Below are 54,679 nucleotides of genomic sequence, written 5' to 3' on the forward strand. Positions count from 1 at the left end.
GGTGCCGGGCCTCGTTCGCTTTTCCGGGGTTTTCCGGTGGTGCGGGGCGGTTTCGTGGTGGGGGTTCCGGGCTGCTAGTGTTCTTCTCGTCGCGAGGGGGATGATTCCTCGTCAGGCGTCAGTGGTGCTACCAGAGCACGTCCTACTTTCAGTAGGGAGAGTCCGTGCGACCCGGGCCTGGCGCTCTATTGTCGGGCGAGGTCCGGTACCTATTCGGGTGCCGGGCCTCGTTCGCTTTTCCGGCGCATTCGCCCCGGTCACGCCGGCTGGCGGTCGGAGCCCAGTTCGCGGGAGATCCGCAGGCCGGTCTGGGCGACGACCGGGCCGAGGGCGCGGACGCGGGCGGCGGTCATCCGGGACGTCAGGCCGGAGACGGACAGGGCGGCGGTGACCTCGCCGGTGTGGTCGAAGATGGGCGCGGCGACGCAGCGGACCTCGGGTTCGTTCTCGCGGTCGTCGATGGAGTAGCCGCGGGCCCGGACCCGGGCGAGGTCGGCGCGCAGCCGGGTCTCGTCGGAGATGGTCCAGGCGGTGACCGGGCGCAGGCCGGCGGCGACGACCTCGGTGACGGCCTCGTCGGGCAGCCAGGCGAGGATCGCCTTTCCGGTGGCGGTGCAGTAGGCGGGGGCACGGCTGCCGACACGGGAGGCCATCCGCACGTTGGTCTCGTCCTCGACCTTGTCGAGGTAGACGATGCCCGGCGCCTGCCAGACGGTCAGGTGGACGGTCTCGCCGGCCTCGCGCTGGAGGCGGCGCAGGTGTTCGGCGGCGACGCTGCGCAGGTCGAGGGTGGAGAGGTAGGCCTGGCCGAGCCGCAGTGAGCCGTGGCCGAGGCGGAACCAGCCGGTCTCGCGGTCGCGTTCCAGCAGGTGCTCGTCGAGCAGCGGGCCGGCCAGGCGCAGCACGGTGCTCTTGTTGAGGTCGAGCGCCTCGGCGAGCTGGGCGAGCGGGACGCCGCGCCCGTCGCCGTGGTCGCGGACGTGGCCGAGGACGGCGAGGGCGCGGCGCAGCGACGAGGACTGGTTGCGTTCGGGCGCGGGCTTCCTGGGCCCTGCTCCTGGGTCCGTCATGGCTCAGAACGTACCCGTTCGCGCGCGGATCGCCGCGTTCTCGACACAACGTTGTGCAGTGCAAAACTTCGTGAACCGCCTCTTGTTGGCCGCGAGCGCCCGCGCCTAACGTCCCTGCCATCGAGCAGGCGACGGCATCCCCCGCCCGTCGGAACCCGCCCTGCCGTACCCCGCAACCCACCCACCACCGGCCCCGGTCAGGGCCTGCTTCGACGTGCCCGTCCCCAGCGGCGCACGTCCCGGCGGCAGCTGTCGGGAGGGGAGGTCTCCACCATGCGACTCATCGGACGGACGGCCGCGGCGGCCGTGCTCACGGCCGGATGCCTGGCCGCGGCGGCCTGCGCGCCGGGCACCTCGGCGCCGGCCGGTGCCGGGGCCGACGACCGGACGGGCGCCTTGCAGGTCTGGTTGTTCAACGAGGCCGGCAACGCCGCGAAGGAGGCCGTGGTCGGCAAGGCCGTGGCCGAGTTCCAGGCCTCCCACCAGGGCGTCACCGTCAACGTCAGCTACATCGACACCGACGCCTCGGCCCGCGCCGCGAAGATGAAGGGCGCCTTCAACGACCCCCAAAGCGCCCCCGACCTGGTCGAGTTCGGCAACACCGACCTGCCGGGCTACGTCGCCGCGGGCGGTCTCGCCGACATCGGCGCCGACCTGGACAGGTGGCAGAGCAAGGGCGACCTCGACCCGGTGATCGCGAAGACGGCCGTCGTGGACGGGAGGACGTACGGCGTCCCGTGGTGGGTCGCGGTGCGCTCGCTGTACTACCGCACCGACCTGTTCACCGAGGCCGGGCTCGCCCCGCCGACGTCGTACGCCGAACTCGTCGCCGCCACGCGGAAGATCCACGCCGCGCACCCGGACACCTACGGCATCGCGGTCGGCGGCAAGTACACGTACGCCGTGCTGCCGTTCGTCTGGGACGCGGGCGGCGACATCGCCGCCAAGGACGGTGCGCGCTTCAGGGGGGCGATCGACTCGCCCGCCGCGCAGGCCGGGATCAGGCGCTACACCGACCTGTTCGGCGCCGACGGCTGCCCGGCCCAGCAGTGCGCGGACCTCACCGGCGGCAGGACCGTCGACCTGTTCGCGGCGGGCAAGGCGGCGATGGCGATCCTGCCCAACTCCAGTCGCAGCAAGGTGGATGCGGGCGCGGTGCGGGGCAGGTACGGCGTCGTGCCGTTGCCGGGCGAGAAGCCGGGGTCGATCGCGCCGGCGTTCGCGGGCGGCAACAACTTCGGCGTCATGAAGGCTGCCAGACACCGCTCGCTCGCGGTCGAGTTCGCGCAGCTGCTGGCCGGACCGGCCTACCAGGAGCAGATGTACGACGCGATGGGGAACCTGCCGACGCTCACGCCGGTCAGCGCCAAGGTCGCGGCGAAGGACCCCTTCCTGAAGCCGTTCACCGACACCATCGCGGCCGGGACCCGGTTCGTCCCGCTCGACCGGGCCTGGACGCAGATCGACGCCCAGGCGGTGATCCCGACGATGGTCCAGCAGGTCGTCACCGGCAAGGCGGACGTGGCGAAGGCCTCCGGCGACGCCGCCACCCAGATCACCTCGGCCTTCGCGGCGCACTGACGCCGGTCCGCAGCCCCTTCAGGCCAGAGAGCAGGTCACGTGTCCGCATCCACCACGACCGCCCCGGCGCCGCCGTCCTCCGCGCGAGGCCGCCGCCGGGGCCCGGCGCCGGCCGTGTCCCCGGGCGGCCGGCGGCGCCGACCCCCACTGCTGCTGCTCCTGCCGGCGGCGGTCGTCATGATCCCGCTGGTCGCCTACCCGATCTACCAGCTGGGCCTGCTGTCCGTGCTGGACTTCGGGCAGGCGCAGGCCTCCGGCGGGGCGCCGACCTCCTTCGTGGGGCTCGGCAACTACGAGAAGGTCCTCGGCGACGGCCGGTTCTGGACGGTGCTGCTGCAGACGGTCGGCTTCGCCACGTTCTGCGTGGCCGCCACGATCGCCGTCGGCGCCACGTTCGCCGTTCTGCTCACCCGGGTCGGCCGGTGGCCGCGGCTGGTGCTGACCACCGCCGCGACGGCGGCCTGGGCGGCGCCCGCGATGACCGGTTCGACGGTGTGGAGCTTCCTGTTCGACACCAACCTCGGCCTGGTCAACCACACCCTGGTGCGGCTGGGGCTCACCGGCTTCCACGAGTACAACTGGTTCTACGACAGGTGGTCGGCGTTCCTGATCGTCGGCGCGGTCGTGGTCTGGCACTCCTACCCGTTCGTCATGGTCACCCTCTACGCGGGCATCCGGGCGATCCCGGCGGAGGTGCTCGAGGCCGCCGCCCTGGACGGCGCCACCACCTGGACCACGTTCCGCCGGATCACCGCCCCGATGCTGCGGCCGATCCTGACGATCGTGGTGATCCAGTCGGTGATCTGGGACTTCAAGTGCTTCACGCAGATCTACGTGATGACCGAGGGCGGCGGCATCGCCGGCCAGAACCTCGTGCTCAACGTCTACGCCTACCAGAAGGCCTTCGCCTCCTCCCAGTACGGGCTGGGCGCGGCCATCGGCGTGATCATGCTGCTGGTCCTGGTGGTTCCGACGGCCTTCTACATCCGCACCCTGCGACGGACGGGGAACGAACTGTGAACTGCCTCGCAGACAGGCGTGGTTGGCGGCTGCTCGCGAACGGGGGCGCGATCGCGGCGGCCGTCGTCACGGCGTTCCCGATCTTCTGGATGGTGCTCTCGGCGGTCAAGCCGAAGGGCGAGGTGCAGTCGCTGGACCCGAGGCCGTGGACGGCGCACCCGACTCTGGACGGCTTCCGGAGGGTGCTGGGCGTGGACGGGTTCGGGCGGTACTTCGCCAACAGCGCGGTCGTCGCGCTGTCGGTGGTGGTGCTGTCGGCGGTGGTCGTCTTCCTGGCGGCGGTCGCGGTGACGAGGTTCCGCTTCCGGTTCCGCACGACGGTCATGGTGATGTTCCTGATCGCGCAGATGATCCCGGTCGAGGCGCTGACCATCCCGCTGTTCTTCATGTTCCGCGACGCCGGCCGCCACGTCCCGGGGCTCGGGCTGAACACCCTGGTGTCGCTGGTGCTGGTGCAGCTGGCGTTCTCGCTGCCGTTCGGGATCTGGATGATGCGCGGCTTCGTCGCCGCCGTGCCGGAGTCCATCGAGGAAGCCGCGCAGATCGACGGCGCGAGCCGGGCCCGCATCCTGTGGCGGATCCTGCTGCCGCTGGTGTCGCCGGGCCTCGCGGCGACGAGCGTGTTCTCGTTCATCGCGGCCTGGAACGACTTCGTGTTCGCGAAGACGTTCATCATCAGCGCCACGCGGAACCAGACCCTGCCGTCCGCCCTGCTGGTCTTCTTCAAGCCGGACGAGAACGACTGGGGCGGCATCATGGCGGCGTCGACGCTGATGACCGTGCCGGTGCTGGTCTTCTTCATCGCGGTGCAGCGCAAACTGGTGTCCGGCCTCGCGGGTGCGGTCAAGGACTGAGCGGACCAAGAGGGAGGACCGAGGGGACCGACGGGCGCCGAAGGCCTCAGGCCGCCTCCGCGGACTCGTCGGGTGGGACGGCGACCAGGGTGAACACCGCGCCGCCGTCGTCCCGCACCAGCACCGAGCGGCCGAAGGGCGTCGGCTCCGGGCCGGTGAGGACGGTCCCGCCGAGGGCGCGCACCCGGGCGGCGGCGCGGTCCGCGTCGTCGGTGGCGAACGAGGTCAGCCACGCGGCGCGGGCGTCGCCCGAGGGCCCGATCCCGCCGGCCGGGAGGCCCTGGGCGCGGAACACGGTGTAGCCGTCCCGCGGGTGGTCGTGGGTGAGGCCGAACACCTGCCGGTAGAAGGCGCGGGCGGCGTCCGGGTCGGGGGACAGGTGCTCGTTCCAGGTGAACGTGCCCGGCTCGTTGACCAGCCCTGCGCCCGGGACCGGCCCGCCCTGCCAGAGCCCGAAGCGCGCGCCCTGCGGATCGGCGGCGAGCGCCGCCCGGCCCTGGTCGGGCACGTCGTACGGCTCGCGCAGGAGCCGCCCGCCCGCCGCGCGGACGGCGGCGGCGCTGCGGCGGACGTCGGGGGTGGCGAGGCAGGTGAGCCAGGCGGGCGGTTCGGACGGCGGCCCGAGGGCCGCGACCTGGGCGCCGTGCAGCGTGGCGACGGCCTCGGCCGGGCCGGTCGGGACGAAGTCCCAGCCGAACAGCCCGCGGTAGAAGCGCCGCGCCCGCTCGACGTCCGGCACCGCGAGCGCCACCCAGCAGGGGACGCCCTCGCGGTACCTGCCCGCCTTCGGCATGCCGCCTCCTGCGCTCGGCCCGCGTCGGGGACCGTCCCCTCCGGCCAGCCTCCACGCCCGGTCCGCCGACGGCAACCGGGGTTCAGGCCACGCCGCGCGGCCGGAACTGGACGCTGATCCGCGGGCCCACCGGCCGTGCCGTCTTCGGGATCGCGTGCTCCCAGGTCCGCTGGCACGAGCCGCCCATCACGACGAGGTCCCCGTGCCCGACCAGGTGCCGCACCACGGCGCCCCCGCCGTACCGGGGCCGCAGGAGGAGGGCGCGCGGCTCGCCGACGGAAAGGATCGCGACCATGGTGTCCTCGCGGTTCCCGCGCCCGATCCGGTCGCCGTGCCAGGCGACGCTGTCCCGCCCGTCGCGGTAGTAGCACAGGCCCAGCGTGCGGAACGGCTCGCCGAGCTCCTCGGCGTAGTGCGCGCTCAGCCTCTCGCGCGCCTCGGCCAGCACCGGGTGCGGGGCCTCGGCGCCCTCGGGGTAGGACGCGAGAAGTCGCGGGACGTCCACCATGCGCTCGTACATCTCGCGGCGCTCCGCCCGCCAGGGCACCTCCGCCGCCAGCTGTTCGAACACCCGGTCGGCCCCGCGCAGCCACCCCGGCAGCACGTCGAGCCACGCCCCGTCCCCGAGCACCACCCGCCGCACTCCCCGCAGCGGCCCGAGGCGGACGTCGTCGCCGGGGTCGTCGAACAGCGAGGGCTGGAGGTGAACGGTGCCGGGCATGGCACCAGCGTACGCTCCTATTCGAACGCTTGCCCGAATATGGGGGTCGGTGGGGTCAGCCGTTGCGGTGGAGGTCGCACTGCTGCTGGATCGCGCTGGGGGCGTCGCTGCTCACGATGGAGACGTGGGGCGTCGGGCCGGCGGCGGGGGCGTCCTCGGTGGTGCAGACGAGCTGCTGGATGGCGGTGGTGCTGAGCGAGGTGGTCGGCCAGGACAGGCGCAGCGTGACGGCGCCGGGGGTGGCGGTGGCCTGGACCTTGCCGGTGGCGGGCAGGTCGCTGTAGAGGCCGGTGCGCCGTTCGGCCTGGTCGGGGCCGGTGAGCAGGCTGTCGAGGGTCTGCTGGAGGTCCTCGCGCCGGCCGCCGGGGCGGATGGCGAGCCGGATGCCCTGCGGACCGGGGAAGTAGAGCCGGGTGCCCGGTTCGATGCCGGTGGCGGGCAGGCCGCTGCGGACCGGACCGGTGCTCGGGATCGAGCAGCCGCACGTGAGCAGGAGCAGCGCGGTGGCGGCGGCGAGGCGGCGGGGGGCCTGGTGGCGGGGGGCCTGGCGGCGGGGGGTCGTCACTGGTCCTCCGAAGGGGTGCCGAGGGGCAGGACGAGGGTGAACACCGCTCCGCCCGCCGGGGAGTTGGCGGCCTCGATGATGCCGCCGTGCAGGCGCGCGTTCTCCTGGGCGATGGCGAGGCCGAGCCCGCTGCCCTCGGAGCGGGCGCGGGACTTGTCGGCCTTGTAGAACCGGTCGAACAGGTGCGGGAGTTCGGCGGGCGGGATGCCCGGGCCGCGGTCGGTGACGGTGAGCACGAGCACGCCGTCGGCCTCCCGCAGGCCGAGGCGCACCGGTGGGCGGCCGTGGCGCAGCGCGTTGCCGGCGAGGTTGGCGACGATGACGTCGAAGCGGCGCGGGTCGAGCCGCACCGGCAGGGCGGCGGGCAGGTCGGTCTCGATCCGCTCGGACCAGCCGCGCAGGTCGAGGGTCTCGCGCACCGCCGAGGCCGCGTCGACGTCCTCGGCGCGCAGCGGGGCGGCGCCGGCGTCGAGGCGGGAGATCTCGATGAGGTCGTTGACGAGGCGGGTGAGCCGCTGGGTCTCGTTGCTGATCATGCGCAGTGCGGTGCCGGTGTCGGGCGGGAGCTGTTCGGCGTCCTCGTCGAGGATGTCGGTGACGGCGAGCATGGCCGCGAGCGGGGTGCGCAGTTCGTGGGAGACGTCGGCGGCGAACCGGCGGCCCTGGCTCTCGACGGCGCGCAGTTCCTCGATGGTGCCCTGGAGGGTGCGGGCGGTGTGGTTGAACGTCTTGGAGAGCTGGGCGAGTTCGTCGTGGCCGGTGACGGTGAGCCGGGTGTCGAGCCGGCCCTGGGCGAGGGCGCGGGCGGCGTCGCCGAGGGCCCGGACCGGTCGCAGGACCTGCCGGGCGGCCAACAGGGCGAGTCCGGCGGCGAGGACGGCGGCGAACACGCCGGCGCCGGCGGCACCGGCGAGGACCTCGTTGGCGGTGGCCTGTTCGCGGTCGAGGGGGAGGACCGCGTAGACGGTGAGGCCGGAGGGGGTGCCGGAGCCGGGCGGCGTCCTGGCGGGGACGCCGGTGGTCACGCCGGACGGGGCGTAGGTGACGGGCACCCCGGCCGCGAGCCACGGGTGGCCGTCGGCGGCGAAGCGCTGGAACGCGGCGCGGCCGGAGCCGACGGTGGCCTGCAGGCTGGGCGGGACGGCGACGGGCTGGGTCCACTCGGAGTGGATCGTCCCGTAGGAGGCCAGGATGCGCCAGTCGCGGAAGCCGTTGGTGCCGGACAACTGCCCTGCGAGGCGGTCGAGTTCGGCCTGGGTCGGCGGGAACGGCAGGGCGGGGGAGAGGACGTCGATGCGTCGGCGCAACTCGTCGAGGGTGGTGTCCTGGGTGAGGTCGAGGGTGGAGTTGGTCGCGGCCCGGTAGGTGAGGGCGGCGGTGGCGAGCGCGCTGATGGCGGCGACGGCCAGGAACGCGGCGAGCATGCGCGGGCGCAGCCCGGCGACGGCGCGGCGCAGGCGCAGCAGCCGGTGCCGGCCGGGCCGGGACGGCCGTCCGGTGGCGGGGTGCCCGGCGGCGGCTCTGCCGGAGGGGTCGTCGGCCGGGGGGTTCCGGCGGGCGCGGTTCACAGCGGTCCGAAGCGGTAGCCGAAACCGCGGACAGTCCGGACGTAGCGGGGCGCGGCCGGGCTGTCCTCGATCTTGGCGCGCAGCCGGTTCACCCCGGCGTCGACGAGCCGGATGTCGTCCTGGCGGCCGAGGCCCCACACCGACTCCAGGAGCTGCTCGCGGCTGAACACGCGGCCGGGCGCGGCGGCGAGCTCCAGCAGCAGGCGCAGATCGCCCGGGGCGAGGACCAGCGGGACGCCGTGCTTGGTGACGGTGAGCGCGGCGCGGTCCAGGACGAGGTCGCCGAGCGCCTCGCGGACGGGCTCGGGACCGGGGCCGCCGGTGCGGCGCAGCACGGCGCGGATCCGGGCGTCCAGGACGCGGGACTGCGCGGGCTTGACCACGTAGTCGTCGGCGCCGGCCTCCAGGCCGAGGACGGTGTCGACGTCGTCCCCGAGGGCGGTCAGCATGATCACCGGGGTGGGGCCGTCGGCGCGCAGACGGCGGCACACCTCCAGGCCGTCGATGCCCGGCAGCATCAGGTCGAGCACCACGATCTCGGGCGGCTCCCGGTGGGCCTCGGCAAGCCCCTCCTCGCCGGACGCGGCGGTGCGCACGGCGTGGCCCTGGCGGCGCAGGCCCAGCGCGAGCGCGTCGCGCACCGACGGGTCGTCCTCGATCAGTAGTACTCGTGGCATGTCTGCCAGTATCGGCGCTGGTCAGGCGTGCTCCGGACCATGGCGCCGGGCGGGCGGCCAGTTGTTGCGAAACCTGTCGCACGTTGTTGCGAAACGGTCATACGCGGCTCACCGGGCCCGCACGTGCGCGGCCGAGGGTGGTGGTCGTCCACCCCCTGACGAGGAGCAGCACCGTGCGCCACCACGACGAACCACGGACCCCCGAGACCATCCGAGCAGCTGGTACCCGCGCCCTCCGCCACCGCGCCGGACGCCTCCCGCCCGCCCCGACGGTGGACATGAGCATCACGCGCAAGTCCGAGGACGAGGGGACGACCGTCCACCTCACCGTCGACGACGGGCCCGACCCGCAGTGGACCCCGCGCGTCCTCGACGTCCTCGCCCGCAACGGCGCCAAGGCCGTGTTCTGCATGCTCGGCCCGAGCGCCACCGCTCACCCGGATCTCGCCCGGCAGGTCGTCGCGGCCGGCCACCGCCTCTGCGACCACAGCGTGAGCCACGACACCGCGATGGACGGCAAGGAGGTCGCCTACCAGGAGAAGGAGATCGTGGACGGCCTGCGCATGATCCAGGACGCCACCGGCGGCGCCCCGTCCCCTCCTACCGGGCGCCCGGCGGCGCGTTCACGCCCGAGAGCCGCCAGATCGCCGCCGCCCACGGTATGCGGCCGCTCGGCTGGAACGTCGACACCCGGGACTTCGAACGCCCCGGGGTCGAGCGGATCGTCGAGACCGCGAAGGAGCAGCTGCGGCGCGGCCCGACCGTCCTCCTGCACGACGGCGGGGGGAACCGGGCGCAGACGGTGGAGGCGCTGGAGCGGTTCCTGCCGTGGCTGCGGGCCAACGGGTACGCCTTCAGCTTCCCCGGGCGGTGAGCGGGAGGGGAGCCGAACGGGGGTCAGGCCTTGGAGCCGGGCGCGGCGGCGTCGGGCGTCCGGCCGTCCTGCGCCTGCTGGGCGCGGGTGGCGAGGAGCCGGGCGAAGGCGGTGAGGGCGGGCGTGTCGGCCGTGGTCGCGTCGGCGCCGGAGTCGCCGACGTACAGGAGCGTCGTGCCGACCCGGACCAGGGCCTCCATGCCGTCCGAGCCGTGTGACCTGGCGGCGCTCTGGTCGCCGATCGACGGGAGCGGCACGGCCGCGGCGGCACCGGCGCCGCCCACCCGCTCCAGCATCGCGTCGAAGGCCCGGCCGGCCGTCGCGGCGGTCGCGAACGTGACCACGACGAACTTCGCGCTGTGCCGCTCGCCGGCGCGGAACGTCACGGTGGCGTAGGCGAGTTGCTGGTCGCAGGCGTCCTGGACGAAGCACGGGACGCCGTCGCCCGCGCTCGTCCCGGACTGCGGGGCGGTCTCGATCCGCCAGCCGCTCGGCATCGCCGCGGGGCCGGGCAGGACGCCCTGCGCCTGGACGGGGTCTCGCAGCGCCGTCGCGGCGTGGTCGAAGCCGTGGACACCGGGCTGGAGGAGCGGCCGGTTGCCGAGGTCGATCCCGAGGGCGACCAGGGACGCGACCACCACGAGGGCGAGCGTCACCAGGATCCCGCCGGTGGCCCGTCGGCCGGACGTGGGCTTCAGCCGGAGCTGGACCGTCCCGGCGTCGCCCGGTCCGGCCTGGAGGTGGACGGTCGGCGGGTCCGCCGGTCTCGTCCGGAGCTGGACCGTCGCGGGGTTCGCGGGCGGGCCCAGCTCCGTCGAGAGCAGGTAGCGGGCGAACGCCGGGTCCTCGGCGAGCAGCCGGCCGACGGCGAAGGTGAGCGCGGCCCGCGCCCGCGGGTCCGCCGGATCCGCCCCGGCCGAGGCCGCCGCCTCCTCGCCGCCCGGCACCGCCCGCAGCCGCGTGCGCACGAGCTCCGCCACCGCCGAGCCGGGCGCGCGGACCAGCGCGTCGACGGTCGCGGTCACCAGTTCCTGGCCGTTCCCCATGACAACTCCCCCAGCGCACGAGTCGTTGACACCACCATCCCGGAATCCGGGCGATTGCGGACCCCGGTCGACGAGAACCGGGACGGAACCGCGACGGGTTTCGGACGTGCCCGCGACGTGCCAGGGACCCGCCCGGGACGTGCGCGCTACGTGCTCCGGCGGCCGAGGCCGGGAAGCGGGCGGGAACCGGTCAGGAATCAGTCAGGAATCGAGAAGCGCGGTCCACCGGCCGCCCCTAGCATCGTCGGCATGGACCTCACCATTCACACCACCGTCCTCCCGCACGTCGACCCGGACGCGTCCGTGGCCTTCTACCGCGACGTCCTCGGCTTCGAGGTCCGCAGCGACGTCGGCCAGGGCACGATGCGCTGGATCACCGTGGGACCGGCCGGCGGGTCCGGCACCTCCATCCTGCTCGCGCCCCCGGCCGCCGACCCCAACGTCACCGAGGACGAGCGCCGCACCATCAACGAGATGATGGCCAAGGGCACGTACGGCTGGATCCTGCTGGCCACCCGCGACCTCGACGCCACCTTCGAGAAGGTGCAGGCCGGCGACGCCGAGGTCGTGCAGGAGCCGACCCGGCAGCCGTACGGCGTCCGCGACTGCGCGTTCCGCGACCCGGCGGGCAACCTCGTCCGCATCCAGGAACTCCGCTGAGCCGTCCGCCCGGACGGCTCGTTCGCGGCCACTGACGAGAGTCGACGGACGCACGGACGCCGTCGGCGAAGGGGGTTCTTCCATGTGCCATCCCGGATGGGCGCGCGCCCGCATCGCGGCACAGCGCCTGAGCGACTTCGCGCGACTGCGCCGCGTTCGCGACCGGATCGACCGGGAGTACGCGCGCCCGTTGGACGTCGAGGCGCTCGCCCGCGCCGCCCGGATGCCCGCCGGGCAGCTCAGCCGCGAGTTCGAGCTCGCGTACGGGGCCTCGCCGTACGGGTACCTGACGGCCCGCCGCGTCGAGCGCGCGGCCGCGCTCCTACTGGGCGGCGGCGACCCGGCCGGGGTGTGGTCCGCGGTCGGCTGCGCCACGCCGGGGGTCCTCCGCGACCGCTTCACCGGGCCCGTCGGTGCGGCGCCCGCGGAGTTCGCCGCCGGCCGGGCCCGCGCCGGCGGTCCCGTGGCCGGGTGACCGGCCGCGCGGGCCGCTACCCCACGGGCATCGACATGTAGACGGCCCGCCTGCCGTACGAGGCCGGGACGACGACCTCGCGGTGGGCGCGGTAGCCGAGCAGCCGCAGGATGATGTCGGTGCCGCGCACCGCGACCATGGAGATCTGCTCGAATCCCTGTTCCCGCGCGCGGTCCTGGAAGTGGCGCATGAAGCGCAGCGCGACGTCCCGTCCGCGCAGGTCCTCGGCGATGACGAGGTCGTGCACGTGCAGGTTGCGGGACCGGTGGGCGGTGCCCTCCGGCCGGGCGAGGTCCGGACAGCGCAGCGGCGGGTAGGGCAGGCTCAGCAGGTAGCCGCGGACCTTCCCGCCGCTCTCCAGGACGAGGCAGGTGCCGGGCGAGCTGCGGCCCCGGGACTCCAGGGCCTCCCGGCCCTCGGAGAGGCCGTCGGCCGCGTAGGCGTCGTGCTCCAGGGCGACGACGGTGTCCCAGTCGTCCTCGGCGAGCGGGCGGATGAGCAGGTCGTCGTCGCTCATCCGGCCGCCCCGGTTTCCCCGGTCGCCGCGGCCCGTTCGGCGTGTGCCGCGGCGACCAGCGCGCCCCACGCGTCGATGAGCAGCGCGAAGCGTTCGGCGTCGGCCCGCGCCTCGGCGAGGAGCCGCTCGCGCAGTGGCGCCAGGTGGTCGGCGAAGTCCGCGTACTTGCCGCCGAGCCGGCGGTAGGAGCGGTCGAGGACGTCCAGCCGGCGGACGTTCTCCGCGGGGTCCCAGTCGGCGCTGCGGCGGACGGAGTCGAGGATCGGCGCGGTGCGGACCTCGTGCCGCTCGTCGAGCAGGTCCTCGCCGAGCGCCGTCATCTCGCCGTAGACCGGGTGCAGGTACAGCATCGAGAGCAGGAACTTGGCGAACCGCACCTGGTAGGCGGTGAATCCGGGCCCGGTGCGGCGCTCGGGCGTGTAGTAGTTGACGATGTGCCGGTTGTGGACGACGCCCGGCAGGCCCGTGTCGAGGACCACGTGCAGGAGGAAGTAGTCGCTGCCGATGGTGTCGGTCGCGGGCGGCAGCGGCAGCCGCTCGTAGACGCGGTGGTCCAGGCCGAGGTTGCACATGTCGACCCGCCAGATGTCGGGCGGCCCGAGGACCGTCTCGTCCGCGCGGAACGGCTCGGTGCCGCCGCCGGTGAACGACGCCTCGACCAGCTCGCGCTTCTCCTCCTCGGACCAGACCGGCGGTGCCCAGAGGCCGACCACGTCGTGGTAGACGGCGGGGTCGAGTTCCCGGATCTCGCCGACGTCGACGGACAGTTCGCCGATGAACGAGCCGCCGACCAGGACCACGGGACGGTCGCCGTGGGCAGGGTCCAGCTCGTTCCTGGTGACGGCGGTGGCGTCCGCCGCGACGTCGCCCGCCCGCCGCCCGAGCGCGCGCAGCTCGTGGTCGATCGGGAACACCTTGCGCCCGTCCAGGAGCTGGTAGTCGCCGTCGGAGTCCCGGCGGTGGACGGACGTGCACCCGAGCGCGGCGGCGACGAGGAAGATCCGGTTGGTGCAGGCGCCGTAGGAGACGGCGTCGGGGAGCATCAGGTCGAGCAGCAGCCCGGGGCCGGGGACGCCGGAACGCCGGATCACCCGCTCCAGGAAGGCGCGCTGCCACGCCTCGTCGAGGTGGTGCACGACCACGCGCGGGGCGGGGGCCAGGGCGGCGACGGCCGCCGCGTTCCGCGCGAACGGAGTGGCCCCGGTGTCCTCGGCGGCCTCCGGCGCCCCCGCGGCGTCGGAGGTGCCGGAGCTGTCGGAGGTGTCGAGGATCAGCAGGTGCACCTCGACGTCGAAGTGCGCGGCGGCGTGGGCGGCCTCCTCGGCGAGCGCGGTGATGGTGCCGGCGCAGGCCCGGTTGGTGGGCAGGGCGAGGCAGACTCGTCTCATACAGGTTCTCCGTCGGTCGAACTCGACTGTTTTCGCGGCCAGTTGACCTCTTCCTCCGGTCGGTCCGGCCTCGCGAACACCGTGGACTAGACCAATGTCGAAGTCAACGATTGACAGGACGGGCCGTGAGGAGGTGGGATTCGCCGCGCACGTCACAGGGGGCGTGCAATCCGCACGGACCTGCGATTGCTCATCGGATATCCGAATGGGCGAGCGGCCCCCGGGGGTTCAGCGGACCTCCGTCCCGTGCCGGAGTCATTCGGAGGCATGGACCTGCCGATAACGGCAACGATGTCCGTGCCCCGTCACTCCGTACTCCCCCCACTCCGTCCGGAGGACACGCCATGCCCGAGCTGTGGCTGCCCGGTGCCGAGGTCCACGACCTCGGCGATCACGCCCCCACCGACCAGCAGTACCCGCCGAAGGCCATCGCGCACATCACCTGGGACCGCGACGCCAGCGCCGCCGCCCCGCAGGACTGGTGCACGTTCGACGACCTGGTCACCTACTTCACCACCAGCGGCGCCGGTGACGCCCCGCACCTCGTCTGGGACCCGTTCAGCGGCCGGACGGCCCAGCTGTTCCCCGCCGACTCCCGCTCCAGGAGCCTGCTCAGCCCACCCGGGATCCCGACCCGCACCAACCGCGCGGGACGGGTCGTCATCCAGATCGAGGCGGTCTTCTTCCCCTACTGCCGCCACCAGGGCACGGTCTACCCGCGCCTCGTCGACACCCCGTGCGCCGGCTGGGGCCCCCTGCACGCCTGGATCGCCTCGTGGGGCGTGCCCGACGTCTGGCCGATGGGCCGGCCCACCGACTTCGGCAGCCGGCGCGACGAGCGGGTGTGGGAGACCCGCGGCGGCTGGTACGCCCATGCCCACGTCCCCGACAACGACCACACCGACCCGGGCTCCTGGCCGGACTTCACCGGCGGCCCGTCCCTCCCGCCCCCGCCGCCGGACGGCCCCACCCCGCCCGCCGAACCCGTCCCGGCCCGCTACCAGGCCACCGTCAACGGCCTCCGGTACGGCTACGGCGCCCACGGCTACCAGGTCACCGCCGTCGGCCGGGCGCTCGTGGCCCAGGGCTTCGGCGGCCACTACCGGTCCGGCCCCGGCCCGGACTGGACGGACGCCGACACCCTCAACTACGCCGACTACCAGCGGAGCCTGGGCTACTCGGGCCCGGCGGCTGACGGTGTCCCCGGCCCGACCTCGCTGCTGCGCCTGCTCGGCTACCTGCCCGGCCCGCGCACCGTCTCGCTCGCCCACGTCGTCGCGGCGGCCGGCACCGACCCGGGCGCCGAGCAGGGCCACCGGACGTACGGCGCCGAGGTCGCGATCGTCGAACAGGCGCTGGCGGACGAGGGGCTGCTCGAACAGCGCTGGGTCGACGGTTCGTTCGGCAGCCTGACGGTCACCGCCTACGCCGGCTGGCAGCGCCGCTGCGGCTACTCCGACGCCGACGCGGACGGTGTCCCCGGGCGCGGCTCGCTCCAACGGCTCGGCGCGGCGCACGACTTCACCGTGACGGGGTGAGGCGGGCGGGCGTCCTCGTGCCGTCCGCCGTACTCGGCGGGGAGTAGTCGGAGTTACTCCCACCGGCAGATGTCCGATGAGAGGAGGGCGGGGGAGGCTGAGCGCGTTCTGATGGCCCCTATCGAAGGAGGTACGGATGCGCTCGCTCCCGGAGTCCTCGGCAGCCGGGGAGGCTTCGCCGTCGCCCCCGCGCTCAGCCGCTTCTCCGGCACCTCCGCGCCGCCGGCTCTCCCCGGCCGCGCGGAAGCGGCTGGTGGTCGTACACCTGGTGGCGTCGGTGGGCTGGCTGGCGCTGATGCTCTGCCTGCTCACCCTCGCCGCGGCGGCGCTCGCGACGGACGACGCCGATCGGGTGCGCGCGGCCTACCGGGCGATGGGACTGCTCGGGGACGTCCTGGTCCTGCCGCTGAGCCTGCTGACCTTCGCCAGCGGAGTGGTGCTGGGGCTGGGCACCACGTGGGGACTGTTCCGCCACTACTGGGTGAGCACGAAGTTCTGGCTCACGCTCGCGGCGCTGGGCGCGTCGGCGTTCGCGCTCCCGGACCGCCTGCACGACGCGGTGCGGGCGGTGGAGGCACACCCCGTCGGGCCGATCACCGCGGCGGACCTCGGCTTCGTCCGGTACAACGTGGTGATCGTCCCGTCCGTGGCGCTGTCGCTCTACCTGTTCCTGGTGGTGCTGTCCGTCCACAAGCCCTGGGGCCGACGGACGCCGCGAATACCTCAGCGGTAGCCGGCTGGGGGAAATACCCGGGCGCCGTGCCCGTGTTGTCCCCGGACGTGACCACTGCACAGCCCGCGCTCCGACTCTCCGTGCTGGACCGCTCCCGCACCAGGCGAGGGGAGGAGTCCGCGCAGGCCTTGCGGAGCACGGTCGGGTTCGCCCGGCAGGCGGAGGCCTTCGGCTACCACCGGTTCTGGGTCTCGGAGCACCACGGCGTGCCGGGGGTGGCCGGTTCGGCACCGACGGTGCTCGCGGCGGCGGTGGCGGCGGCCACGTCCCGGATCCGGGTCGGGACGGGCGGCGTGATGCTGCCCAACCACCAGCCGATGGTGGTGGCGGAGCAGTTCGGCGTGCTGGCCTCGCTCTTCCCCGGCCGGATCGACATGGGCCTCGGAAGGTCGGTGGGTTTCACCGACGGCGTCCGGCGGGCGCTGGGGCGGGAGAAGGACGCCGCCGACGACTTCGGCGCTCAGCTGGCCGAGCTGCTCGGCTGGTTCGACGGCACCCAGCGGGCGCACCGCGGCGTCCACGCCCGTCCGGCCGAGGGCCTGCGGGTGCCGGCATTCGTCCTTGCCACCGGTGCGGGCGCCGATCTTGCGGCCGAGGCCGGGCTGCCGCTGGTGATCGCCGCCCCGCGCGGGGAGGAGCGGATGCTGGAGGCCATCGACCGCTACCGCGCGCGCTTCCGCCCCTCCGTCCGCGCCGCCGAGCCGTACGTGGTGGTCTCCGGCACCGTCGCGGTGGCCGACACGGTCGAGCGGGCGCGCGAGCTGCTCGTCCCCGAGGCCTGGTCGGGCGCGTACTCCCGGACGCACGGCGAGTTCCCGCCGCTCCTCCCGGCAGCCGAGGTCCTCGCCCGGTCGATGACGGCGCGCGAGCGGGCCGCGTACGAGCAGTCGCTCGCGGGCCACATCGCCGGCACCCCGGCGCAGGCCGCCGCCGAGGTCTCCGCGCTGGTGGCCCGTGCGGGCGCCGACGAGTTCCTGGTCACCACGAGCACCTACGACCGGGCCGCGATGGCGGAGTCCTACCGGTTGCTGGCGGAGGCGGCCGGTCTCTCCGCCCGGCCCCCGGGCTCCCCTGACGCGATTTCTGAACAGGGGCGCTGACCTGCTACTGTTCTTCTCGTCGGGAGGAAATGATCTCCCGGACAGGCGTCAGCGGTGCTACCAGAGCACGCCCCACTTTCAGTGGGGAGAGTCCGTGCGACCCGGGCCTGGCGCTCCACCCGAAGGGGCTCGTTCCGTCCAGCGGAACGAGCCCCTTCGCCGTTCCCGAGCCGTTCCCGGACCATCCTGGTCGTCCCCGGACCCGCCCCGGACCCACCCTGAGCCGCTGCCCGGTGCCGTCGCTCGTGCCCGCTTTCGCGGCCGTTCCCGCTGCCGCCTCCCGGCGTCCACCGCCCGTTCCGGCCGTCCGGTTCCTCTATCGCATTCGGTGGCCGAAACCCTCCGGTACGGCCGACTATCGGCCAAGGTCCCGTTCCAGGTGGCCGGTGAGCGGCGGGCGACGGCGAGGCCACGGCCAGCGGGTTTCGATGGCGACGCAGCGTTGATGCTCCGTCACAGCATGGCCGGAATTCACTGCTACTGGTGTGAATATGCCATTGGAATGTTCGTCATACGGAATCCGGCAGTAGCCTTCCGTGTCGAACCCGCCACTCGTCGTGGCGGTCCGGCCGGCGCCGCGCTGCGCGCCCGGCCGCGCAGCATTCCCCCGTGCGATGGACGACCCCCCCACGAAGGAGCCGGTGTGCCGGGTATCGACGAATGCCTCTCCGGAGCGATGGCGATCACCGGCGCCCGCTCCGCGAGCCTGGTCGACTGGAGCAGCGGGCTCGCGCTCGGCAGCCTGGGCGAGAGCCCGGCCGGAGAGCACGAGACCACGGCGGCCGAGGCAACCGACCTGGTACGGGCGGCCGTTGAGAGCCAGACCTTCACCGCGTCGGAGGACCGTCGGGCACCGCTGCAGGACATCATCGTCACTGCGGGCCGCAGTTACCACCTGATCTGCTTCATCGACACCGTTTTCGACAGCCGGCTCGTCCTGCACCTGTGGCTGGACCGCGAGGAGGGCAACCTCGCCGGGGCCCGCTATCGCCTCCAGGCGCTCGCCGAGGAGCTGGTGCTCGGGTGAGCGCGCACGCGGCCCCGACGGCCCTGCTGCCACCGACGGTTCCGCGGACGCCGGGCGAGGCGGTCGGCCTGCTCGCCGCCCGCGAGGCCACCGGCGCGCTGCGCGGTCCGCTCGGCAGCGTCTACCTCACCGACGGCCTGGTGACCCACGCCGAGTCCGACCGTGCTCCCGACCTGGGCGACCTCCTCACCGGCTGCGGCCGGCTCGCGCCGGGGGAGTGGCGCGAGCTCGTCGAGGTCCACGGTCCGCACGCCCGTGTCGCGGCAGCCCTGGTCGACCAGGGCCGGATCACCCGCGGGGAGCTCGAACTCGGCCACCTGGAAACCCTGTTCGACGCCGCCTTCTTCGTCCTCGCCGACACCGGCGGCGGCCTCTGGCGGTTCGAGACCGGTGCCCGGCACTGGCTCGGCCCGGTGGCGGCGGTCGACGCGGCACGGGTCTGCCGGGAGTCCGAGCGCCGCCGGCACCTGCTGGACGGCATCTGGCCCTGGCCACAGCTCGACACCGCGCCGGTCCGCCCGGCCGAGGCCGCCCGGCGGCCGTCCCGCCGGCCGCCCGGCCGCCGCCGGCGGGAGCTGCTCGACCACGCGGACGGCCGAAGAACCCCGGCCGAACTGGCCCGGCTGCTCGGCCGGTCCGGGTTCGGCGTGACGGCGGACGTCCGTCGACTGGCCGCGGCCGGGCTGCTCGACTCCGCTCCGGCGGTGGTGCCGGGACCGGTCTCCGTACCCGGCCCGGCCGCCGCATCCGCCCCGGCGCCGGCCGCCGTCCCCGTGTCGGTGCCCGAGCCCGTGCCCGTCGCCGCGCCCGTCCCCGCGCAGCCGCCACCGCCAGCGGCCGCCGAACCGGCACCAGCACCCGAAGTCCCGCGCTCCGGCGGCCTGCACCGCCGGGTCCCCGGCGCCACCCTCACCGGCGCCGGGGCGCCCGGAGCCGTCGCAGCCGGAGCCGTCACGAGCGTCCCGGCGGCCGGATCCACCGCCTACGGGCCCCGTCCGCTCGGCGCCCACGCACTCGGCGCCCACGCAGCCGGGGCTCCGGAGCGCGGTGCCCCGGCACCCGGCGCCGCCCCCCGTTCCGACCGCCCGCCGATCCCGGCGGCGGCCCATCCGCTGACCGTGCCCGACCCGGACATCGCGCTGCTGACCCGGGTCCTGACCCTCCTGGAGGCCCGACTTTGAGCCACTCTCCGCCCGCGACCCCGCCGTACCGGCCATGAGGCGGGCGCTCAAGCAGCGTGTCGGAAGGAGACAACTGATCGCCTTGGAGACCGAGCTGCTCGCCGAGCTCCGCGCCGTCAAACACCGCATCCCGCACCTCGCCGGTGGTCTGGTGGCCAGCGTGGATGGCCTGTTGGTCGCCCACGACACCCACGGGACCGAGCCGTCCGGCCTGGCCGCGATGACGGCGGCCTCCCTCTCCCTCGCCCAGCGGCTCGCGGACACGACGGGCCAGGGCGAGTTCCGGGAGTCCCTGGTGCGCGGCGAACACGGCTACGTCGCCACGTACGCGGCCGGCGGCAGCTGCGTGCTGACGCTGCTGGCGCACCCGGACGTCAACGTCGGCCGCCTGCACCTGGAGGCCCGCCGATCGGCCCGGCGGATCGCCGGACTGCTCACCGACGCCCTGGTACCCAAGGACCCGCGCGAAGCCGGCTGACCGACCGTCCGCCCGTCCTGCCCCCTACCCCTGTTCGACCATCCCATCACCGAACCACCGAAACGGAGTCACCGACATGACCGACGCAGCCGGCGCCCTCAAGCAGGCCATGACCTCCATCGAGGGCGCCATCGGCGCCGCGCTCGTCGACTACAACAGCGGCATGGCGCTCGCCACCCTCGACGGCCCCGGCGGCCTGGACCTCAACGTGGCCGCCGCCGGGAACACCGACGTGGTCCGCGCCAAGATGCGCACCATGGACATGCTGGGCCTGCAGGACGGCATCGAGGACATCCTGATCACCCTCAGCAGCCAGTACCACCTGATCCGCCCACTCACCAGCCGCACCGGCAAGGGTCTGTTCCTCTACCTCGCGCTGGACAAGGGCCGCGCCAACCTGGCGATGGCCCGCCACCAGCTCGTCAAGATCGAGGCGGACATGGAGGTCTGACCGGGCGTGAGGGCCGCGGGGCTCGGCGGGCCGCCGTCCGCCGGACCCGTCTCGCCCCGGCTCACTCCGTCCAGCTGACCTCGCCGCCCGGCAGCCCCGCGCACAGCTCGCCCTCCGGCGTCACCACGCTCCACGGCGCCAGCACCGCGTGCGGCGGGACGGACAGCGCGCCGCCACCGGTGAAGTCCAGCTCCAGGCCGCCGGCCGGGGTGACCCGGGCCGAGCCGACGGTCCGGCCGACGAGCGCGAGCAGCGTCGCCGTCGGGCGGACCGTCAGGGCCGGGAAGAAGTGCTCCACCTCGGCGGGCGCGGTGAAGGACGGCGCCGCGAACCGGAACTCGTGCGCCACCCGGACGGTCACCGGGCCGTCCAGCGTGAGGTCCAGCCGGCCGCCGCCGCTGACCGACGCCACGCGGCGACCGGCCAGCACCTCTCCGATCACGTTCTGCATGCCTCCCAGTGTGGATCACAGCACCGCCCGGCTGCTATCCCACCGGCCGTCCGTCGACCAGTTCGAGCGGGCCGCCGCCTTCCCGGGCGGCCAGCGCGGCGGCCGTCCGGCCCCACGACGGCGCGGACAGCAGGGCTCGGGCCTCGGCCGGTTCGCACAGGCGCCAGTCCATCAACTCGTCCTCGGCGAGGGCGATCGCGGCGAGCATCCGGTCCGTCACCGTGCCGCCGTCGTAGACGTAGACGAGGACGGCGGTGTCCCGGTCGAGCGCCGGATCGGCGGCGGAGGACGGCAGCCAGTCCAGGACGAGCAGCCGCCCCGGCTCGACCTCCCACCCCAACTCCTCGCGGACCTCCCGCCGGGCCGCGGCCCGGGGCAGCTCGCGGTCCGCCTCGATGCCGCCGCCCGGGAGCGTCCAGTACGGCACCCGCCCGCGCGGCCCGTCCCACGGCTTCAGCCGGACGAGCAGAACGCGCCCGGCGTCGTCGGTGAACACCGCGCGCGCCTTGGCCCGGATCCGGGGGCGGGAGGCGATGAAGGCGGCCCGGTCCAGCGGCGGTGCCGGGTCCGCCGCACCGTGGCCCTGGAGCTCCGGGATCCCGGCCGGCCCGGTGTACGCGGGCGGCGGCGGTGCGGCCGGGAGGTGTTCGAGCGTGTGACCGGCCGGCCAACCGTCCTCCAGTTCCAGCGGAGCGGCCGTGCGGGGTGCCCGCAGGCACGCCGTCACCCGGCGCGACAGCCTGGGCGGCAGCGCGTGCCCGGCCGCCTCCGGCGACAGCCACACCCAGCCGCCGATCTCCGCCGCGTCCGCCCGGATCGCCGCCGCCTGCTCCGGGCCGATCGGCTCGGCCCAGTACAGGTGGGCGGCGATCGGCGGACGGTGGTCGTCGAGCGTCCAGTCGATGCAGGCCAGCGGCCCGAGCCGGGGCGTGAACCCCAGCTCCTCGGCGATCTCGCGCAGCGCGGTCTCACGCGGGGAGAGGTCCGTCGGCTCCCAGCCGCCGCCGGGGATCGCCACCGGATGCCTGCGGTCGTACGGCAGCCGCACCACCAGCACCCGCCCGTGCTCGTCCGGGAACAGCACTCCCGCCGCCGCCAGCAGCTCCCGCCCGCTCGTCGACGACGCCCCCACCCTCGATGACGCCTCCACCCGACACTCCCTCCGGTCCTGTGATCACGTCCCTCCGGACGACACCGCCGGATACCTGCCCGGTTCCACGCGTGCGTCACCGGTGATCACCCGTCAGTGGACGCCTGATCCGAAAGGCACGCCCGAGCGCCCTCGGCCCGGGGAGCCGCCCTCATCCCAGGGCGGCCAGGGCCCGGGCCGCCGCCCGGGCCATCTGTTCGTCGTGCCGGCCGGTCGCGCCGCGGAGGCGGGCGAGGCCCTCGGCCGTCGCGAGGGCCAGGAGCCCCGGGAGGAGGTCGGTGCTGCGGGCGGCGACCCAGCGGGTGCCCCGGGTGGCCATCCACCACACGTCGGCGGCCCGGCCGGGCGGGCGTTCGGCGGGTTCGCCGCCCGGGGCGGGGCCGAGGTCGCGGCCGTCGGCGGCCAGCAGTGCGTGGAAGCGGCGGGCGATCAGCCGGTGTCCCTCGGCGCTGGGGTGCAGGCGGTCGACGCTGAGCAGCCGCCGCTCCTCGCGCCAGGGCAGATCGGCGATGTGCAGGTGCACGGCGCGGTGGCGCGTGGTGAGGGCGTGCACGACGGTGTTGACCGCCCGCATCCGCCGGGCCAGCGGCCGGGCGAGCGGAGCCGGCAGCCGCAGCAGCGTCCCGGGGTCCGGCAGACAGGCGGTGAGCAACCGGGCACCGTGGCTTGACAGTTCGCCGAGGGTGGCGTCCAGCTCCAGGGCGGTGCGGCGGATGTCGAAGCCGGCCCGCAGGGTGTCGTTCCCGCCGACCACCACCGCCGCCAGCTCCGGCCTGCGCTCCAGCGCCTCCGGAAGTTGGCTTACCGTCAGGTCGGTCGTCAGGGCACCGCTCCGGGCGAGGTTCGTGAACTCGACGGCCGTCCCCGCCGGTGCCAGTGACCTGGCCAGCACGGCGGCCCACCCTCGCCAGCCGTCCCCGACGGGATCGCCGACGCCCTCGGTGAGCGAGTCGCCGAGCGCGACGAACCGCACCGGCTCGCCCGCGGGACGCCGCCCGTCCGCCGTCCACTCATGCGCCGCGTCGAGCACGCTCATCCCGAACCCCTTCCCGGCGCCGGAGCGGGGGCACCCCGTGCGCCGCCAGGAACGCGGCCACCGCCGCCGGCCACGCGTACCGCTCCGCCCGCGCCCGGGCTGCCGCCCGCCGGGCGTCCTCCGGCCGCGCCAGCAACCGCCCCACCGCGGCGGCGAATCCCTCGCCGGTGTCGGCGGCGGCCGCTCCCGCGAGACCCACCAGCCCCGGCAGCGCCGAGGAGCGGCTGGCCACCACCGGTGTCCCGCACGCGAGCGCCTCCATGGCGGCCAGCCCGAAGGTCTCCACGGGGCCGGGCGCGAGCGCGGCGTCCGCGCAGCCCAGCAGTCGGGCCAGCGCCTCCCGGCGGCTCACGTGCCCGAGGAAGCGCACCGGGAGCCGCAACCGGTCGGCCCGCGCCGCGAGCCGTTCCCGCAGCGGACCGGTGCCCGCGACCACGAGCACCGCGGGCACCCGCCGCGTCCGCAGTTCGGCGAGCGCCTCGATCGCGCGCTCGGGCCGCTTCTCCTGCGAGAGCCGCGAGCACAGCACCAGCAGCGTTTGGTCCGGGTCGGCGTACCGGGCCCGCTCGTGCGCCCGCGCGGGTGCCGACAGGGGGCGCATGGTGTCCAGGTCCACGCCGAGCGGGGCGTGCGCGAGGTTGGGCACACCGAGGCGACGGAACTCGGCCGCCGCCCAGTCGGTCGTGCAGACGACGGTGTCGTAGGCGCGCGCCGTCGCCGCGTTGAGCCGGTCGGCGGCCAGGGCGGCGAGCGGACCGGGCACTCCCCACGTGCCGAGCACCCCGGCGGCGCTCTCGTGGGACACCATCACCGAGCGGACCCCGTGCCGCCGGGCCCAGTCGCCGGTCCAGCGCAGGGTGGTGCGGTCGGAGACCTCCAGCCGGTCGGGGCAGAGCCGGGTGAGCTCGGCGGCCACCGCCCGGCGGTCGGTGAGCAGCCGGTAGCCGCCGCTACCCGGCAGCACCGGCCCGGGCAGCGTGACCACGAGGCCCTGCTCGGTCTCCTCCTCGGAGCGCCGCTCGCCGGGCACGACGAGCACCGGCCGGTGCCCGGCCGCGCGGTACCCGGCGCCGAGGTGTCGCAGCGCCGTCCGGAGCCCGCCCGACACCGGGGTGACGAAGTTCGCGAGCCGCACGATCCGCAGCGACCCGTCCGTGTTCCTGTCCGCGGTCCCGTCCGTGTTCCTGCCCGTGGTCCCGTCCGTGATGCCGTCCGCGTCCCTGCCCGCGGTCCCGTTCATGCCGGCAGTTCCTCGGTGACGGCTGCCGGCCCGGTCTGCGGCACGTCCACCATCGGGGGAGCGGCGGGTGACGGGACCGCGACCCCGCGGTGCTCCGTGAGCACCTCCGCGTAGTGCCGCAGCAGCAGGTCCCCGACCGCCTCCCAGGTGCGGGCGGTCACGTCGGCGCGCCCGGCCCGTCCGTAAGCGGCCCGCAGCTCCGGGTCGGCAGCCAGCCCGGCCACCGCGCGGGCGACGGCCGCGCCGTCCCGGGGCGGCACGAGCAGGCCCGTCCGGTGGTGGGCGACGAGGTCCAGCGGGCCGCCGGCGGCCGGTCCGACCACCGGCACGCCGCTCGCCATCGCCTCCTGGATGGTCTGGCAGAAGGTCTCCAGCGGGCCGGTGTGCACGAAGACGTCCAGCGTGGCGAAACACCGCGCCAGTTCCTCGCCGGTCCGCCGCCCGAGGAACACCGCGCCGGGCATCGAGGACTTCAGGCCGGGGGCGGACGGCCCGTCCCCGATGACCACCACCCGCACCCCGGGCAGCGCCGAGGCGGCGGCCAGCAGGTCGACCCGCTTCTCGGGTGCCAGCCGGCCCACGTACCCGACCAGCACCTCCCCGCCCGGGGCGAGCGCCCGGTGCAGGGCCTCGTCGCGGTGCCGGGGGTGGAACCGCACCGAGTCCACCCCGCGCGGCCAGAGCTGCACCCGGGGCACCCCGTGCGCGGTGAGGTCCTGGACGGCGGGCGTCGACGGCGCCAGCGTCCGGACGGCGGCGCGGTGGACGCTCCGGATCCGGTGCCAGGCGGCAGCCTCCCCGAGCCCGCGCCCCGCCCGGTAGGCGTGCGCGTACCCGGCGAGGTCGGTCTGGTAGACGGCGACGGCGGGCACCCCGAGCCGTGCCGCGACCTGCATCCCGCGCGCCCCGAGGACGAATGGGCTGGCCAGGTGCACGAGGTCCGGCCGGTGCGCCGCGATCGCGGCGGTCAGCCGCCGGCTCGGCAGTGCGACCCGCACCTGCGGGTAGCCGGGCAGCGGCACAGACGGTACCCGCACCACCGGCAGCTGCGCCGCGTCCGTGCCGGCGCCGAACGTGTGCGGCGGGCACTCGGCACCGCGCGCGGGAGCGGGAGTGACGACGAGGGGGTGGTGGCCCCGGCGGACCAGATGCTCGGCCGTCCGCAGCACGCTGTGGGCGACTCCGTTGACCTCGGGCGGAAACGACTCGGTGACGATGACGACGCGCATGCCAGTGTTGTGACCGCGCCCGGCATGTATTCGGCCAAAGGGATCTGTCGTACAAACGAACGCGGGTCGGCGATTTGCACCGCCGACCCGCACACGGGGGTCCGCTATCCGGCGGCCGCCTCCTTGAGCTCCGCGTACGGCGCGAGCTTGCGGATCGACTCGATGCTCCGGATGCAGTCGTCCCGGCTCTCCTGCGGGTCGCCCGTCACGACGATCGACCCGTTGCTCGCCTTGAGCCGGAACCGGTGCATCCCGGTCTCGTCGGTGTACAGCTCGAACTTGCCGGCCATGAAACCCACTCGCCTTTCGCTCGGTGACCCCCTCGCACCGCACCGTAGTCACAACCCCTGCCCCCCGCCCGTCGACCGGACCCGTCCGAGTGGCGCCCGTCGCCGCGCCGTCCGGCATGATCGGGCGGTTGCCGATCCCCGGACCGTGGAGTCCCGTGAAGCGCACCACCGCCGAAGTCGTCCTGAGCGCCCTGGTGCCCGCCGCCGTGTCCGGCAGTCGCGCCGCGCCGGCCCGTGCCCGGTCGAAGCCGGCCGCGGGGCCGAACCCCGTTCGCGGCGGGGTCTGGCAGGTGACTTCCCCGGGTTCGGAACTGACCGATGGAGGCGTGCGTGGGGCGTGGCCGATCAAGGAGCCTGGGGCGTCGCCGACTTGAGGTCCGTCGACGATCCGTCGGTGTCGGGCGGCGGCGGGTCGGCGCTCCAAGTCGCCCACGGGGCCGGCTCGTCCGCGAACCGGTGCGCCGACTGCCCGAATCCCGGGGGCGGGCCGACTTCTCGCTCGCGGCCACCGCGCAGCACTGACGGCCGTTCGGGTGAGGCCCGGGGTCCGCCTTCACCCGGGCGAGGGAGATCGGTCACCCGGTTGCCCCAGCGGGGTTGCGGCGTGGGCGGGTTCGTGCGGGTTCGTGTGCAAATCTGTGCTGGTGCCCGCGGGGCGGCCGGGTGTGCGTCTGGCCGGCCCCGGGGCACTTCTTCAAGCCAGAGACCAGAGACCACCCAAAGGACATCTGATGTCGCTTCGTGGAAACATCCGCAAGTTCGCCGTGATCGCGGCCGTGACGGGTGCCGCCGCCTTCGCGGCGCCGGCGCCGGCGATGGCGCACTGGCACGCGTCGGACTCGTCGTCCGGCCAGAGCCTGGAGTCGGGTTCGGCCGGTGTCGGCCTCTTCGGCCCGCACGCCAACTGGCTCAACGTCCACGAGCACAGCGAGGACGCCTGCATCGGGGACTGCTGATCCAGCTGATCCGGCGGGTGGGCCCGGGGAGTGTTCGGCGCTCCCCGGGCTCACGCGTGTGCGCTCGGCTCCACCTCCCGGACCTCGGACGGCCGGGAGAGCGGGCTCGGCCACCAGATGTGCCGGTCGAGGTCGACGGTGAGCGCGGTGACCAGCACCGACCGCACCACCAGGGTGTCGATGAGCACGCCGAGCGCGACGGCGAAGCCGATCTCGGCGAGTGCCACGACGGGCAGGGTGCCGAGCACGGCGAAGGTGCTGGCGAGGATCAGCCCCGCCGAGGTGATGACGCCGCCGGTGGCGGCGAGGCCCGCGACCGCCCCGTGGCGGGTGCCGTGGTGCGCGGACTCCTCGCGGACGCGGGTCATCAGGAAGATGTTGTAGTCGATGCCCAGGGCGACCAGGAAGACGAAGACGAACAGTGGGAACGCGTTGTCCTCGCCCTGGAACCCGAAGACGTGCTCGAAGAAGAACACGCTGATGCCGAGCGTCGCCGCGTACGACAGCACGACGGTCGCGATCAGCACGAGCGGCGCGGTGACGGCCCGCAGCAGCAGCGCCAGGATGACCAGGACGACGACGAGGACGAGCGGGATGATCGCCCGGTTGTCGTTGCCGGCGGCCCGGCCGGCGTCCAGGATCACCGCCGTGTTGCCACCGACCTTGGCGTCGGCGCCCGGGACGGCGTGGACGGCGGTGCGGACCCGGTCCACGGTGTCCTTCGCCGCCTGACTGTCCGGCGGGTCCGTGAGCGTGGCCTGGAAGAGGGCCTGCCCGGCGTGCGTCACGGGCACGGACGTCCCGGCGACGCCGGGCGTCGACTGGGCGGCGGCCCGTACGGCGCCGGCGTCCGCCGCCGTCGAGATCACGGTGAGCGGTGAGCCCGTGCCGCCCGGGAAGTGCTGCTCCAGCACCTGCTGGCCGACGACGGAGTCCGGCGTGCCGGTGAACGAGGCGGCGGTGCCGAGCCCGTTGGCGTCGAGGGACACCAGCCCCACGCAGCAGGCCGCGAGCGCGAGCGCCGTCCCGACCCAGACCTTGCGCGGGCGGCGGGCGATCCACGTGCCGATGTGCGCCCAGCGGCCCGTCCTCGTCGGCTCGGGCGTGCCGTAGGCGGGCTTGACCGGCCAGAACACCCACCGTCCCGTGATCACCAGCAGCGCCGGCAGCAGCGTGAGCATGGCCGCCAGTGCGACCAGCACCCCGATGGCGCACACCGGTCCGAGGCCGCGGGTGGAGTTCATCTCGGCGATCAGCAGGCACAGCATCGACACGACGACCGTCGCCGAGGACGCCAGGATGGCGGGCCCGGCCCGGTGCAGGGCGAACGCCATCGCCTCGTGGCGGTCCTCGTGGCGGCGCAGCTCCTCGCGGTAGCGGGCGGTGAGCAGGAGGGCGTAGTCGGTGCCCGCGCCGAGGACGAGGACGACCAGGATGCCGGCGCTCTGCGCGTTGACGGTGAGTCCGGCGTGCTCGGCCAGCAGGTAGATGACGGCCTCGGAGACGGTGAGCGCGCCGGCGGCGGAGATCAGCGGGAGGGTCCAGAGCACCGGGCTGCGGTAGGTGAGCAGCAGCAGGACGATCACGACGCTGACGGTGGCGGCGAGCAGGGAGCTGTCGATGCCGGCGAACGCCTTGGCCTGGTCGGCGCCGACCCCGGCCGGGCCGGTGACGTGGGTGGTCATGCCGTGACTGTCGGCGGCGGCGGTGGCGCGCAGGCTGTCGACGGCGGGGCTCAGGTCGTTCCAGCCGTTGGTGCCGACGTCGATCGGGACGATCGTCTGCATGGCCTGTCCGTCGCCGGAGACCACCGGTCCGATGACCGGCCCGAGGACGTGCGGGGCGGTCGCGAACGTGACGGCGTCCCGGGCGCCCTGGGCGCGGTCGGCGGGGGTGAGCCCGCCGGGGCGGTCGTAGACGACGACGGCCTGGGCGGTCTCGATCGGCTGGAAGGCGCGCTGCTCGTTCAGGACCTTCGTCGACTCGGCGTTGCCGGGCAGCCAGCTGGACGCCTGGTTGTCCTCGGCGCCCATGAGCTTCCCGGCGAGCGGGCCGGCGGCGACCAGCAGGATCAGCCAGATCGCCAGCACCACCCATTTGCCGCGGCGGCCGCACGGCAGCGCGGCGAGTCGGGTGGCGATCGTCGTCGCGGTGGTCCGCGCGGTCGGTCGGGGCGCGGTCATGGCGGGACCCCCAGGGGCCGGTGGCGGTGATGTCGTTCCACAGCCTCGCACCGCCGGTGCCGACCGGCAGCCCGAGCAGGGCCCCGCTACGGCACCCGGGCGGCTACACCCGGACGGCGGCCCGCTCGCGCAGCTCCTTGAGGGCGGTGATGTCCATCGCGTGCCCGGTGCCGTCCCCGCCGTGCTTGCGGTCGGGCGTCTCGACCACCAGTGGCACGCCGGCCGTCGCCGGGTGCTCGAACAGTTCGCGGAACGGCTCCGCGCCGATCATCCCCGCACCGATGTTGGCGTGCCGGTCCTTGCGCGCGCCGACGACGTCCTCGGAGTCGTTGGCGTGGATCAGCCGCAGCCGGCCGGGACCGGCGGCGGCGACCAGCGCGTCCAGCGCCGCGGTGACGCCGCCCGGTGCGGCGAGGTCGTGCCCGGCCGCGAAGGCGTGGCAGGTGTCGAGGCAGACGCCGACCTTGGGGTGGCCTTCCAACGCCTCCACGTACCCGGCGAGGTCCTCCATGCGGGAGCAGAGCGAGCTGCCCTGGCCGGCCGTCGGCTCCAGCAGCAGCCAGGGCGCGTCGTCGCCGAGCGCGTCGAGTTCGTCCAGCAGCGGCCGGACGTCCGCCCGCACCTGGGCCATCGCCTCGACCCGGCGGGATCCGCCGCCGGGGGCGGTGCCGACGGCGGAGCCGGTGTGCAGGACGACGCCGAGGGCGCCGATCGCGTGGCCGCGCAGCAGCGAGTGGCGCAGCGAGACGGCGGAACGCTCCCTCGTCGCGGGGTTGTCGGAGCCGAAGTTGATCAGGTAGGGCGCGTGCACCCAGGCCGGGACGCCCTGCTCGGCGCACGCGGCGCGGAACTCCTCGTCCTGCGCGGGGTTGCCCGGGGGCGTGGCCCAGCCGCGCGGATTCGCCACGAACACCTGGACCGTCTCGGCGCCGACCCGCCGCGCGTACGCGAGGCCGGTCCCGGCCAGCCCGCGGGCGGCGACCGGCACGTGGGCGCCGATCGGGTTGCGGGTGGTGGCGGCTGGCGGTACGAGAGCGGTGCTGTTCACGGCCCCGAGCATGCCACGCGGCCGGGCGTGTCCCGAAAACGGGCCCGCACACCTCGGGGGCGGCGTCCGCCCGCCCGGCCGACGTCCCGTCAGTCCCGCAGCCCAGCCCTGGTGGCGGGCCCACCCGGGCACCCATAGCGTCGGTTCGGTCATCCCCACCGACCGTCACGAGTCCCGCACACCGCGTGAGAGCCGCCCGCGCCCACGGCCCGGACCTTGCGCGGAGGAAGAGAACAGGTCACCACACATGCCCACGCGACGGGTCCACCACCTCGCCGCGGCCACCGCCGCGGTCTGCTCCCTGACCACCGCCCTGACCACCGTCCTCGCCGCCACCCCCGCCCACGCGGACGAAGGCGCCCTGCTCCTCGTCCACCCGGGCGAATCGATCCAGCGGGCCGTCGACGCCGCCCGGCCCGGCGACACCGTCCAGGTCCTGCCCGGCACGTACCGCGGCAGCGTCCGCATCACCACCCCCGGCCTCACCCTGCGCGGCGCCGGCCCGGCCAGCATGATCGTGCCCGGCACCGGCACCGAGAACGCGTGCGCCGCCGCCGGGCACGGCGTCTGTGTGGACGGCACCGAGGCGGCCCCGCTGTCCGACGTCACCATCGAGGCCCTCGCCGTCACCGGCTTCGCCAAGAACGGCATCGACGCCAGCGGCACCACCGGCCTGACCGTCCGCGCCACCTACGTCCACGACAACGGCCAGCAGGGCATCAGCCAGGAGATCTCCACCAGGGCCGTCATCCTCGGCAACCGCGCGACCGACAACGGCCAGTCCGGCGTCTTCCTCGCCAACTACGCCTACCGCGAGGGCGGCGCGCCCGACACCGGGGGCACCCGCGTCGAGGGCAACGAGCTCTCCGGCAACCGGGTCGGCGTCACCGTCCGCCGGCTGCGCGCGCTGACCGTCCAGGGCAACGAGATCAGCGGCAACTGCAGTGGGGTCTTCGTGGTCGGCGACGAGGGCGTGCCCCGAGCCGGGGACCTGGACATCAGGAAGAACCGGGTGGTCGCCAACAACAAGTTCTGCCCCGCCAATCCCCGCCTCGGCGCCATCCAGGGCGCCGGCATCGTGCTCACCGGCACCGAGGACGCCCGGGTCACCGACAACGAGGTCCACGACAACGTCGGCCGCACGGACTTCTCCGGCGGCATCGTGCTGTTCAAGAGCGTCGTCGGCATCCCCAACACCCGTGCGACCGTCATCGGCAACACGCTGAGCGGCAACGGCCCCGCGGACCTCGCCGACCGCGACACCGGCACCGGTAACACCTTCGCCCGCAACACCTGCGCCGTCTCCGAGCCCTCCGGCCGCTGCTGATACCGCCGCTTCCACCCGTAAGGACCGCCCATGACCACCGCACCCGCCCACACCAGCCCCCAGGCCGCGATGCGCCTGCGCGAGCTCGTCTTCGGCGCCGCCTGCGCCGCGGCCGTCCGGGCCGCCGCCCGGCTCGGTGTCGCCGACGCGCTCGGCGACACCCCGATGACCGTCACCGAGCTCGCCGCCGCGCTCGACACCGAACCCCGCCCGCTGCGCCGCCTGCTGCGCGCCCTCACCTGCTACGGCATCTTCGCCGAGACCACCGGGACCCCCGGGACCACCGCGACCACCGAGCGTGCCGAGCCCGCCGAGCCCGGTGAGGAACGCTTCGAGCACACCGAGATGTCCCGCCTGCTGCGCGAGGACGCCCCCAACTCGCTGCGCTACATCTCCCTGTGGTGCACCGAGCCGTGGACCTGGGAGGCCTGGCCGAAGCTGGACGAGGCGGTGCGCTCGGGCCGCAACGTCTTCCCCGAACTGTTCGGCAAGGAGTTCTTCGACTACCTGCACAGCGACGCGCACGACTCGGCGAAGGTTTTCGACAAGGCGATGACCACCTCCAGCCGGCAGTCCGCCCGGGACTTCGCCGACTACCTGGACCTCACCGGCGTCGACTCGGTGGCGGACATCGGCGGCGGCCAGGGCCACGTGCTCGCCAGCCTGCTGGAGAAGCACCCGGCGCTGCACGGCACCCTGCTCGACCTGCCCAAGGTGGTGGCCGGGGCGGACGCGCGGCTCCAGGACGGCGGCGCGTTCTCCGCGCGGGCCCGCCTGGTGCCCGGGGACTGCCGCAAGGACATCCCCGTCCGCGCCGACCTCTACATCATCAAGAACATCCTGGAGTGGGACGACGAGAGCACCCGCCGCACCCTCGGAAACGTCGTGGCCGTGGCCCGGCCGGGCGCGCGCGTCGTGGTCGTCGAGAACCTCGTCGACGACAGCCCGTCCATGCGCTTCACCACCGCGATGGACCTGATGCTGCTGCTCAACGTCGGCGGCGCCAAGCACTCCAAGGACAGCCTGGTCCGGCTGATGGAGGAAGCCGGCCTGGACGTCTCCGACGTCCGCCCGGTCAACCCCTACCTGCACGCCTTCGAGGCCACCGTCCGCGGCTGAGCCGCTCACCGCGCGCAACGGCCGCTGCTCCCCGACTCGCAGGGGAGCAGCGGCCGTTCGGCGTTCAAGCCCGGTGCGACGACTCCAGGTGTGCGAACACGACCACGTTGTCGAGGTAGTCCCGGCGCTTCTTGTCGTACACGCCGCCGCACGTGATCAGCCGCAGCTGCGCGTCCGGCGTCTTCCCGTACACCTTCTGGTCGGGGAAGGCGTTCTTGGCGAAGGTCTCGACGGAGTCCACCGAGAACACCGCGACGGTGCCGTCCGCGCGCGCCACCTCGACCTTGTTGCCCGGCAGCAGAAGGCTCAGCAGCAGGAACACCGCCGGGCCCTTGGTGGTGTCGACGTGGCCGGCGACGACGGCGCTGCCGCGCTCGCCCGGGGTCACGCCGCCTTTGTACCAGCCGACCAGGTTCTTGTCGTCCGGCGGCGGGGCGTTGAGCTGGCCCGCCGGACCGAGCGTCAGCTCGGTGAAAGGGGCGTCCACGGCGATCTGCGGGATCCGCAGCCGGGTCGGCTTGGACCGCTTCAGCGCCGGTGCGCCCGCGGCGGCCGTGGGGCCCGGCTTGGCCGCCGCGGCCGGCGGCGCCGACGGGCCGGGGGCGGCCGGTGCGGTGGCGGCCGGGGGAGCGGCCTCGGCGGACGAGGACTCGTCGGCGGTTCGGGAGTCCACCGAGTTGTACATCAGCAGCACGCCGACCGCCGCCGCGCTCATGCCGACGCGCAGCAGCCGGGACGTACCTGGGACGGGAAGCACCGAAGCCCACCTTTCCGGAACGGCGTCCGCTGGACGGCCCGCCGCCCCCGTGCGCCCCCCGCGGTGGCGGGGCGGCGCCCAGGGGCGGCGGAGGGGATCAGGCGACGGCGCCGGCCGTCCGGCGGCCGCGGCGCAGCGCGAGGGCGCCCGCGCCGAGCCCGCCGAGCAGCAGGACCGCGCCCGAGGCCAGACCGCCGCCGGACAGGGCCAGGCCGCCGCCGCCGGTGTGCACGCCGCCGTGCGGGGCCTTGTGCTCCTCGCCCTTGTCGCCGTAGGCGTCGTTGCCCTTGTGCTCGTCCGAGCCCTTGTGCTCGTCCGAGCCCTTGTGCTCGTCCGAGCCCTTGTGCTCCTCGGAGGCGGAGGAGCCCTTGTGGTCGCTCGTGCCCTTGTGGTCGTCGTTGCCCTTGTGCTCGTCGGAGCCGGTGCCCTTGTCGGGCTGCTTCTCCTGCCAGGTGAGGTTCTTGCCCTGGTCCGCGGATCCGTCCGCGAAGGCCAGGGGGGTGCCGACGGTCAGGACGGCGGCGACGGCCGCCCCGGCGAGCAGCGTGCGTGCAGAACGCATGAGGATGATCCTTCCGGCGCGCTGGCCCGCGACGCCCGGCGGGGGTGCCGGGCAAGGGGACTCGCGGGGAATGCGCCTGATCCACCGTCAACCACCGTGCCGCCGCCTGCCACCGGAGGCGTGCAGGCCCCGCGCGCCCGGTGCGCCTTTCGGATGGACTCCCGGGCGTGTTCACCCGAGTGCGCGGGCGGTACGGGTGAACCGGGATTACGGCGTCCACGAACCGTCGGCGCGGGCGGGCGGGTCCGGGCATGCGTGGGCCCGCCCCCGGCGGGTGGCCGGGAGCGGGCCCAAAGGGTCGCGGGGGCGCTGTGGAGCTCAGCGGTCCCAGCGGTAGAACTCGCGTGCCATCGCGTCCTTGGGTTCGTGCCACGTGGCGGGGTCGTACGCCTGGACGTAGGCGGTGAGGCGGTCGCTGACGGTCCGGAACTCCGGATGTCCGACGACCTTGGCGACGGCCGGGCCCGGCGGGCGGTCGGCCTCGATGAGGTGCAGGTAGACGTCGCCGAACTGGAAGAGGCTGCGGCCGGTCACGCCGATCAGGTGCGGCAGCTCGCCCCGGTCGGACTCGGCGAACACCTCGGCGATGTCGGGGGCCGCCTCCGGCTTCATCCGGGCGACGATCAGTGCGCGGTGCACGCCGCTCACCTCTCCCCGGCCCGCAGCTCGACCTTCTCGCGGATCAGCTGCATCTGGATCCGGGAGTTCTTGTTGATGTGGTTGACCATGCCGTCGTCGTCCACCGGGGCGGTGGGCTTCATCGCGAAGTCCTGGATCCAGCGCATCCTCGTCCCGGCCGGGACCTCCGCGTACTCCCAGCGGATCTCCATGAACTCGAAGGGGCCGGGCTCGACCCGGCGGGCGCGCACCGCGAGCGAGGACTTGTCGGTGGTGCGCTCGGAGACCCAGCTCCACACCTGGCCGTTCTCGTCCGGGTGCATGGTGAGCCGGAAGCGGACGCTGTCGCCGTCGCGCTCGAGGACGTCGACGGAGGCGTACTCGCTGAACAGGTCCGGCCAGTTCTCCAGGTCGTTGGTCATCTCCCAGACCAGGTCGAGCGGAGCGGCGATGACGATCTCGTTGTCGGTGTGTCCGGGCATGTCAGGCACCGGCCTTCGTCGCGAGGGAGGCGTTGACGAGCTGCACGAACTCGGCCGGGGTCTTGGCGGACTCGGCGCCCGAGGTGACCTTCAGGCCGTGCCGGTTCTCCAGCTCGCCGACGACGCCGAGCAGGCCGAGCGAGTCGACGCCGAAGTCGTCGAAGTAGGAGCCGGGGCGCTCCAGTTCGTCGGGTTCGACCGTGACGCCGGCCCGCGCCTGGAGCAGGGCGGCCAGTTCGGGGTAACTGAGGGTGTTGCTCACGGGGGTGTCCCTTCTCAGAACGGGGGTGGTTCAGGACCGCTCCCCGCGCCGGAGCACCAGCGCGGAGTTGGAGCCCATCAGCCCGCGGCTGAGCACCAGCGCGGTGCGCAGCTCGGCCGGCCGGGCGCGGCCGGTCACCAGGGCGAGGTCGTGGCAGACCTCGGTGACGTTGGGGGTGGGAGGGAGCACGCCGTCCTCCATGGCGAGGATGGCGGCGGCGACGTCCAGCAGCGGGGCGCCGCAGTAGGCGCGGCCGGTACCGGTCTTGGGGGCGGTGACCGGGACGCGTTCGGCGGCCGGGCCGAGGGCGTCGGCGAGGGCGAGGGCCTCGGCCCGGTCGGCGGCCGGGACGCCGAGCGCGTCCGCGAAGACCACGTCGACCTCCTCGGGTGCGATCCGGGCCTCGTCCAGCGCGGTCCGGATCGCGGCGGCCAGGCCCTCGCGGGACTCCTCCCACCGGGAGGCGCCGGTGAAGGTGGCTCCGTGCCCGGCCAGGTGGGCGCGGACGGCGGCGCCGCGGCGCCGCGCGGTCCGCTCGTCCTCCAGTAGCAGCATCGCGCCGCCCTCGGCGGGGGAGAAGCCGCAGGCCTGCGCGGTGAACGGCAGGTAGGCCCGGTCGGGCTGTTGGGCGAGGCTGAGCTCGGGGTAGCCGAGCTGGCAGACCATCGAGTACGGCGCGAGCGGGGCCTCGGCGGCGCCGGCCACCACCGCGTCGGCGCCGTGCTCGATCGAGCGGGCGGCGTGGGCGAGCGCGTCCAGGCCGCCGGCCTCGTCGCTGGCGACGACGCCGCAGGGCCCCTTGTAGCCGCCGCGGATGGAGATCTGTCCGGTGCTGGCCGCGTAGAACCAGGCGATGGACTGGTAGGGGCCGACGAACCGGGGCCCCTGGCCCCAGAGCTGCTGGAGCTCGCGTTGGCCGAACTCGCCGCCGCCGGAGCCGGCCGCGGTCACCACGCCGACGGCGTAGGGCTGTTCCGGGTCCGGCGTGAAGCGGGCGTCGGCCACGGCCAGGTCGGCGGCGGCCATCGCGTAGTGCGTGAAGCGGTCGGTCTGCACCAGGTAGCGGCTGTCGATGAGGGCCTGCGGGTCGAAGTCCCGCACCTGTCCGGCGACGCGCAGCGGCAGCGCGGTGCAGCCCTCGCGGGATATCCGGTCGAGGACGCTCACGCCCTGCCTGGTGGCCTTCCAGAAGGCGTCGGTCCCGACACCGTTCGGTGCGACCACGCCGATGCCGGTGACCACCGCCCGGCGGCCCTGCTGACGTGACGTCATGGATCTCACCCCGTTCTTCTGAGCACGACGGCGGACTGGAATCCGCCGAATCCGCTGCCGACCGAGAGGATGTGGCTCAGCGGCAGCTCGCGCGCGGTGCGCGGCACGTAGTCGAGGTCGCACTCCGGGTCGGGAGTCTCGTAGTTGGCGGTCGGCGGCACGACACCGTGGGCGAGCGCCAGCGTGCAGGCGACGACCTCGATGGCGCCGATCGCGCCGAGCGAGTGCCCGACCATCGACTTGATCGAGCTCATCGGCGTCCCGTAGGCGTGCCGGCCGAGCGAGCGCTTGACGGCGGCGGTCTCGTGCCGGTCGTTCTGCTTGGTGCCCGAGCCGTGCGCGTTGACGTAGTCGACGTCGGTGGTGTTCACCCGGGCGTGGGCGAGCGCGTCGTCGATCGCCCGGGACATCTCCAGCCCCTCCTGGGTGAGGCCGGTCATGTGGTAGGCGTTGCCGTAGGTGGCGAAGCCACCGACCTCGCCGTAGACGCGGGCGCCGCGGCGGCGGGCGTGCTCCAGTTCCTCCAGCACCAGGACGGCGCCGCCCTCGCCGAGGACGAAGCCGTCCCGGTGGGCGTCGAAGGGGCGGGAGGCGTGCGCCGGGTCGTCGTTGCGCTCGCTGGTGGCCTTGATGGCGTCGAAGCAGGCGACGGTGATCGGCGAGATCGGGGAGTCGGAGGCGCCGGCGACGCAGATGTCGGCGCGTCCCTCCTCGACGGCCCGGAAGCCGTAGCCGATCGCGTCCAGGCCGGAGGTGCAGCCGGTGGAGACCGTCTGCACCGGCCCGTGCGCGCCGATCCGTTCGGCGACCGCGGAGGCCAGCGTGCTGGGCGCGAACGCCCGGTGCAGTTGCGGCTCGGCCTGCCGGTGGTCGACGTCCCAGCGGGCGCCGGCCGAGCTGACCAGGGCGTAGTCGTGCTCCAGCCGGGTGGTCCCGCCGACGGCGGTGCCGAGCGAGACGGCGATCCGCCACGGGTCCTCGGCGGCGAGGTCCAGTCCCGCGTCGGCGACCGCCTCGTCGGCCGCCACCATCGCGAACTGCACGTAGCGGTCGGCCCGTTGGACGTCCTCGGGCCCGAGCCCGTGCGCGGCCGGGTCGAAGTCGCACTCGGCGGCGATCCGGGAGCGGAACCCGGTGGGGTCGAAGAGCGTGATGCCCCGGGTGGCGGTGCGGCCGGCGGTGAGGAGGTCCCAGAAGGCCGGGACCCCGACCCCTCCGGGCGCCACCACGCCGATCCCGGTGACGGCGACCCGCCGGGTCACGAGGCCACCTTGGCGTGTTCCGGCGGGCCGGACGCGGCGGACCCGTCCGTGCCGGCGTGCTCCTCGGTGCTCACGTGGCCGAGGTCGGGGCGCGGGGCGAGCGGCCCGAGGTGGAAGACCATCCGGGCCTCGGTGGTGCCGACGTTGCGGAAGCGGTGGCGCATGTTGATCGGGATCATCAGGCCGTGGTCGGGCTTGAGGACGCGGGTCTCGCCGTCCAGGTCCACCTCGAGGTCGCCGGAGACGACGAACACGAACTCCTCGGAGTACGGGTGGTAGTGCTCGGCGATCCGCTCCCCGGGCCGGACGATGGCCAGGCCCATGAAGCCGCTGGTCGCCCCGCAGGTGGTCGGGGTGAGCATGGTGCGCAGCTCGGCGCCGTGGCGGCGGTTCTCCGGAGCCTCGTCGACGTGGACGATCCGTGGGTACTGCGTGGACATGGTGTTTCCTCCGGAAAGATGACGGATCGTCAGTTCGCTTGCGAGCTGCGGTCGGTGATCGGGGTCATGCTGCGGGCGGCAAGGAACGCGCGCAGGCCGGCGGTGGTGCGCAGGTCGCCCTCCGCGCCGAGGTCGAGCAGCCGGGCGAGCGCCGCGGCCTCCGCGTCGCCGGCCACGCCGAGCGCGGCGCCCGGGTCGGCCTCGGCGGGCACCCGCAGGTCCACCAGGCGCACGACGACGTCGTCGCGCTGGAACACGGTGCTCGCCGCGACCGGGCCGGTCGGGTCTGCGGTGGCGAGGTCGTCGTGGTCGGCCAGCAGCTCGGTGACGGCCTTGCCGGAGCCCGGGCGGACCGGGTAGAGCACGGCGTGCCGGTGCAGCCGCCCGGACGAGGGCGCGGTGGCGATCGCCTGCTCCTTGGCCGGCAGCGCGGCGCGGGCGAAGAAGGCGCGCGCGGACTGCGGGTCGCCGAGCTGCCGGGCCTCCTCCAGGTACGGGTTGATGGCCTCCTCGACGGCCCGCACCTCGGGCTGCATCGCGACGTGGCGCAGCGCGTCGCCGAGGCTGCCGGTCACCTCGACGGCCCGTACGACCCGGTTGCCGTGCATGAAGAGCGAGGTGCGGCGCAGCCGGGTGTGCTCGTCGACGTCGGCCTTGGGGGAGGTGTAGCCGGCCAGGATCCGGGCCACCTCGGGCTCGCTGCCGGGCTTGACCGTGAAGGTCAGGGCGTGGCGGACGACCCCGTCGGGGCCGGGCTCGGCCTTGGGCGGGCCGACGTGGCCGGCGGGTTCGGTGCGCGGCAGGCCGGGCGGCACCTCCATCGGGGCCCGGGTGCCGGTGGCGCCGCCGGCGGCGGAGGTCTCGCGCAGGACGACGTAGCGCATCGAGCGGAAGTTGTCGCTGACGCAGCCGTGCATGGGCTTGACCATCTCCCGGTGGGCGTCGCTGTCGACCCACTGCAGGAACGTCTCCTGGTCCTCCCACTCGCTGGTGATCAGCCACTGCCGGGGGTCGTTGATCGACTGGCACAGCTGGTCGCTGACGTGGCCGGGCACCGCGGCCACCTGGTGGCGCAGTTGCTCGTAGACGTCCAGGAAGCGCTGCTGCGCGCCGTCCTGGATCTCCAGCATCAGGACGACCCGCAGCCGGGTCTCGGACTCGGCGTGCTGCGGCGCCTGCGGTTCGGACAGAGTTGTCATGATCCACTTTCTGCTCTGGGCCGCACGCTGCGGGCCGTACTCCGGCCGCGTCCGGCGGGGCGCTCCCGGCCCGGGGGAGGGCGGTGCGATGGCGGTCGGCCCGGGCCGTCGGCGCCAGGCCTGAGGTCGATCGTGCGCGGCCCGTCCAGGGGCGCGCGAGATTTGCGGGCCATCCGGGCGAAGGGGCTGCACAAGCCGGCTCCGGCGGGGGATGGAAGACCGGGGCGGCCGCCGCTGCGGGCCCCTTCGAGGGCGGCGCCGGGCCCACGTGCCGGGCCGCGGAATCCCCTTACAGGGTGGAGCAATTGATGAATCCGAAGGTAGACGACCGGGTGCCGGTCCTGATCGTGGGCGGCTCGCTGGTCGGGCTGTCGGCCTCGCTCTTCCTCGGCCGGCTGGGGGTCAGACACCTCCTGGTCGAGAAGCACGCCGACACCTCGCGTCACCCGCGTGGCCGAGGCAACAACGTCCGCACCATGGAGCTGTACCGGGTGGCCGGGATCGAGCCGGCGATCCGTGAGGCGGCCTCGGTGCTGGCCCCGAACCACGGCATCCTGCAGGCGCCCTCGCTGACCGGCGCCGAGCAGGAGTGGCTGTTCCGGGAGATCGACCCGGGCGGGCGGCTGGCCCGCTTCAGCCCCAGCTCGTGGTGCCTGTGCAGCCAGAACGACCTGGAGCCGGTGCTGCTGAGCGCGGCCCGCGACCTCGGCGGCGACATCCGCTTCGGCACCGAGCTGGTCTCCTTCGAGCAGGACGCCGACGGCGTCACCTCGGTGCTGCGCAGCCGGGAGACCGGCGAGGAGCGGGTGGTGCGCTCGGAGTACCTGGTGGCGGCGGACGGCCCGCGCAGCCCGGTGCGCGAGCGGCTGGGCATCGGGCAGACCGGCAAGGGCGAGCTGTTCCACAACGTCAGCATCACCTTCCGGGCCAAGCGGCTGGCCGAGGCCGTCGGCGACCGGCACTTCATCGCCTGCTACCTCACCAACCCGGAGGCGGACGGTGCGCTGCTGCCGGTGGACAACCGGGAGGAGTGGGTCTTCCACGCGCCGTGGCACCCCGAGCACGGCGAGCCGCTGGAGGCGTTCACCGACGAGCGGTGCGAGCGGCACATCCGCACCGCCGTCGGCATGCCGGAGCTGGACGTCGAGGTGACCGGCAGGGCGCCGTGGCACGCGGCCGAACGGGTCGCCGAGAGCTACGGCACCGGGCGGGTCTTCCTCGCCGGGGACTCGGCGCACGAGATGTCGCCGACCGGCGCGTTCGGCTCCAACACCGGCATCCAGGACGCGCACAACCTGGCCTGGAAGCTGGCAGCCGTGCTGTGCGGCTGGGCCGGGCCCGGTCTGCTGGAGACGTACGGGCGGGAGCGCCGCCCGGTGGCGCGGGTGACCAGCGAGCGGGCCTCGGCCCGTTCGGCCGAGCACAGCCACCCCGGGTACGCGGTCGTGCCGGGCGTCGGGCGGCAGGCCGGCGTGCTGGCGGTGGCGCTCGGGTACCGCTACCCGCAGGGCGCGGTGGCCGGCGCGGACCCGGAGGGCGAGGTCGTCCCGGAGAAGTTCGAGTCGGCCGGCGAGCCCGGCAGTCGGGCACCGCACCAGTGGCTGGTGTGCGCGGGCGTCCGGCTGTCCACGCTGGACCTGTACGAGCAGGCGATGGTGCTGCTCACCGGGGCGGACGGCGAGGCCTGGCGCGCGGGCGCCCGGCGGGCGGCGGACGAGCTGGCCGTTCCGATGGACGTGTACCGGATCGGCGACGACGCGGAGGACGACCTGGCTCCGGAGCCGGGCACGGACTTCGCCGAGCTGCACGGCATCGGCCCGGACGGCGCGGTGCTGGTGCGCCCGGACGGCTTCGTCGCGTGGCGCTCGCCGGGGGCGGTCGACGATCCGCAGGTGGCGGTGGCGGCGGCGCTGAAGGCCGTGCTCGACCTCTGACGCGCACGGGGACGTGCTCGGCCTCTGACGCGCACGGGGACGTGCTCGGCCTCTGACAGGCACGGATGACGCGCACGGGCGGGCCCGTCGGTCGCTGCTCGACCGGCGGGCCCGCCGTTGGGGTGCGTCAGGCTCGGTAGTTCAGGGGCGTTCGGTCAGGATCTCGTGGCCGGGATCCCGTGGCCGGGGCCTCGTGGTGGGGGCCTCGGGGCCGGGAGCGGCCGGCCGGGAGCGAGGAGTCAGCCTCGTCCCGCGGATCAGTGACCGCCCGCGTCGACCACCTCCACGTCGGCGACCTCGCGCTCGATCTCCTCGGCCGGCAGGGCGACGCGGATCGCCCAGTAGTAGATGCCGAGCGCGAAGACCGCGACGACGCCCATGTCGTACCACATCGGGATCCGGCCGGTGCCGTCCCCGAAACCGCCCTGCCAGGAGATGAGGCCCAGGCCGAGCAGGTAGACCGGCAGCCACTGCGCGGCCTTCCAGTTCAGGCGCGGGGCGTTCGGCAGGCCCTTCTTGATCGCGTAGGCCGCGTAGCTGCCGAGCAGGACGTAGCCGAGCACGATCGCGATGCCCAGGCGGGACAGGGTCTGCCAGCCGGACCAGTAGATGATGAGGCTGGCGACCACGAACGCGGCCGGCGAGACGACCCCGCCCGCCGGGAGGCGGTAGGAGCGCTCACGGTTCGGCAGGCGGCGGCGCAGGGCACCGAAGGCCAGCGGGGCACCGGCGTACATCAGCACGCTGGCGGAGGTGATGAAGCCGACCAGCTCCTGCCAGCTGGGGAAGGGCAGGAAGCAGATGACGCCGGTGACGAAGGAGATGATCAGGCCGAACCACGGCACGCCGTTCTTGTCCAGGCGCTCGAACCTCTGCGGGGCGTAGCCGTTGCGGCTCAGGCCGTAGGAGATGCGCGAGGTGGCGGTGGTGTAGATCAGGCCGGTGCCACCGGGGGAGATGATGGCGTCCATGTACAGCACCCAGGACAGCCAGCCGAGGCCGACCAGGGTGGCCAGGCCCGCGAAGGGGCCGTCGATGCCGGGGAAGTCGAGCTTGGCCCAGCCGTTGGCGAAGGCGCTGACCGGCAGGGCGCCGATGAAGACGACCTGCAGCAGGGTGTAGATCAGGGTGCCGATGGCGACCGACCCGAGCACGGCGCGGGGGATGTCGCGCCTGGGGTTGCGGCTCTCACCGGCGATCTGGATGGCCTGCTCGAAGCCGAGCAGCGCGAAGATGATGCCGCTGGTGCTGATCGCGGCGAGCACGCCCTTGGCACCGAACGGCGCGAAGCCGTGCGAGGTGAAGTTCGAGCTGTGGAAGCTGGTGATCGCGAGGACGAAGATCGTGAAAAGCGGGACGAAGATCTTCAGCCAGGTCGCCACGCTGTTCGTACGCGCAAGGACTCGAACGCCGAGGAAGTTGACCGCGACGAACACCGCCATCAGCGCGGTCGCGACGACGAAGCCGCTGGTGGTGAGGGTGCCGTTGGTGTTCTGGAGCCCGTCGGCGAAGGACCAGTGCTTGGCGTAGCCGATCATCGCCTCGACCTCGATCGGGGCGACGGTGGCGGCCTGGAGCCAGGAGAACCAGCCGAACGACATGCCCGCGAGCCCGCCGAAGGCGTAGTGCGGGTAGCGCGCGGTGCCGCCCGAGACCGGGAAGAGCCCGCCGAGTTCGGCGTGCACGAACGCCAGCAGGACGATCGCGACGGCGCCGATGCCCCAGGAGATGATCGCGGCCGGGCCAGCGGCGGTGACGGCGTTCTTGGCGCCGAACAGCCAGCCCGAGCCGATGATCGAGCCGACCGAGGCCCACATGAGGCCGATCAGACCGACGTTCCGGCGGAGCGTCCGGTGGGTGGTACCGGACCCGGAGCCGGTGCTCTGTCCCGGCGGGGACACCTGGTTGGTGGAGACCATGGGAATTCTCTCTGTGTGTGGGGGCCCCGGCAGGCGGAGCAGCTCTGGAGAGTTGCCACACAGTAGGGCTATTCATAGGCCTATGCACAGATTTCATTACTGAATGTTTACTTACTTTTCCGGACATTCTCGCTGGTAGGGGGTGTGAGGGTTTCGGGCACATTACGTGACTCGTCAGTAGGTTCACCATTTGAGCCGGAATTGAGCTTCGGGCAGTTGATCATGCATCATGGTCGACACGCCGTTTTATAGAAATGATGATCTATGCATAGTTATGCAGACGGGTGGTCGACTTCCTCCCGTTCGTGCGAACGCAGGGGTGGCGCCACATGATCGAACTCGCCGGTAGGTCGAGGCGCTGGTCGGCTGACGGACTCGGTCGGAGCCGGCGGCGGGTGCCCGGGGTGCGGGGGGTCTTCCCGAGCCGGCCGTGCCGCGGGCCGCTCCCGCGCCCACGCCCGTCAGGCTGTGAGGCCGGCCGTGAAGCTGCCGGCCGTGGAACTGTCGGCTGTGAAACCGTCGAGGAAGCGCAGCGACTCCTCGGCCGGGCTCCCGGGTGGCGCGGTGTAGACGACGAGCATGTGGTGCGCGGCGCCCGGGGCCTGGAGGGTCTCGTAGTCGAGCGTCACCTCGCCGACCAGGGGGTGCCGGAAGCGCTTGGGCCCGTGGCTCTTCTCGTGCACGTGATGCCCGGCCCACAGGGTGCGGAACTCGGCGCTTCCCAGTGAGAGTTGGCCGACCAGCCGGACGAGCCCGGGGTCGTGCGGGCGGCGCCCGGCGGCCATGCGGAGGATGCCGACGGTCGTGCGCGCGGCCTCCTCCCAGTCGAGGTGGACCTCGCGGGCGTTCGGGTCGAGGAAGATCCGTCGGGCCATGTTCCGCTCGCCCGGAGGGAGTCGGGGGAAGTCGGCGATCAGGGCGGCGGCCAGCCGGTTCCAGGCGAGGACGTCGCTGCGGTCGTTCATGATGACGGCCGGGGTGGCCGACATGGCTTCCACGACGCGTCGAAGTGCCGGGCGCAGCACGTCGGTTCGCGAAACCGGGGCATTTCGGCGGGGCGGTCGCGCCAGGTCGTACAGGTGGGCGCGCTCGGCGGTGCCGAGCCGGAGGGCGCGGCTCAGCGCGTCGAGGACCTCGTCGGACGGGCGGTCGGCGCGGCCCTGCTCCAGGCGCACGTAGTAGTCGGTGCTGAGGCCCACGAGTTCGGCGACCTCCTCGCGGCGCAGCCCCGGCACGCGCCGGCGGCCGGTGGGCGGCAGGCCCGCTTCGGCGGGGGACACCAGGGCGCGGCGGGCGCGGAGGTAGTCGCCGAGGCTGCCGGCGAGGGTGGTCGGGTCGGGCATGCGCTCCAGTATGGGCGCGGGGCGGCGGGGGTGCCTGGACCTGTCAGTCCCAGGGAACGGGGTTCCCTTCATCCACCGACCTTCCTGGCGAACGATCGACCCATGACTACCCCCAACTCCCGGAGCCGGGACGGTTACTGGGCGACGGTCGGCGCGGTCGGCTGCGCGAGCGCGATGCTGCCGTTCTCGGTGACCGGCGCCGCCGTCGCGCTGCCGACCATGGCCGCGCACCTGGACGCCTCGGTCGGTGCCGCCCAGTGGATGCTCAACGCCTTCAACATCACCTTCGCCGCCCTGCCGCTCGCCGCGGGCGCCCTCGCCGACCGGCTCGGCCGGCGCCGCGTGCTGCTCACCGGCATCGCGCTGGTCGGCGGGCTGTCGCTGCTGATCGCGCTCGCGCCGTCGATGGCGGTCGTCGACGGCGCGCGGGCGGTGCAGGGGTGCGGGGCCGCGGCCGTCCTGGCGTCGGGCGCGGCGGTGCTGGCCCACTCCACGGCCGGGCGGCGCCGGCAGCTGGCGTTCGGGATCCTGGGCACGTCCTTCGGGACGGGCCTGGCGGTGGGGCCGCCGGCGGCAGGCGCGCTGGTGGAGGCGGCCGGCTGGCGGGCGGTCTTCCTGCTCGTCGCCGCCGGGTCGGTTCCGGCCTGGCTGCTGGCGACCCGGGCGCCGGAATCGCGCAACCCCGAGCGCCCGCGGTTCGACCTCGCCGGGCTGCTCTGCTTCACCGTCGGGCTCGCCGCCCTGTCCTACGCGCTCGTCCGGGCGGGGGCGGCCGGCTGGACGGCGACGGGCACGCTGCTGCCGCTCGGCGGGGCCGTCCTGCTGGTGGTGCTGTTCGGGGTGGTGGAGTTGCGCCGGGCCGGGCGGGCGATGTTCGACGTCCGGCTGTTCCGGCGGCCCGAGTTCCTCGCCGTCGTGTGCCAGCCCTTCACCGTGACCCTCGGTTTCGTGGTGCTGCTGGTCCACCTCCCCGCCTACCTCCAGGGCGTGGGCGGCCGGAGCGTCCTGGCCAGCGGGCTCCTGCTGCTGCCGATGACGGCGCCCGTGCTGCTGCTGCCCCTCGTCGCGGGCCGGCTCGCGGCGGCGACCTCGGTACGGGCGGTGCTGACCGCCGCCTCCGCGCTGATCGCGGCGGGTGCGCTGCTGCTCGCGCTCGTGCGGTTCGAGGCGCTGTGGTCGGCGCTGTTGCCGTTCGGGGCCGGCGTCGGGCTGGCGTTCGGGGTGATGGACAACGCGGCCGTCGGCGCCGTCCCGGTCGAGCACGCGGGGGCCGCCGCCGGGATCTTCAACACCATGCGGATCGCCGGCGAGTCCGTCGCCGTCTCCGGGGCGGCGGCGCTCCTGACCACGCTGACCGCCGCCCGCCTGCCGGGCCTCCCGCCCGGCGAGGCGGCGCACCTCGCGGGTCGGGCCGTCCAGGGACAGGTGGACGCGGCCCGACGCGCGGCCCTGGCCGAGGGGTTCACCGGCGCGCTGCACGTCCTCGGCCTGCTGCTCGCCGTCTTGTCCGCGCTGGGCGCGGTGCTCACGTACGTCGCGCTGGACCCCCGGCGCAGGCCGCGGGCCGGGGGTTCGGCGGCGGTGCCGTCCTCGGCGAGGACGATGGAGCGGTTCGGGTCGGTGGGGGAGTGGTCCGCCGTCCAGGCCGACCCCGTGGCGGGGACGGGCCGACGGGTGCCCGGGTGAGGGTCCCGCTACGCCCGCTACGTCCGCTACGCCCGCTCGACCAGGTCGGACGGGTCGGTGTTGGCCCCGCACAGCAGGACGGCGACGCGCTCGCCCGTCACCCCGTCGAGCGCTGCCAGGGCCGTGGAGGCGGCGAACTCGACGGCGATCCGGCGCTCGTCCCACAGCCGCCGCCGGGCCCGGACGATCGCCTCGTCGGGCACCAGCACCGATCGCACGCCCTCGTGCGCGGCGGCCTCGACGGCGAGGGCGGTCGCCCGGCGGGCGCCGAGCGCGTCCTGGGCCACCGACGCCACCGGGACGTCCACCGGGCGGCCCGCCTCCAGCGCCGCGTTGAGCGCCCGGCTGCCCTCCGGCTCCACCGCCACCACGCGGACCCCGTGTTCGCGCGCCGCCACGGCCACCCCGGCGAACAGCCCGCCGCCGCCCACCGACACCACCACCGTGTCCAGCCCCGGCACCTGGGCGCGGATCTCCTCCAGCACGGTCCCGGCACCGGCGGCGATCAGCGGGTGGTCGTACGCGTGCGAGGCCAGCGCCCCGCTGCTCGCCGCGAACTCCTCGCACGCGGCGAGCGCCTCCGCGTACTCCCGCCCGACCAGCCGCACCTCGGCGCCGTACGAGCGGAGCCGGCCCAGCTTCACCGGCGAAGCCGTCTCGGGCAGGAACACCGTGGCCCGGACGCCCAGTTCACGGGCCGCCCAGGCGCAGGCGAGGCCGGCGTTGCCGCCCGACGCGATGGTCACGCCCGAGTCGGGGAGGGTGCCGGCCTCGGCGTGGGCGAGGAGGAAGTTCTGCGCGCCGCGCGCCTTGAAGCTCCCGGTGTGCTGCAGGAACTCCAGCGCCAGCCACGTCCGTTCGCCCTCGTCCCCGCGCGCCACGACCACCGGCCGCACCCGACCGGCGATCCGCTCCCCGGCCGCCTTCACCGCGTCGTACGTCAACTGCTCCATCGCGCCCGCTCCTCCGGTCCCGCCGCTTCGGTGACGACCGTACGTCGGAGCGGAGGGTGGAGGAAAGATCACGATGATCCGGATGCGGGGTGAGGCGTAGGCTCGGCCCCGTGCGTCTCGTGATCCTCCCGCCGCCCGTCCGCTAGCGGGCGGCCCTCTCCACTGAATCACCGCCCGGCGGCCTTCTGCTCGCAGCCGGGCGGGTCGGTGCCGCCCGCGTCATCCGCGGAATTCGACCGGCACCTCATCGTGGAGAAACGACGCATGACTTCGCATGCCGCCGTGCCGTTCCGGCACGGACTGCTGTCCATCTCGGCCGCCGCCGTCGCCTGGGGCGTGGGCGGGGCCGTGGCCGCGCTGCTGCTGCGCACCAGCGGCCTGGGCCCGGTGGCCGTCTCGTTCTGGCGCTTCGCCGTCGCGGCGCTCTGCCTGGTGGTACTGCCACGCGGTGAACGCCGGCGGACGCCCCGCCGGGCCGCCGTGCTGACCGGGATCGGGCTGGCGGTGAGCCAGTGCGCCTACTTCGGGTCGGTCCGCTTCGCGGGCCTCGGTCTCGGCACGCTGATCACCATCGGCGCCGGCCCGGTGCTGACGAGCCTCGGCGCGCACGTCCTGCTGGGCGAGCGCCTGACCCGGCGGGCCGCCGTCGCCGTCGTGCCGGCGCTCGGCGGGCTGGCCCTGCTGGTGGCCGCGCCGGCGGCGGGGCCGCGACCGGCGCTGGGCGTCGGCCTGGCGGTGGTGGCGGGCGCGGGGCAGAGCGGGCTCACCCTGTGGGCGCGCGGCGGCGGCTCGGCGCGGGCCGGCGCGGGAGCGTTCGCGACCGGGCTGCTCTGCCTGCTGCCGCTCGCCGTGGTCGAGGGCATCCTGCCGACGGCGGGGGACCGGGCGCTGACCGGGGGAGCACTGTTGTTCCTCGGGACGGTGCCCACGTTGTTCGCCTACCGCTGGTACTTCACCGGCCTGACCGTCGTCCCGGGCGCCACGGCCGCCGTGCTGGTGCTGCTCGAACCGGCGACGGCGGCGGTGATCGGCGTGGCCTTCCTCGGCGAGCCGCTCACCGCGGGCCTGCTGGCCGGTTCGGCCCTGCTCCTCGTCGCGATCGCGGCGCTCGCCCGGGAGTGACGTGATCTACGAGGCCGCGACGGGGTACTCCCACTCCGTCGCGGCCGTTCCGTCGACGGTCAGCAGGTATTCGGCGATCTCCAGGGGGACGGCCACCAGGGGGATGCCGGAGTCCAGGGGGATGCGGACCCGGTGGGCGGCGCCGAGGGCGGTCACCTCGACCACGGCGGTCGTCGCGCCGGTGAGGGACACGGCGTCCAGGCGGGGTGCGAGGTCGGGGCGGCCGACGTCGGCGGGATAGCCGGTGAGGGTGAAGAGGAGGTCGCCGAGGTCGTCCAGGAGGTCGGCCCAGACCAGGAGCGTCGGGGCCGGCGCGGTGACCGGGAGCCGGGCGAGGGGACCAGGGTCCGGTGCGGCCCAGCCGCCCTCGGCGGCCAGTGCGGCGTACAGGTCGTCGCGGCCGGCGGTCACCGGCAGGCGCACGGGGGCGCCGGGGCCGGCCGTCGTGACCAGGGCGCAGGACACCGCGCCGTCGTCGGCCGGGAAGGCGATCCGGGTCAGCCTCCGGTGCCCGTCGGTGTTGGCGCGCTGGAGCGCGGCGGCCTCGCGCAGGAAGCCGCCGCGCCGCAGCTGTGGTCGGTCCGTCGTCATGGGAGCGGTGGGAGCGATCTGAGCCTCGGGAGTAGCGGGAGCGGATCGTCAGGCGCCGTTGACGGCGTTCTTCACCCACTCCGGGCAGCGGTCGGCGTAGCCGATGCAGTACGCGGTGATGACGCCCTTGACGTTGCCGTAGTTCACCGTCACCTGCACGTGGGTGAAGTCGACGACCTTGCAGGTGCGCCACCAGGCCCAGCCGGAGCAGCGGACGTGGTTGACCAGGGTGAGGTAGTTCCACGTGGTCGCGGACTGTTGCCGCGGCCAGCCGGGTTCGGGGTAGCGGGTGGTGGCGCGAACCGCGCTGACGTTGAGGTTGTGCTTCTGCTGGATCTTGGTGTAACCCCAGGTGGCGGTGCCCCGGCGGAGGTCGACCGTGCGGTGGTCCTTGGAGGTCCAGCTGGCCACCAGGTCGTAGGCCGGGTCGCCGGCGAGCCGCGGGGAGAGGGCGGCGGCGCCCGGCGCGTCGTCCGAGGCGGAGTCGTCGGAGGCGGAGTCGTCCGAGTCGTCCGGCGCGGTGCCCCGGGCGTACGCCCGGAGGAGGCCGGCGTCGACGCCGTGGTCGCGGGTCAGCTCGTCGACGGTCAGCTGCTGGCCCTCCGTCAGGGCGTCGTCGCCGAAGACCGCGACGGACACGCCGGCGTCGTCGGCCCGGTCCGGTACCGGTGCGGACGGGGAGGCGGCGAGGGCGGAGGGAGCGGCCAGGATCAGGGCGGCCAGGACGGCTGCCGTACCGAGGGCGGGGCGGAGCGCGGAGCGGGACAAGTCCTCACCACTTCCTTGGAAGAGGGGTCTTGGGAGACGGTCCTTGGCTGTGTCCGTGGCGGACGGACGCACACTATGCGCGGTGGACGGCCGCCCGCTACTGGAATATCTCCCAACTTCCCTTCAGGTGAATGGAATTGACGCCTCCAGTGAGCTCAGGTCACCGAGCGCAGGGTCGGCGGCCCCGGGGTGAGGGCGCGCAGGACCAGGTCGATGCGGACGCGGGCCGCGCCGGCCCGCTGGAGGGCGGCGGCGACCGCCCGCAGTTCCTCCGGTCCGGTACAGGAGAGGCGGAGTTCGAGGTCGGCGTCGCCGGCCAGGGCGAGACCGCTCTGGACGGCCGGGTGTTCGGCCGCGAGGCGGTCGAAGTCGAGGGGGACGGGCCCGAAGCTCACCCGGGCGAGCGCGTGCAGGGCCCGGGCCGGTTCGGGCCGTCCTGCGGCGGGCTCCTCGTCGCCCGGGACCAGTTGGAGGGCGGTCACCGGTGCTGGAGCTGTGCGGTCGGGGCCGGGGCGGGTTGCGTGGCGGGGGCGGCGACGGGCGGGGCCACGAGCCGCGGGTCGAGGACGAGGGCGTCGACGCCGAGCGGGGCGGTGAGCTCGCGCAGGGCGGCCTCGCCGAGCTCGGTGTGGGCCTGGTCCGGTCCGAGGAGGGCGGTGAGCGCCTCGGGGGTGGAGAAGCCGACGGCGCAGCGGCGGCCGTCGCGCAGGCGGAAGAGGCGGAGGGCGTTCGTGCTTCCGGTGCCGTGACCGAGGTGGTGGACGGTGACCGGAACGTGCCAGACGACGCGGGCCATGCGGGTGCTCCCCAATGGAGTGGTGGTGCCTGCCGGAACTGCTCCCTTCGAAGCTAGGCCGGGATCGGCCGCGCGTCGCCGGTCCTGACGCAGCGTTGACCGAATGAGGTGGCGTGTTGACGCACTCCTGACGGCCGACTCACCCAACTGGACTACACCACTCCGCACCCTTCCCAAAACATCCGTATCGAATGATAGTTTGCGTGATGATAGGGAAGTCGGGAGGGATGGTTGCAGGTGGCGCAGTACTACTCGGTGGAACAGGTGGCCGAATTGCTGGGCCTCCACGTGCGTACGGTCCGCGGCTACATCCGTGACGGCCGCCTCGCGGCGACCAGGATCGGCAAGCAGTACCGGATCGCCCGCGCCGACCTGGAGGCCCTCACCGGCTCCCCGGTCGTCGCGGAGAGCACCGGGGGGCGCGGCGCCGAGGTGTCGTCCGTCGTCCGGATCGAGGACATCGACCGTGCGCGGGCGGACCGGCTGACCACCACCGTGCTCGCGGCCATCGCCGGTCCGCGCGAGGGCGGCCGGCCGCTGCACGTGGAGACCGTCCTCGACGAGGAGGCGCAGACCCTGCGGCTGGTCATCCTCGGCGATCCGGCCGACACCGCCGCGCTGCTCACCATCGTCCACACGTTGACCAGGGAGTTGTGACATGTCCGACCCGACGTTCCTCCGGCTGGCCGCCGACGGAGCCCCGCTCCGCAGCGAGCAGGACGCGATGGACGCGATCGCCGACGCCTGGGGCCAGGAGGCGACCTGGGTGGTCGTGCCCGCGGCCCGGCTGCACCCGGACTTCTTCGCGCTGAGCACCCGCGTCGCCGGCGGCATCGTCCAGAAGTTCGTCAACTATCGGATGGGTCTCGTCGTCCTCGGTGACATCGCCCACCACGTGGCCGCGAGCAACGCGCTGCGCGACTTCGTCCGGGAGAGCAACCGCGGCACCCAGCTCTGGTTCCTGGCCGACGAGGCCGAGCTGGCGGCCAGGTTCGCCGCGGGATAGCCCCCTCCGGTTGCCGTGCGGGCGCCCCGGGACGACGGTGGAACCGACCGCCGGCGCGCCCCCGGAGCCCCGGCGCGCGCTCCGGGGCGGGGGGAGGTGGAGCGAGGGGGCCGGGACGAGATATCTTGACGTCAAGACGTTGGAGACGTGAAGCGGAGTTTCGATGACTGACTCGACCATCATCTATACGCACACCGACGAGGCTCCGGCCCTGGCGACCTACTCGTTCCTGCCGGTCGTCCAGGCCTACGCCTCGACGGCGGGCGTGCGCGTGGAGACCCGCGACATCTCCCTGGCCGGGCGGATCATCGCGAGCTTCCCGGAGCGTCTGGCCGAGGGCCAGCGGATCGGTGACGCCCTCGCCGAGCTGGGCGAGCTGGCCAAGACCCCGGACGCCAACATCATCAAGCTGCCGAACATCTCGGCCTCCGTGCCGCAGCTGAAGGCCGCCATCGCCGAGCTGCAGGCCCAGGGCTACGCCCTGCCGGACTACCCGGACGACCCGCAGACCGACGAGGACAAGGACGTCCGCGCCCGCTACGACAAGGTCAAGGGCAGCGCCGTCAACCCGGTCCTGCGCGAGGGCAACTCCGACCGCCGCGCCCCGCTGTCGGTCAAGAACTACGCCAAGACCCACCCGCACCGCATGGGCGCCTGGTCGGCCGACTCCAAGACCAACGTCGCCACCATGGGCGAGAACGACTTCCGTTCCACCGAGAAGTCGGCCGTGATCACCGCCGACGGCGCCCTGCGCATCGAGCTGGTCGGCCAGGACGGCACCACCACCGTCCTGCGCGAGAAGGTCCCGGTGCTGGCCGGCGAGGTCGTCGACGCCTCGGTGATGCGCGCCGCCGCCCTGAACGAGTTCCTGGCCGCCCAGGTGGCCCGCGCCAAGGCCGAGGGCGTGCTGTTCTCGGTACACCTCAAGGCCACCATGATGAAGGTCTCCGACCCGATCGTGTTCGGTCACGTCGTGCGCGCCTTCTTCCCGAAGACCTTCGCCCAGTACGGCGAGGCGCTGACCGCCGCGGGCCTGAACCCGAACAACGGCCTCGGCGGCATCCTGGCCGGCCTCGACGCGCTGCCGAACGGCGCCGAGATCAAGGCCTCGTTCGACGCCGAGCTGGCCGAGGGCCCGGCCCTGGCCATGGTCGACTCGGACAAGGGCATCACCAACCTGCACGTCCCGAGCGACGTCATCGTCGACGCCTCGATGCCGGCCATGATCCGCACCTCCGGCCACATGTGGGGCCCGGACGGCCAGGAGGCCGACACCCTGGCCGTGCTGCCGGACAGCAGCTACGCCGGCGTGTACCAGGCCGTCATCGACGACTGCCGCGCCCACGGCGCCCTGGACCCGGCCACCATCGGCTCGGTCCCGAACGTCGGCCTGATGGCCCAGAAGGCCGAGGAGTACGGCAGCCACGACAAGACCTTCGAGATCGCCGGGGCCGGCACCGTCCGCCTGGTCGACGCCGAGGGCAACGTCGTGCTGGAGCAGGCCGTGCAGCCGGGCGACATCTTCCGCGCCTGCCAGACCAAGGACCTGCCGATCCAGGACTGGGTCAAGCTGGCCGTCACCCGCGCCCGTGCCACCGGCGACCCGGCGGTGTTCTGGCTGGACGAGAACCGCGCCCACGACGCCGTGCTGATCGAGAAGGTCAACAAGTACCTGCCCGACCACGACACCACCGGCCTGCAGATCGAGATCAAGTCCCCGGTCGAGGCCACCAAGTTCTCGCTGGAGCGCATCCGCCGCGGCGAGAACACCATCTCGGTCACCGGCAACGTGCTGCGCGACTACCTGACCGACCTGTTCCCGATCCTGGAGCTGGGCACCAGCGCCAAGATGCTGTCGGTCGTCCCGCTGATGGCGGGCGGCGGCCTGTTCGAGACCGGCGCCGGCGGCTCGGCCCCGAAGCACGTCCAGCAGCTGGTCAAGGAGAACTACCTGCGCTGGGACAGCCTGGGCGAGTTCTTCGCGCTGGCCGCGAGCTTCGAGCACCTGGCCGTCAGCACCGGCAACGCCCGCGCCAAGGTCCTGGCCGACACCCTGGACCGCGCCACCGGCACCTTCCTCAACGAGGACAAGTCGCCGAGCCGCCGCCTCGGTGGCATCGACAACCGCGGCAGCCACTTCTACCTGGCCACGTACTGGGCCCAGGAGCTGGCCAAGCAGACCGAGGACGCCGAGCTGGCCCAGGCGTTCGAGGGCCTCGCGAAGGCGCTCACCGAGCAGGAGCAGGCCATCGTCGAGGAGCTCGTCGCCGTGCAGGGCTCGCCCGTCGACCTCGGCGGCTACTACCAGCCCGACCCGGCCAAGGCCGCGGCCGTGATGCGCCCGTCGAAGACCTTCAACGACGCGCTGGCCAACCTCGGCTGACCGAGGCCGAGCTGAACCACCGGGCGGCCCCCGGCTCCCACGCGGACCCGGGGGCCGCCCCTCGTCTCACCACCAGAGGGCGATCACGACCAGGAGCGCGACGGCGGCGGCGTTGAGCCGCGGGTACGCCAGGGCCGTCGCGACGGCCTCCCGCAGCAGCAGGTACGGCCCGTGGGCGAGCAGCCCGTCCGCCGCCGCGACCCGGCCGGGCGCACCGGCCCTGCGGGCGGCGGCGGCCGAGCGCAGGACGTGGAAACCGCTGGTGACGACGGTGCACCGGTACCCGGGCCGCTCGGCGGCCATCAGCGCCGCGCTGAAGCGCAGGTTCTCGACGGTGTCGGTGGCCCGCTCCTCGCGGCGGATCCGCCCGGCCGGGACGCCCCGGGCGAGCAGGTAGCGGGCCATCGCGGCGGCCTCGGTGCACTCCTCGTGCGGGGCCGACTTGTGGGGGCCTCCGGTCACCAGCAGCAGGGGCGCGCGCCCGGCGGCCTCCGCGGCGGCGAATCGTTCCAGCGCGGCGTCCAGCCGGGCCGCGAGCAGCGGCGTGACGTCGCAGCCGTGCAGTCCGGCGCCGAGGACGACGACGTAGTCGGCGTCGTCCGGAACGGGCCGGCGGCGGTAGTGCAGCGCCCGGCCGAGGAAGCCGAGCAGCCACAGCAGGGCGTACCCGCCGAGCAGGACGGCGACGATCAGGAGGACGTGCACACCTCCTCGAACGCGTACGACGGAACCCCCGTTCCGGACGGCGGTCCGGGACGGGGGTTCCGTGACGTTCGCAACGGCGGCCGGCCTCAGCCGGCGTCGGCCGCCGGGCGCTTCCCGCGCTGGTTGAGCGAGGCCAGGTAGGCGTTGTACGCCTCCAGCTCGGCGTCGCCGCTGCGCTCCTCGGCGCGGTCGGCGCGGCGGGCCTTGCGCTGCTCGGAGCCCATCCACTGGTAGACCAGCGCGATCAGCACGATCGCGGTCGGGATCTCGCCG

At 74.1% G+C, this 54,679-nt stretch carries 56 protein-coding genes and 1 pseudogene (1 of these 57 running past the window's edge); 22 read left to right on the forward strand and 35 right to left on the reverse strand.

Annotated elements, in window-relative coordinates; translation table 11 throughout:
- Window positions 1–257 precede the first annotated feature (257 nt).
- Entirely contained in the window at window positions 258–1,070 is an 813-nt protein-coding gene (locus AB0C76_RS03595; RefSeq protein ID WP_359959061.1) for an IclR family transcriptional regulator, read from the reverse strand.
- 273 nt (window positions 1,071–1,343) lie between these two features.
- Between AB0C76_RS03595 and AB0C76_RS03600 the strand changes: the two genes are divergently transcribed.
- From AB0C76_RS03600 to AB0C76_RS03610, 3 genes are read left to right on the forward strand one after another with little or no spacing between them, the layout of a single operon-like run.
- Entirely contained in the window at window positions 1,344–2,651 is a 1,308-nt protein-coding gene (locus tag AB0C76_RS03600; RefSeq protein WP_359959064.1) for an extracellular solute-binding protein, read from the forward strand.
- Between the two features lie 39 nt (window positions 2,652–2,690).
- Window positions 2,691–3,671, forward strand: a complete 981-nt coding sequence (locus AB0C76_RS03605) for a sugar ABC transporter permease (RefSeq protein WP_359959067.1) — start codon at window positions 2,691–2,693, stop codon at window positions 3,669–3,671.
- Window positions 3,668–4,525 carry a carbohydrate ABC transporter permease gene (locus AB0C76_RS03610; RefSeq protein ID WP_359959070.1) on the forward strand — a complete coding sequence of 286 codons (858 nt, stop codon included), beginning with the start codon at window positions 3,668–3,670 and terminating at the stop codon, window positions 4,523–4,525. The genes AB0C76_RS03605 and AB0C76_RS03610 overlap by 4 nt, the downstream gene beginning before the upstream one ends.
- Before the next feature lie 46 nt (window positions 4,526–4,571).
- Here AB0C76_RS03610 and AB0C76_RS03615 read toward each other — a convergent pair whose 3' ends face one another.
- The 5 genes from AB0C76_RS03615 to AB0C76_RS03635 form a co-directional block, all read right to left on the reverse strand.
- A complete protein-coding gene (locus tag AB0C76_RS03615) occupies window positions 4,572–5,318 on the reverse strand; it encodes a VOC family protein (protein WP_359959073.1) in 747 nt (248 codons plus the stop codon).
- 82 nt (window positions 5,319–5,400) lie between these two features.
- Window positions 5,401–6,039, reverse strand: coding sequence for an alpha-ketoglutarate-dependent dioxygenase AlkB (locus tag AB0C76_RS03620; RefSeq protein WP_359959076.1), 639 nt, complete (start codon window positions 6,037–6,039; stop codon window positions 5,401–5,403).
- A gap of 55 nt (window positions 6,040–6,094) precedes the next feature.
- The gene (locus AB0C76_RS03625; protein ID WP_359959079.1) at window positions 6,095–6,604 is read right to left on the reverse strand and encodes a hypothetical protein; all 510 of its coding nucleotides are present in this window, start codon (window positions 6,602–6,604) and stop codon (window positions 6,095–6,097) included.
- Window positions 6,601–8,172: a HAMP domain-containing sensor histidine kinase gene (locus AB0C76_RS03630; RefSeq protein ID WP_359959082.1), complete on the reverse strand. Its 1,572-nt coding sequence runs from the start codon at window positions 8,170–8,172 to the stop codon at window positions 6,601–6,603. The genes AB0C76_RS03625 and AB0C76_RS03630 overlap by 4 nt, the downstream gene beginning before the upstream one ends.
- Window positions 8,169–8,849, reverse strand: a complete 681-nt coding sequence (locus AB0C76_RS03635) for a response regulator transcription factor (RefSeq protein ID WP_359959085.1) — start codon at window positions 8,847–8,849, stop codon at window positions 8,169–8,171. The genes AB0C76_RS03630 and AB0C76_RS03635 overlap by 4 nt, the downstream gene beginning before the upstream one ends.
- 209 nt (window positions 8,850–9,058) lie before the next feature.
- Between AB0C76_RS03635 and AB0C76_RS03640 the strand changes: the two are divergent.
- A pseudogene (locus AB0C76_RS03640) lies at window positions 9,059–9,723 on the forward strand (polysaccharide deacetylase family protein).
- 23 nt (window positions 9,724–9,746) lie between these two features.
- On the opposite strand, the gene AB0C76_RS03645 reads toward AB0C76_RS03640, so the two are convergent.
- Complete coding sequence (locus AB0C76_RS03645) at window positions 9,747–10,769, reverse strand: hypothetical protein (RefSeq protein WP_359959088.1); 1,023 nt, start codon at window positions 10,767–10,769, stop codon at window positions 9,747–9,749.
- 249 nt (window positions 10,770–11,018) lie between these two features.
- On the opposite strand from AB0C76_RS03645, the gene AB0C76_RS03650 reads away from it, so the two are divergent.
- Window positions 11,019–11,429 (forward strand): VOC family protein, encoded by a 411-nt coding sequence (locus AB0C76_RS03650; protein ID WP_359959091.1) that lies wholly within the window; start codon window positions 11,019–11,021, stop codon window positions 11,427–11,429.
- A gap of 82 nt (window positions 11,430–11,511) precedes the next feature.
- The gene (locus AB0C76_RS03655) at window positions 11,512–11,904 is read left to right on the forward strand and encodes an AraC family transcriptional regulator (RefSeq protein WP_359959094.1); all 393 of its coding nucleotides are present in this window, start codon (window positions 11,512–11,514) and stop codon (window positions 11,902–11,904) included.
- Window positions 11,905–11,920: 16 nt separating this feature from the next.
- On the opposite strand, the gene AB0C76_RS03660 is transcribed toward AB0C76_RS03655, so the two are convergent.
- Both AB0C76_RS03660 and AB0C76_RS03665 read right to left on the reverse strand, forming a co-directional pair.
- Window positions 11,921–12,421: a GNAT family N-acetyltransferase gene (locus AB0C76_RS03660; protein ID WP_359959097.1), complete on the reverse strand. Its 501-nt coding sequence runs from the start codon at window positions 12,419–12,421 to the stop codon at window positions 11,921–11,923.
- Window positions 12,418–13,809 (reverse strand): DUF6271 family protein, encoded by a 1,392-nt coding sequence (locus AB0C76_RS03665; protein WP_359959100.1) that lies wholly within the window; start codon window positions 13,807–13,809, stop codon window positions 12,418–12,420. The genes AB0C76_RS03660 and AB0C76_RS03665 overlap by 4 nt, the downstream gene beginning before the upstream one ends.
- 344 nt (window positions 13,810–14,153) lie before the next feature.
- Here AB0C76_RS03665 and AB0C76_RS03670 point away from each other — a divergent pair, with 344 nt between their 5' ends.
- The 7 genes from AB0C76_RS03670 (at window position 14,154) to AB0C76_RS03700 (ending at window position 20,317) form a co-directional block, all read left to right on the forward strand.
- Window positions 14,154–15,347 (forward strand): peptidoglycan-binding protein, encoded by a 1,194-nt coding sequence (locus AB0C76_RS03670; RefSeq protein ID WP_359959103.1) that lies wholly within the window; start codon window positions 14,154–14,156, stop codon window positions 15,345–15,347.
- A 253-nt stretch (window positions 15,348–15,600) separates the two neighbouring features.
- Entirely contained in the window at window positions 15,601–16,080 is a 480-nt protein-coding gene (locus AB0C76_RS03675) for a DUF2269 domain-containing protein (RefSeq protein WP_359959106.1), read from the forward strand.
- A 47-nt stretch (window positions 16,081–16,127) separates the two neighbouring features.
- Window positions 16,128–17,180, forward strand: a complete 1,053-nt coding sequence (locus AB0C76_RS03680; RefSeq protein WP_359959109.1) for an LLM class flavin-dependent oxidoreductase — start codon at window positions 16,128–16,130, stop codon at window positions 17,178–17,180.
- A 643-nt stretch (window positions 17,181–17,823) separates the two neighbouring features.
- Window positions 17,824–18,207, forward strand: coding sequence for a hypothetical protein (locus AB0C76_RS03685; protein ID WP_359959112.1), 384 nt, complete (start codon window positions 17,824–17,826; stop codon window positions 18,205–18,207).
- Window positions 18,204–19,388, forward strand: a complete 1,185-nt coding sequence (locus AB0C76_RS03690) for a hypothetical protein (protein ID WP_359959115.1) — start codon at window positions 18,204–18,206, stop codon at window positions 19,386–19,388. The genes AB0C76_RS03685 and AB0C76_RS03690 overlap by 4 nt, the downstream gene beginning before the upstream one ends.
- A gap of 82 nt (window positions 19,389–19,470) precedes the next feature.
- Window positions 19,471–19,866, forward strand: coding sequence for a roadblock/LC7 domain-containing protein (locus tag AB0C76_RS03695; protein ID WP_329932028.1), 396 nt, complete (start codon window positions 19,471–19,473; stop codon window positions 19,864–19,866).
- 76 nt (window positions 19,867–19,942) lie between these two features.
- Window positions 19,943–20,317 (forward strand): hypothetical protein, encoded by a 375-nt coding sequence (locus AB0C76_RS03700; protein WP_359959118.1) that lies wholly within the window; start codon window positions 19,943–19,945, stop codon window positions 20,315–20,317.
- A gap of 61 nt (window positions 20,318–20,378) precedes the next feature.
- Here the strand turns inward: AB0C76_RS03700 and AB0C76_RS03705 are convergent, their stop codons facing one another.
- The 6 genes from AB0C76_RS03705 to AB0C76_RS03730 all read right to left on the reverse strand — a co-directional run bounded on the left by AB0C76_RS03705 (window position 20,379) and on the right by AB0C76_RS03730 (window position 25,713).
- On the reverse strand, window positions 20,379–20,768 hold the full coding sequence (locus tag AB0C76_RS03705) for a DUF6188 family protein (RefSeq protein WP_359959121.1): 390 nt from the start codon (window positions 20,766–20,768) through the stop codon (window positions 20,379–20,381).
- 34 nt (window positions 20,769–20,802) lie between these two features.
- A complete protein-coding gene (locus tag AB0C76_RS03710; protein WP_359959124.1) occupies window positions 20,803–21,918 on the reverse strand; it encodes an NUDIX hydrolase in 1,116 nt (371 codons plus the stop codon).
- A 151-nt stretch (window positions 21,919–22,069) separates the two neighbouring features.
- The gene (locus tag AB0C76_RS03715; RefSeq protein WP_359959127.1) at window positions 22,070–22,954 is read right to left on the reverse strand and encodes an SGNH/GDSL hydrolase family protein; all 885 of its coding nucleotides are present in this window, start codon (window positions 22,952–22,954) and stop codon (window positions 22,070–22,072) included.
- Complete coding sequence (locus tag AB0C76_RS03720) at window positions 22,929–24,194, reverse strand: glycosyltransferase (RefSeq protein ID WP_359959130.1); 1,266 nt, start codon at window positions 24,192–24,194, stop codon at window positions 22,929–22,931. Before AB0C76_RS03720 ends, AB0C76_RS03715 begins: the two co-directional genes overlap by 26 nt.
- A complete protein-coding gene (locus AB0C76_RS03725; RefSeq protein WP_359959133.1) occupies window positions 24,191–25,423 on the reverse strand; it encodes a glycosyltransferase family 1 protein in 1,233 nt (410 codons plus the stop codon). The genes AB0C76_RS03720 and AB0C76_RS03725 overlap by 4 nt, the downstream gene beginning before the upstream one ends.
- A 104-nt stretch (window positions 25,424–25,527) precedes the next feature.
- Window positions 25,528–25,713, reverse strand: a complete 186-nt coding sequence (locus tag AB0C76_RS03730) for a DUF1508 domain-containing protein (protein ID WP_359959135.1) — start codon at window positions 25,711–25,713, stop codon at window positions 25,528–25,530.
- Between the two features lie 731 nt (window positions 25,714–26,444).
- Here AB0C76_RS03730 and AB0C76_RS03735 point away from each other — a divergent pair.
- Window positions 26,445–26,669 carry a hypothetical protein gene (locus AB0C76_RS03735; protein WP_359959138.1) on the forward strand — a complete coding sequence of 75 codons (225 nt, stop codon included), beginning with the start codon at window positions 26,445–26,447 and terminating at the stop codon, window positions 26,667–26,669.
- A 50-nt stretch (window positions 26,670–26,719) separates the two neighbouring features.
- On the opposite strand, the gene AB0C76_RS03740 is transcribed toward AB0C76_RS03735, so the two are convergent.
- Entirely contained in the window at window positions 26,720–28,852 is a 2,133-nt protein-coding gene (locus AB0C76_RS03740; RefSeq protein ID WP_359959141.1) for an MMPL family transporter, read from the reverse strand.
- A gap of 103 nt (window positions 28,853–28,955) precedes the next feature.
- On the reverse strand, window positions 28,956–29,912 hold the full coding sequence (locus AB0C76_RS03745; protein ID WP_359959144.1) for a deoxyribonuclease IV: 957 nt from the start codon (window positions 29,910–29,912) through the stop codon (window positions 28,956–28,958).
- A 235-nt stretch (window positions 29,913–30,147) separates the two neighbouring features.
- Between AB0C76_RS03745 and AB0C76_RS03750 the strand changes: the two genes are divergently transcribed.
- The gene (locus AB0C76_RS03750) at window positions 30,148–31,227 is read left to right on the forward strand and encodes a right-handed parallel beta-helix repeat-containing protein (protein WP_359959147.1); all 1,080 of its coding nucleotides are present in this window, start codon (window positions 30,148–30,150) and stop codon (window positions 31,225–31,227) included.
- 30 nt (window positions 31,228–31,257) lie between these two features.
- Window positions 31,258–32,346: a methyltransferase gene (locus AB0C76_RS03755; protein ID WP_359959150.1), complete on the forward strand. Its 1,089-nt coding sequence runs from the start codon at window positions 31,258–31,260 to the stop codon at window positions 32,344–32,346.
- A gap of 64 nt (window positions 32,347–32,410) precedes the next feature.
- Here the strand turns inward: AB0C76_RS03755 and AB0C76_RS03760 are convergent, their stop codons facing one another.
- The 9 genes from AB0C76_RS03760 to AB0C76_RS03800 all read right to left on the reverse strand — a co-directional run bounded on the left by AB0C76_RS03760 (window position 32,411) and on the right by AB0C76_RS03800 (window position 39,200).
- Complete coding sequence (locus AB0C76_RS03760) at window positions 32,411–33,061, reverse strand: class F sortase (RefSeq protein WP_359959643.1); 651 nt, start codon at window positions 33,059–33,061, stop codon at window positions 32,411–32,413.
- A 139-nt stretch (window positions 33,062–33,200) separates the two neighbouring features.
- A complete protein-coding gene (locus AB0C76_RS03765; RefSeq protein ID WP_359959153.1) occupies window positions 33,201–33,665 on the reverse strand; it encodes a hypothetical protein in 465 nt (154 codons plus the stop codon).
- 318 nt (window positions 33,666–33,983) lie between these two features.
- Window positions 33,984–34,304: a TcmI family type II polyketide cyclase gene (locus AB0C76_RS03770; protein ID WP_359959156.1), complete on the reverse strand. Its 321-nt coding sequence runs from the start codon at window positions 34,302–34,304 to the stop codon at window positions 33,984–33,986.
- Window positions 34,305–34,309: 5 nt separating this feature from the next.
- Complete coding sequence (locus AB0C76_RS03775; protein WP_359959159.1) at window positions 34,310–34,765, reverse strand: SRPBCC family protein; 456 nt, start codon at window positions 34,763–34,765, stop codon at window positions 34,310–34,312.
- A gap of 1 nt (window position 34,766) precedes the next feature.
- Window positions 34,767–35,027 (reverse strand): acyl carrier protein, encoded by a 261-nt coding sequence (locus AB0C76_RS03780; RefSeq protein WP_329932013.1) that lies wholly within the window; start codon window positions 35,025–35,027, stop codon window positions 34,767–34,769.
- 30 nt (window positions 35,028–35,057) lie between these two features.
- Window positions 35,058–36,299, reverse strand: a complete 1,242-nt coding sequence (locus AB0C76_RS03785; RefSeq protein WP_359959163.1) for a beta-ketoacyl synthase N-terminal-like domain-containing protein — start codon at window positions 36,297–36,299, stop codon at window positions 35,058–35,060.
- A gap of 5 nt (window positions 36,300–36,304) precedes the next feature.
- Window positions 36,305–37,561, reverse strand: coding sequence for a beta-ketoacyl-[acyl-carrier-protein] synthase family protein (locus AB0C76_RS03790; RefSeq protein ID WP_359959166.1), 1,257 nt, complete (start codon window positions 37,559–37,561; stop codon window positions 36,305–36,307).
- A complete protein-coding gene (locus tag AB0C76_RS03795; protein ID WP_359959169.1) occupies window positions 37,558–38,001 on the reverse strand; it encodes a cupin domain-containing protein in 444 nt (147 codons plus the stop codon). Before AB0C76_RS03795 ends, AB0C76_RS03790 begins: the two co-directional genes overlap by 4 nt.
- Before the next feature lie 29 nt (window positions 38,002–38,030).
- Window positions 38,031–39,200: a SchA/CurD-like domain-containing protein gene (locus tag AB0C76_RS03800; protein WP_359959171.1), complete on the reverse strand. Its 1,170-nt coding sequence runs from the start codon at window positions 39,198–39,200 to the stop codon at window positions 38,031–38,033.
- Window positions 39,201–39,508: 308 nt separating this feature from the next.
- On the opposite strand from AB0C76_RS03800, the gene AB0C76_RS03805 reads away from it, so the two are divergent.
- Window positions 39,509–41,134, forward strand: a complete 1,626-nt coding sequence (locus AB0C76_RS03805) for an FAD-dependent monooxygenase (protein ID WP_359959173.1) — start codon at window positions 39,509–39,511, stop codon at window positions 41,132–41,134.
- 257 nt (window positions 41,135–41,391) lie between these two features.
- Here AB0C76_RS03805 and AB0C76_RS03810 read toward each other — a convergent pair whose 3' ends face one another.
- The gene (locus tag AB0C76_RS03810; protein WP_359959176.1) at window positions 41,392–43,053 is read right to left on the reverse strand and encodes an APC family permease; all 1,662 of its coding nucleotides are present in this window, start codon (window positions 43,051–43,053) and stop codon (window positions 41,392–41,394) included.
- 461 nt (window positions 43,054–43,514) lie between these two features.
- Window positions 43,515–44,396 carry a helix-turn-helix transcriptional regulator gene (locus AB0C76_RS03815; protein ID WP_359959178.1) on the reverse strand — a complete coding sequence of 294 codons (882 nt, stop codon included), beginning with the start codon at window positions 44,394–44,396 and terminating at the stop codon, window positions 43,515–43,517.
- Window positions 44,397–44,498: 102 nt separating this feature from the next.
- Here AB0C76_RS03815 and AB0C76_RS03820 point away from each other — a divergent pair, with 102 nt between their 5' ends.
- Entirely contained in the window at window positions 44,499–46,082 is a 1,584-nt protein-coding gene (locus tag AB0C76_RS03820; protein ID WP_359959181.1) for an MFS transporter, read from the forward strand.
- Window positions 46,083–46,108: 26 nt separating this feature from the next.
- Here AB0C76_RS03820 and AB0C76_RS03825 read toward each other — a convergent pair whose 3' ends face one another.
- Window positions 46,109–47,035 (reverse strand): serine/threonine dehydratase, encoded by a 927-nt coding sequence (locus AB0C76_RS03825; protein WP_359959183.1) that lies wholly within the window; start codon window positions 47,033–47,035, stop codon window positions 46,109–46,111.
- A 264-nt stretch (window positions 47,036–47,299) separates the two neighbouring features.
- Between AB0C76_RS03825 and AB0C76_RS03830 the strand changes: the two genes are divergently transcribed.
- Window positions 47,300–48,157: a DMT family transporter gene (locus AB0C76_RS03830; RefSeq protein ID WP_359959186.1), complete on the forward strand. Its 858-nt coding sequence runs from the start codon at window positions 47,300–47,302 to the stop codon at window positions 48,155–48,157.
- Window positions 48,158–48,163: 6 nt separating this feature from the next.
- On the opposite strand, the gene AB0C76_RS03835 is transcribed toward AB0C76_RS03830, so the two are convergent.
- The 4 genes from AB0C76_RS03835 to AB0C76_RS03850 all read right to left on the reverse strand — a co-directional run bounded on the left by AB0C76_RS03835 (window position 48,164) and on the right by AB0C76_RS03850 (window position 50,312).
- Window positions 48,164–48,748 carry a hypothetical protein gene (locus AB0C76_RS03835; protein WP_359959190.1) on the reverse strand — a complete coding sequence of 195 codons (585 nt, stop codon included), beginning with the start codon at window positions 48,746–48,748 and terminating at the stop codon, window positions 48,164–48,166.
- A 48-nt stretch (window positions 48,749–48,796) separates the two neighbouring features.
- A complete protein-coding gene (locus AB0C76_RS03840) occupies window positions 48,797–49,516 on the reverse strand; it encodes a hypothetical protein (RefSeq protein ID WP_359959193.1) in 720 nt (239 codons plus the stop codon).
- Between the two features lie 155 nt (window positions 49,517–49,671).
- Window positions 49,672–49,998, reverse strand: coding sequence for a hypothetical protein (locus tag AB0C76_RS03845; protein ID WP_359959196.1), 327 nt, complete (start codon window positions 49,996–49,998; stop codon window positions 49,672–49,674).
- On the reverse strand, window positions 49,995–50,312 hold the full coding sequence (locus tag AB0C76_RS03850) for an SAV_915 family protein (protein ID WP_359959199.1): 318 nt from the start codon (window positions 50,310–50,312) through the stop codon (window positions 49,995–49,997). The genes AB0C76_RS03845 and AB0C76_RS03850 overlap by 4 nt, the downstream gene beginning before the upstream one ends.
- Window positions 50,313–50,549: 237 nt before the next feature.
- On the opposite strand from AB0C76_RS03850, the gene AB0C76_RS03855 reads away from it, so the two are divergent.
- The 3 genes from AB0C76_RS03855 to AB0C76_RS03865 all read left to right on the forward strand — a co-directional run bounded on the left by AB0C76_RS03855 (window position 50,550) and on the right by AB0C76_RS03865 (window position 53,701).
- Window positions 50,550–50,969 carry a helix-turn-helix domain-containing protein gene (locus AB0C76_RS03855; RefSeq protein ID WP_359959646.1) on the forward strand — a complete coding sequence of 140 codons (420 nt, stop codon included), beginning with the start codon at window positions 50,550–50,552 and terminating at the stop codon, window positions 50,967–50,969.
- Window position 50,970: 1 nt separating this feature from the next.
- A complete protein-coding gene (locus AB0C76_RS03860) occupies window positions 50,971–51,318 on the forward strand; it encodes a DUF4180 domain-containing protein (protein WP_359959202.1) in 348 nt (115 codons plus the stop codon).
- Window positions 51,319–51,481: 163 nt separating this feature from the next.
- Window positions 51,482–53,701, forward strand: coding sequence for an NADP-dependent isocitrate dehydrogenase (locus tag AB0C76_RS03865; RefSeq protein ID WP_359959205.1), 2,220 nt, complete (start codon window positions 51,482–51,484; stop codon window positions 53,699–53,701).
- Window positions 53,702–53,767: 66 nt separating this feature from the next.
- On the opposite strand, the gene AB0C76_RS03870 is transcribed toward AB0C76_RS03865, so the two are convergent.
- Window positions 53,768–54,406, reverse strand: a complete 639-nt coding sequence (locus tag AB0C76_RS03870; protein WP_359959208.1) for a YdcF family protein — start codon at window positions 54,404–54,406, stop codon at window positions 53,768–53,770.
- Between the two features lie 86 nt (window positions 54,407–54,492).
- Window positions 54,493–54,679: the end of a cytochrome c oxidase assembly protein gene (locus AB0C76_RS03875; protein ID WP_359959211.1), read on the reverse strand. 782 nt of this gene lie beyond the right edge of the window; only the last 187 of its 969 coding nucleotides appear in the window; its start codon lies beyond the right edge, outside the window; its stop codon occupies window positions 54,493–54,495.

This window comes from Kitasatospora sp. NPDC048722, from assembly GCF_040650235.1.
Lineage (GTDB): Bacteria > Actinomycetota > Actinomycetes > Streptomycetales > Streptomycetaceae > Kitasatospora.

Excerpts from the sequence above, each read along its gene's own strand:
- AB0C76_RS03835 (WP_359959190.1), bottom strand. The coding sequence starts at position 48,748 with ATGACGACGGACCGACCACAGCTGCGGCGCGGCGGCTTCCTGCGCGAG.
- AB0C76_RS03725 (WP_359959133.1), bottom strand. The coding sequence starts at position 25,423 with ATGCGCGTCGTCATCGTCACCGAGTCGTTTCCGCCCGAGGTCAACGGA.
- AB0C76_RS03660 (WP_359959097.1), bottom strand. The coding sequence starts at position 12,421 with ATGAGCGACGACGACCTGCTCATCCGCCCGCTCGCCGAGGACGACTGG.
- AB0C76_RS03755 (WP_359959150.1), top strand. The coding sequence starts at position 31,258 with ATGACCACCGCACCCGCCCACACCAGCCCCCAGGCCGCGATGCGCCTG.
- AB0C76_RS03715 (WP_359959127.1), bottom strand. The coding sequence starts at position 22,954 with ATGAGCGTGCTCGACGCGGCGCATGAGTGGACGGCGGACGGGCGGCGT.
- AB0C76_RS03775 (WP_359959159.1), bottom strand. The coding sequence starts at position 34,765 with ATGCCCGGACACACCGACAACGAGATCGTCATCGCCGCTCCGCTCGAC.
- AB0C76_RS03810 (WP_359959176.1), bottom strand. The coding sequence starts at position 43,053 with ATGGTCTCCACCAACCAGGTGTCCCCGCCGGGACAGAGCACCGGCTCC.
- AB0C76_RS03665 (WP_359959100.1), bottom strand. The coding sequence starts at position 13,809 with ATGAGACGAGTCTGCCTCGCCCTGCCCACCAACCGGGCCTGCGCCGGC.
- AB0C76_RS03860 (WP_359959202.1), top strand. The coding sequence starts at position 50,971 with ATGTCCGACCCGACGTTCCTCCGGCTGGCCGCCGACGGAGCCCCGCTC.
- AB0C76_RS03765 (WP_359959153.1), bottom strand. The coding sequence starts at position 33,665 with ATGCGTTCTGCACGCACGCTGCTCGCCGGGGCGGCCGTCGCCGCCGTC.
- AB0C76_RS03720 (WP_359959130.1), bottom strand. The coding sequence starts at position 24,194 with ATGAACGGGACCGCGGGCAGGGACGCGGACGGCATCACGGACGGGACC.
- AB0C76_RS03655 (WP_359959094.1), top strand. The coding sequence starts at position 11,512 with ATGTGCCATCCCGGATGGGCGCGCGCCCGCATCGCGGCACAGCGCCTG.
- AB0C76_RS03815 (WP_359959178.1), bottom strand. The coding sequence starts at position 44,396 with ATGCCCGACCCGACCACCCTCGCCGGCAGCCTCGGCGACTACCTCCGC.
- AB0C76_RS03645 (WP_359959088.1), bottom strand. The coding sequence starts at position 10,769 with ATGGGGAACGGCCAGGAACTGGTGACCGCGACCGTCGACGCGCTGGTC.
- AB0C76_RS03795 (WP_359959169.1), bottom strand. The coding sequence starts at position 38,001 with ATGTCCACGCAGTACCCACGGATCGTCCACGTCGACGAGGCTCCGGAG.
- AB0C76_RS03735 (WP_359959138.1), top strand. The coding sequence starts at position 26,445 with ATGTCGCTTCGTGGAAACATCCGCAAGTTCGCCGTGATCGCGGCCGTG.
- AB0C76_RS03805 (WP_359959173.1), top strand. The coding sequence starts at position 39,509 with ATGAATCCGAAGGTAGACGACCGGGTGCCGGTCCTGATCGTGGGCGGC.
- AB0C76_RS03745 (WP_359959144.1), bottom strand. The coding sequence starts at position 29,912 with ATGCTCGGGGCCGTGAACAGCACCGCTCTCGTACCGCCAGCCGCCACC.
- AB0C76_RS03670 (WP_359959103.1), top strand. The coding sequence starts at position 14,154 with ATGCCCGAGCTGTGGCTGCCCGGTGCCGAGGTCCACGACCTCGGCGAT.
- AB0C76_RS03820 (WP_359959181.1), top strand. The coding sequence starts at position 44,499 with ATGACTACCCCCAACTCCCGGAGCCGGGACGGTTACTGGGCGACGGTC.
- AB0C76_RS03760 (WP_359959643.1), bottom strand. The coding sequence starts at position 33,061 with ATGAGCGCGGCGGCGGTCGGCGTGCTGCTGATGTACAACTCGGTGGAC.
- AB0C76_RS03750 (WP_359959147.1), top strand. The coding sequence starts at position 30,148 with ATGCCCACGCGACGGGTCCACCACCTCGCCGCGGCCACCGCCGCGGTC.
- AB0C76_RS03615 (WP_359959073.1), bottom strand. The coding sequence starts at position 5,318 with ATGCCGAAGGCGGGCAGGTACCGCGAGGGCGTCCCCTGCTGGGTGGCG.
- AB0C76_RS03830 (WP_359959186.1), top strand. The coding sequence starts at position 47,300 with ATGACTTCGCATGCCGCCGTGCCGTTCCGGCACGGACTGCTGTCCATC.
- AB0C76_RS03740 (WP_359959141.1), bottom strand. The coding sequence starts at position 28,852 with ATGACCGCGCCCCGACCGACCGCGCGGACCACCGCGACGACGATCGCC.
- AB0C76_RS03620 (WP_359959076.1), bottom strand. The coding sequence starts at position 6,039 with ATGCCCGGCACCGTTCACCTCCAGCCCTCGCTGTTCGACGACCCCGGC.
- AB0C76_RS03705 (WP_359959121.1), bottom strand. The coding sequence starts at position 20,768 with ATGCAGAACGTGATCGGAGAGGTGCTGGCCGGTCGCCGCGTGGCGTCG.
- AB0C76_RS03650 (WP_359959091.1), top strand. The coding sequence starts at position 11,019 with ATGGACCTCACCATTCACACCACCGTCCTCCCGCACGTCGACCCGGAC.
- AB0C76_RS03730 (WP_359959135.1), bottom strand. The coding sequence starts at position 25,713 with ATGGCCGGCAAGTTCGAGCTGTACACCGACGAGACCGGGATGCACCGG.
- AB0C76_RS03825 (WP_359959183.1), bottom strand. The coding sequence starts at position 47,035 with ATGGAGCAGTTGACGTACGACGCGGTGAAGGCGGCCGGGGAGCGGATC.
- AB0C76_RS03800 (WP_359959171.1), bottom strand. The coding sequence starts at position 39,200 with ATGACAACTCTGTCCGAACCGCAGGCGCCGCAGCACGCCGAGTCCGAG.
- AB0C76_RS03635 (WP_359959085.1), bottom strand. The coding sequence starts at position 8,849 with ATGCCACGAGTACTACTGATCGAGGACGACCCGTCGGTGCGCGACGCG.
- AB0C76_RS03865 (WP_359959205.1), top strand. The coding sequence starts at position 51,482 with ATGACTGACTCGACCATCATCTATACGCACACCGACGAGGCTCCGGCC.
- AB0C76_RS03700 (WP_359959118.1), top strand. The coding sequence starts at position 19,943 with ATGACCGACGCAGCCGGCGCCCTCAAGCAGGCCATGACCTCCATCGAG.
- AB0C76_RS03850 (WP_359959199.1), bottom strand. The coding sequence starts at position 50,312 with ATGGCCCGCGTCGTCTGGCACGTTCCGGTCACCGTCCACCACCTCGGT.
- AB0C76_RS03600 (WP_359959064.1), top strand. The coding sequence starts at position 1,344 with ATGCGACTCATCGGACGGACGGCCGCGGCGGCCGTGCTCACGGCCGGA.
- AB0C76_RS03785 (WP_359959163.1), bottom strand. The coding sequence starts at position 36,299 with ATGACGTCACGTCAGCAGGGCCGCCGGGCGGTGGTCACCGGCATCGGC.
- AB0C76_RS03595 (WP_359959061.1), bottom strand. The coding sequence starts at position 1,070 with ATGACGGACCCAGGAGCAGGGCCCAGGAAGCCCGCGCCCGAACGCAAC.